This window comes from Mesorhizobium sp. WSM4849 (assembly GCF_055811385.1).
On sequence record NZ_JBVVPW010000030.1, the window covers coordinates 31,696 to 89,014 of the forward strand.

Annotated in this window: 48 protein-coding genes, 1 tRNA gene, 2 pseudogenes and 1 riboswitch (1 of these 52 cut by a window edge); of the genes and pseudogenes, 27 read left to right on the forward strand and 24 right to left on the reverse strand. The window is 62.2% G+C overall.

Annotation, left to right across the window (positions count from 1 at the left end):
• Positions 1–193 precede the first annotated feature (193 nt).
• The 3 genes from AC0L3L_RS27600 to AC0L3L_RS27610 all read right to left on the reverse strand — a co-directional run bounded on the left by AC0L3L_RS27600 (position 194) and on the right by AC0L3L_RS27610 (position 7,239).
• On the reverse strand, positions 194–1,204 hold the full coding sequence (locus AC0L3L_RS27600; protein WP_473640115.1) for a methyltransferase: 1,011 nt from the start codon (positions 1,202–1,204) through the stop codon (positions 194–196).
• A gap of 105 nt (positions 1,205–1,309) precedes the next feature.
• Positions 1,310–4,837 (reverse strand): DNA polymerase III subunit alpha, encoded by a 3,528-nt coding sequence (dnaE, locus tag AC0L3L_RS27605; protein WP_473640116.1) that lies wholly within the window; start codon positions 4,835–4,837, stop codon positions 1,310–1,312.
• A gap of 389 nt (positions 4,838–5,226) precedes the next feature.
• Positions 5,227–7,239 carry an acetyl-CoA carboxylase biotin carboxylase subunit gene (locus tag AC0L3L_RS27610; RefSeq protein WP_473487257.1) on the reverse strand — a complete coding sequence of 671 codons (2,013 nt, stop codon included), beginning with the start codon at positions 7,237–7,239 and terminating at the stop codon, positions 5,227–5,229.
• A 203-nt stretch (positions 7,240–7,442) separates the two neighbouring features.
• Here AC0L3L_RS27610 and AC0L3L_RS27615 point away from each other — a divergent pair, with 203 nt between their 5' ends.
• Entirely contained in the window at positions 7,443–8,570 is a 1,128-nt protein-coding gene (locus AC0L3L_RS27615) for an S-(hydroxymethyl)glutathione dehydrogenase/class III alcohol dehydrogenase (protein WP_473487256.1), read from the forward strand.
• A gap of 366 nt (positions 8,571–8,936) precedes the next feature.
• A complete protein-coding gene (locus tag AC0L3L_RS27620) occupies positions 8,937–9,404 on the forward strand; it encodes a YaiI/YqxD family protein (RefSeq protein ID WP_473487255.1) in 468 nt (155 codons plus the stop codon).
• Here AC0L3L_RS27620 and AC0L3L_RS27625 read toward each other — a convergent pair.
• Entirely contained in the window at positions 9,401–10,474 is a 1,074-nt protein-coding gene (locus AC0L3L_RS27625; RefSeq protein ID WP_473640118.1) for an autotransporter outer membrane beta-barrel domain-containing protein, read from the reverse strand. The two genes, AC0L3L_RS27620 and AC0L3L_RS27625, sit on opposite strands and share 4 nt — an antisense overlap.
• A 381-nt stretch (positions 10,475–10,855) precedes the next feature.
• Here AC0L3L_RS27625 and AC0L3L_RS27630 point away from each other — a divergent pair, with 381 nt between their 5' ends.
• The 4 genes from AC0L3L_RS27630 (at position 10,856) to AC0L3L_RS27645 (ending at position 14,914) form a co-directional block, all read left to right on the forward strand.
• Entirely contained in the window at positions 10,856–12,295 is a 1,440-nt protein-coding gene (locus AC0L3L_RS27630; RefSeq protein WP_473640120.1) for a caspase family protein, read from the forward strand.
• A gap of 149 nt (positions 12,296–12,444) precedes the next feature.
• The gene (locus AC0L3L_RS27635; protein ID WP_473487252.1) at positions 12,445–13,128 is read left to right on the forward strand and encodes a DUF1345 domain-containing protein; all 684 of its coding nucleotides are present in this window, start codon (positions 12,445–12,447) and stop codon (positions 13,126–13,128) included.
• 114 nt (positions 13,129–13,242) lie between these two features.
• Positions 13,243–14,124, forward strand: coding sequence for a cytochrome b/b6 domain-containing protein (locus tag AC0L3L_RS27640; protein ID WP_473487251.1), 882 nt, complete (start codon positions 13,243–13,245; stop codon positions 14,122–14,124).
• Position 14,125: 1 nt separating this feature from the next.
• Positions 14,126–14,914, forward strand: coding sequence for a molybdopterin-binding protein (locus tag AC0L3L_RS27645; protein ID WP_123150710.1), 789 nt, complete (start codon positions 14,126–14,128; stop codon positions 14,912–14,914).
• Between the two features lie 45 nt (positions 14,915–14,959).
• On the opposite strand, the gene AC0L3L_RS27650 is transcribed toward AC0L3L_RS27645, so the two are convergent.
• Positions 14,960–15,940 carry a hypothetical protein gene (locus AC0L3L_RS27650; RefSeq protein ID WP_473640122.1) on the reverse strand — a complete coding sequence of 327 codons (981 nt, stop codon included), beginning with the start codon at positions 15,938–15,940 and terminating at the stop codon, positions 14,960–14,962.
• Positions 15,941–16,105: 165 nt separating this feature from the next.
• Positions 16,106–16,192: riboswitch (glycine riboswitch) on the forward strand.
• Positions 16,193–16,340: 148 nt separating this feature from the next.
• Between AC0L3L_RS27650 and gcvT the strand changes: the two genes are divergently transcribed.
• The 3 genes from gcvT to gcvP are packed head-to-tail and all read left to right on the forward strand — an operon-like array spanning position 16,341 to position 20,643.
• Complete coding sequence (gcvT, locus tag AC0L3L_RS27655; protein WP_473640124.1) at positions 16,341–17,441, forward strand: glycine cleavage system aminomethyltransferase GcvT; 1,101 nt, start codon at positions 16,341–16,343, stop codon at positions 17,439–17,441.
• A 5-nt stretch (positions 17,442–17,446) separates the two neighbouring features.
• Positions 17,447–17,815, forward strand: coding sequence for a glycine cleavage system protein GcvH (gene gcvH, locus AC0L3L_RS27660; RefSeq protein WP_473547507.1), 369 nt, complete (start codon positions 17,447–17,449; stop codon positions 17,813–17,815).
• A 17-nt stretch (positions 17,816–17,832) separates the two neighbouring features.
• Positions 17,833–20,643 carry an aminomethyl-transferring glycine dehydrogenase gene (gene gcvP, locus AC0L3L_RS27665; RefSeq protein ID WP_473640126.1) on the forward strand — a complete coding sequence of 937 codons (2,811 nt, stop codon included), beginning with the start codon at positions 17,833–17,835 and terminating at the stop codon, positions 20,641–20,643.
• A 71-nt stretch (positions 20,644–20,714) separates the two neighbouring features.
• Here the strand turns inward: gcvP and AC0L3L_RS27670 are convergent, their stop codons facing one another.
• Positions 20,715–21,881 (reverse strand): GGDEF domain-containing protein, encoded by a 1,167-nt coding sequence (locus tag AC0L3L_RS27670; RefSeq protein ID WP_473487245.1) that lies wholly within the window; start codon positions 21,879–21,881, stop codon positions 20,715–20,717.
• A 267-nt stretch (positions 21,882–22,148) separates the two neighbouring features.
• On the opposite strand from AC0L3L_RS27670, the gene parE reads away from it, so the two are divergent.
• The 3 genes and pseudogenes from parE to AC0L3L_RS27685 all read left to right on the forward strand — a co-directional run bounded on the left by parE (position 22,149) and on the right by AC0L3L_RS27685 (position 25,864).
• Positions 22,149–24,200 (forward strand): DNA topoisomerase IV subunit B, encoded by a 2,052-nt coding sequence (gene parE / locus AC0L3L_RS27675; RefSeq protein WP_473640128.1) that lies wholly within the window; start codon positions 22,149–22,151, stop codon positions 24,198–24,200.
• Positions 24,201–24,224: 24 nt separating this feature from the next.
• Positions 24,225–24,907, forward strand: a pseudogene (locus AC0L3L_RS27680) (IS5 family transposase); the annotation flags it as partial.
• Positions 24,908–24,982: 75 nt separating this feature from the next.
• Complete coding sequence (locus AC0L3L_RS27685) at positions 24,983–25,864, forward strand: ABC transporter substrate-binding protein (RefSeq protein WP_473640130.1); 882 nt, start codon at positions 24,983–24,985, stop codon at positions 25,862–25,864.
• A 187-nt stretch (positions 25,865–26,051) separates the two neighbouring features.
• On the opposite strand, the gene AC0L3L_RS27690 is transcribed toward AC0L3L_RS27685, so the two are convergent.
• Positions 26,052–27,173, reverse strand: a complete 1,122-nt coding sequence (locus AC0L3L_RS27690; RefSeq protein ID WP_473640132.1) for a DUF2336 domain-containing protein — start codon at positions 27,171–27,173, stop codon at positions 26,052–26,054.
• 224 nt (positions 27,174–27,397) lie between these two features.
• Between AC0L3L_RS27690 and AC0L3L_RS27695 the strand changes: the two genes are divergently transcribed.
• Positions 27,398–27,874, forward strand: a complete 477-nt coding sequence (locus AC0L3L_RS27695; RefSeq protein ID WP_473487241.1) for a MaoC family dehydratase — start codon at positions 27,398–27,400, stop codon at positions 27,872–27,874.
• Positions 27,875–27,877: 3 nt separating this feature from the next.
• Entirely contained in the window at positions 27,878–28,759 is an 882-nt protein-coding gene (locus AC0L3L_RS27700) for an HpcH/HpaI aldolase/citrate lyase family protein (protein WP_473640134.1), read from the forward strand.
• 12 nt (positions 28,760–28,771) lie between these two features.
• On the opposite strand, the gene AC0L3L_RS27705 is transcribed toward AC0L3L_RS27700, so the two are convergent.
• Together AC0L3L_RS27705 and AC0L3L_RS27710 are read right to left on the reverse strand one after the other, a co-directional pair.
• On the reverse strand, positions 28,772–29,380 hold the full coding sequence (locus tag AC0L3L_RS27705) for a flavin reductase family protein (protein WP_473640136.1): 609 nt from the start codon (positions 29,378–29,380) through the stop codon (positions 28,772–28,774).
• A complete protein-coding gene (locus AC0L3L_RS27710) occupies positions 29,381–29,965 on the reverse strand; it encodes a nitroreductase family protein (RefSeq protein ID WP_192357365.1) in 585 nt (194 codons plus the stop codon). It lies immediately after the preceding gene.
• 154 nt (positions 29,966–30,119) lie between these two features.
• On the opposite strand from AC0L3L_RS27710, the gene AC0L3L_RS27715 reads away from it, so the two are divergent.
• Positions 30,120–31,085, forward strand: coding sequence for a hypothetical protein (locus AC0L3L_RS27715; protein ID WP_473640138.1), 966 nt, complete (start codon positions 30,120–30,122; stop codon positions 31,083–31,085).
• Positions 31,086–31,137: 52 nt separating this feature from the next.
• Here the strand turns inward: AC0L3L_RS27715 and AC0L3L_RS27720 are convergent, their stop codons facing one another.
• From AC0L3L_RS27720 to AC0L3L_RS27740, 5 genes and pseudogenes are all read right to left on the reverse strand, one after another.
• Positions 31,138–32,076 carry a lysophospholipid acyltransferase family protein gene (locus tag AC0L3L_RS27720; protein WP_473529219.1) on the reverse strand — a complete coding sequence of 313 codons (939 nt, stop codon included), beginning with the start codon at positions 32,074–32,076 and terminating at the stop codon, positions 31,138–31,140.
• Between the two features lie 119 nt (positions 32,077–32,195).
• On the reverse strand, positions 32,196–34,172 hold the full coding sequence (gene thrS, locus AC0L3L_RS27725) for a threonine--tRNA ligase (protein ID WP_473640140.1): 1,977 nt from the start codon (positions 34,170–34,172) through the stop codon (positions 32,196–32,198).
• Between the two features lie 166 nt (positions 34,173–34,338).
• Positions 34,339–35,163, reverse strand: a pseudogene (blaOXA, locus tag AC0L3L_RS27730) (class D beta-lactamase).
• Between the two features lie 134 nt (positions 35,164–35,297).
• On the reverse strand, positions 35,298–35,666 hold the full coding sequence (gene yidD / locus AC0L3L_RS27735) for a membrane protein insertion efficiency factor YidD (protein ID WP_473640141.1): 369 nt from the start codon (positions 35,664–35,666) through the stop codon (positions 35,298–35,300).
• Positions 35,667–35,673: 7 nt separating this feature from the next.
• Positions 35,674–36,120, reverse strand: a complete 447-nt coding sequence (locus AC0L3L_RS27740) for an iron-sulfur cluster assembly scaffold protein (protein WP_473640143.1) — start codon at positions 36,118–36,120, stop codon at positions 35,674–35,676.
• A gap of 239 nt (positions 36,121–36,359) precedes the next feature.
• On the opposite strand from AC0L3L_RS27740, the gene folE reads away from it, so the two are divergent.
• The 3 genes from folE to AC0L3L_RS27755 all read left to right on the forward strand — a co-directional run bounded on the left by folE (position 36,360) and on the right by AC0L3L_RS27755 (position 38,657).
• The gene (gene folE / locus AC0L3L_RS27745; protein ID WP_023801043.1) at positions 36,360–36,995 is read left to right on the forward strand and encodes a GTP cyclohydrolase I FolE; all 636 of its coding nucleotides are present in this window, start codon (positions 36,360–36,362) and stop codon (positions 36,993–36,995) included.
• Positions 36,996–37,133: 138 nt separating this feature from the next.
• Positions 37,134–37,604: a phosphoribosyl-AMP cyclohydrolase gene (gene hisI, locus AC0L3L_RS27750; RefSeq protein WP_473640145.1), complete on the forward strand. Its 471-nt coding sequence runs from the start codon at positions 37,134–37,136 to the stop codon at positions 37,602–37,604.
• An 84-nt stretch (positions 37,605–37,688) separates the two neighbouring features.
• Positions 37,689–38,657, forward strand: a complete 969-nt coding sequence (locus AC0L3L_RS27755; protein WP_473487233.1) for a patatin family protein — start codon at positions 37,689–37,691, stop codon at positions 38,655–38,657.
• Between the two features lie 35 nt (positions 38,658–38,692).
• Here AC0L3L_RS27755 and recJ read toward each other — a convergent pair whose 3' ends face one another.
• The 5 genes from recJ to AC0L3L_RS27780 all read right to left on the reverse strand — a co-directional run bounded on the left by recJ (position 38,693) and on the right by AC0L3L_RS27780 (position 44,754).
• Positions 38,693–40,477: a single-stranded-DNA-specific exonuclease RecJ gene (recJ, locus tag AC0L3L_RS27760; RefSeq protein ID WP_473640147.1), complete on the reverse strand. Its 1,785-nt coding sequence runs from the start codon at positions 40,475–40,477 to the stop codon at positions 38,693–38,695.
• Between the two features lie 61 nt (positions 40,478–40,538).
• On the reverse strand, positions 40,539–41,522 hold the full coding sequence (gene glpX, locus AC0L3L_RS27765; protein WP_473640149.1) for a class II fructose-bisphosphatase: 984 nt from the start codon (positions 41,520–41,522) through the stop codon (positions 40,539–40,541).
• A 141-nt stretch (positions 41,523–41,663) separates the two neighbouring features.
• Positions 41,664–42,977: a homoserine dehydrogenase gene (locus AC0L3L_RS27770; RefSeq protein WP_473640151.1), complete on the reverse strand. Its 1,314-nt coding sequence runs from the start codon at positions 42,975–42,977 to the stop codon at positions 41,664–41,666.
• A gap of 43 nt (positions 42,978–43,020) precedes the next feature.
• Positions 43,021–44,238 (reverse strand): LL-diaminopimelate aminotransferase, encoded by a 1,218-nt coding sequence (locus AC0L3L_RS27775; protein ID WP_473640153.1) that lies wholly within the window; start codon positions 44,236–44,238, stop codon positions 43,021–43,023.
• A 78-nt stretch (positions 44,239–44,316) separates the two neighbouring features.
• A complete protein-coding gene (locus AC0L3L_RS27780; RefSeq protein WP_473640155.1) occupies positions 44,317–44,754 on the reverse strand; it encodes a hypothetical protein in 438 nt (145 codons plus the stop codon).
• Positions 44,755–44,820: 66 nt separating this feature from the next.
• Here AC0L3L_RS27780 and phaC point away from each other — a divergent pair, with 66 nt between their 5' ends.
• From phaC to AC0L3L_RS27815, 7 genes are all read left to right on the forward strand, one after another.
• On the forward strand, positions 44,821–46,656 hold the full coding sequence (gene phaC, locus AC0L3L_RS27785) for a class I poly(R)-hydroxyalkanoic acid synthase (RefSeq protein WP_473640157.1): 1,836 nt from the start codon (positions 44,821–44,823) through the stop codon (positions 46,654–46,656).
• A gap of 215 nt (positions 46,657–46,871) precedes the next feature.
• Positions 46,872–48,131, forward strand: coding sequence for a YcbK family protein (locus AC0L3L_RS27790; RefSeq protein ID WP_473640159.1), 1,260 nt, complete (start codon positions 46,872–46,874; stop codon positions 48,129–48,131).
• Between the two features lie 191 nt (positions 48,132–48,322).
• A tRNA-Glu gene (locus AC0L3L_RS27795) sits at positions 48,323–48,397 on the forward strand.
• Between the two features lie 378 nt (positions 48,398–48,775).
• The gene (locus AC0L3L_RS27800) at positions 48,776–49,018 is read left to right on the forward strand and encodes a hypothetical protein (protein ID WP_473640161.1); all 243 of its coding nucleotides are present in this window, start codon (positions 48,776–48,778) and stop codon (positions 49,016–49,018) included.
• Between the two features lie 39 nt (positions 49,019–49,057).
• Positions 49,058–49,981 carry a methyltransferase domain-containing protein gene (locus tag AC0L3L_RS27805; RefSeq protein ID WP_473640162.1) on the forward strand — a complete coding sequence of 308 codons (924 nt, stop codon included), beginning with the start codon at positions 49,058–49,060 and terminating at the stop codon, positions 49,979–49,981.
• Positions 49,923–51,233 carry a DUF6895 family protein gene (locus AC0L3L_RS27810; RefSeq protein WP_473640164.1) on the forward strand — a complete coding sequence of 437 codons (1,311 nt, stop codon included), beginning with the start codon at positions 49,923–49,925 and terminating at the stop codon, positions 51,231–51,233. The genes AC0L3L_RS27805 and AC0L3L_RS27810 overlap by 59 nt, the downstream gene beginning before the upstream one ends.
• 41 nt (positions 51,234–51,274) lie before the next feature.
• Complete coding sequence (locus AC0L3L_RS27815; RefSeq protein WP_473640166.1) at positions 51,275–52,090, forward strand: TauD/TfdA dioxygenase family protein; 816 nt, start codon at positions 51,275–51,277, stop codon at positions 52,088–52,090.
• A gap of 314 nt (positions 52,091–52,404) precedes the next feature.
• On the opposite strand, the gene AC0L3L_RS27820 is transcribed toward AC0L3L_RS27815, so the two are convergent.
• The 4 genes from AC0L3L_RS27820 to AC0L3L_RS27835 all read right to left on the reverse strand — a co-directional run bounded on the left by AC0L3L_RS27820 (position 52,405) and on the right by AC0L3L_RS27835 (position 55,291).
• Positions 52,405–53,097 (reverse strand): hypothetical protein, encoded by a 693-nt coding sequence (locus tag AC0L3L_RS27820; protein ID WP_473640168.1) that lies wholly within the window; start codon positions 53,095–53,097, stop codon positions 52,405–52,407.
• Between the two features lie 75 nt (positions 53,098–53,172).
• The gene (locus tag AC0L3L_RS27825; protein ID WP_473640170.1) at positions 53,173–54,681 is read right to left on the reverse strand and encodes a terminase large subunit domain-containing protein; all 1,509 of its coding nucleotides are present in this window, start codon (positions 54,679–54,681) and stop codon (positions 53,173–53,175) included.
• Positions 54,678–55,097, reverse strand: coding sequence for a hypothetical protein (locus tag AC0L3L_RS27830; protein ID WP_473640171.1), 420 nt, complete (start codon positions 55,095–55,097; stop codon positions 54,678–54,680). The genes AC0L3L_RS27825 and AC0L3L_RS27830 overlap by 4 nt, the downstream gene beginning before the upstream one ends.
• On the reverse strand, positions 55,094–55,291 hold the full coding sequence (locus AC0L3L_RS27835; RefSeq protein WP_473640173.1) for a hypothetical protein: 198 nt from the start codon (positions 55,289–55,291) through the stop codon (positions 55,094–55,096). Before AC0L3L_RS27835 ends, AC0L3L_RS27830 begins: the two co-directional genes overlap by 4 nt.
• Positions 55,292–55,699: 408 nt before the next feature.
• On the opposite strand from AC0L3L_RS27835, the gene AC0L3L_RS27840 reads away from it, so the two are divergent.
• Both AC0L3L_RS27840 and AC0L3L_RS27845 read left to right on the forward strand, forming a co-directional pair.
• Complete coding sequence (locus AC0L3L_RS27840; RefSeq protein WP_473640175.1) at positions 55,700–56,305, forward strand: hypothetical protein; 606 nt, start codon at positions 55,700–55,702, stop codon at positions 56,303–56,305.
• 289 nt (positions 56,306–56,594) lie between these two features.
• Positions 56,595–56,957: a hypothetical protein gene (locus AC0L3L_RS27845; protein WP_473640177.1), complete on the forward strand. Its 363-nt coding sequence runs from the start codon at positions 56,595–56,597 to the stop codon at positions 56,955–56,957.
• Between the two features lie 98 nt (positions 56,958–57,055).
• Here AC0L3L_RS27845 and AC0L3L_RS27850 read toward each other — a convergent pair whose 3' ends face one another.
• Positions 57,056–57,319, reverse strand: the 3' portion of a protein-coding gene (locus tag AC0L3L_RS27850) for a hypothetical protein (protein ID WP_473640179.1). The gene runs 114 nt beyond the window's last position; only the last 264 of its 378 coding nucleotides appear in the window; its start codon lies beyond the right edge, outside the window — the gene reads right to left on this strand; the stop codon is at positions 57,056–57,058.

Consider the following 57,319-nt stretch of genomic DNA (forward strand, 5'->3'; position numbering starts at 1 on the left):
AATCTCAATAAAAAGCCCACAAACCCCGGTTATGGGGCCGCGTCTTATATTTTTCCCCCAAACCTTTTTGTTTGGGGTCCCCAAAATTGGTTTAAACCAAATCCCCACCGCGGGGTTTTTGTCCCCACAAAACCCGCGCTCTAGTCTCGCATTTCAGTCGCCTTCGTCGGGTAGTTTCAGACCCGGAAAGCAGTCAGACCGGTTCCGCCTCGATGACACTGATGCGAGGTCCGGCTTCAACAATATTCGCGACCCGAAAATCCGACGCCGCAAGCAGCAACCTGAATTCTTCCGCCGTGCGCTCCCGCCCGCCCGGCATGACCAGCATGTTCAGATCGCCAAATTTTGCGCTGGCGCCTTCGTTGGGCGCCGCCAGAATGCTCTCGAGCACCAGCAGCTTGCCTTCTGGGCGCATCGCCCGGCGGCAGGTTTTCAGGATCCGGATGTTTGTGTCGTCGTCCCAGTCATGCAGGATCCATTTAAGCACGATCGCATCGGCGCCCTCGGGCACCGAGACGAAGAAATCGCCGGCGACGATGTCGCAGCGATCGGCCACGCCCGCAGCCTCAAAGACCGGGCCGGCCTTCGTCACGACCTGCGGCTGATCGAAAAGAATGCCGCGCTGGCCGGGATTGCGGCGGAGGATTTCGGCAAGCAGCGCGCCCTGCCCGCCTCCGACATCCATGACGACAGAGAACGGCCGGAAGTCATAGGCCGCGATCACCGCAGCGGCGACGCCACGCGACGTGGCCGTCATCGCCCGGTCGAAGATGACGGACTCTTCCGGATGCTCCGCCCGGTATTCCCAAACGCCCTTGCCATGAGCGTGGCGAAAGGCGTTTTCGCCGGTGCCGACACTGTGCTGAAGATCGCTCCATGCCCGACGGAAATACGGCCGTCCGGCCAGAATCGCCCACGGCGCGACCGAATGCTGAACATCGGATCGCAACGCGCCGCCAACCGGGGTCAGTGAGAAGAAGCGGTCTTCCGCTTCATGGAACACGCCGACCGAAGCAAGGGCGCGCAGCAGCCGGTAGAGCGCCTGCGGATGGGTATTGGTCAGCGCGGCCAGTTCGCCGCTGGTGCGTTTTCCGTCCTTGAGATGGTCTGCAATGCCCAGCGTGGCGGCGACGCATATCGCCTGAGATACCTGGAACCCATTGACCATTTTCTGGAGTTCGGCAGCGGCATCCCGCTCATCCATGACCAGCTCCCCTGGCCGCCAAAAAGACCCAGGCCGCCGAGCTCACAATACCAGCGGCATCGTCACCGGGCAATGCGACCGGGCTGGCGGAATACGGTCGTTAGCTCACACCAGTTCCACTTCCACCACGCCCGGCACCGCGCGCATGGCCGACGCGATCTGTGGCGAGACGCGGTAACGGTTGGGCAGTTCGATCTCGACCTCGCCCTGCGCCTCATCCTTGATGACGATAATACTCACCTGGCTGTCGCCGCGCTGGGTAAGCTGCGATTGAATCGCCGACGCCGGTCGGTCATCCCTGACAAAGATGCGCAAGGCCTTCTGGATACGGCTTGCCTCGTCTTCCAGAGACTGCACGGTCTGGATGCGCAGGTTGACGCCTTCGGGCCTGTCCTCGGCCGAAACGGTGATCACCACCGAACGGCCGGGCTCGAGCAGGTCGCGATACTGCGCCAGCCCCTCGGAAAACAGCACCGCCTCATACTGGCCCGACGTGTCGGAAAACTGCACGACGCCCATCTTGTTGCCGGTGCGCGTCTTGCGCTCCTGCTTGGTGGTGACGGTGCCGGCAAGCCGCCCGGCGGCAGCACCCCGTTTGACGGCGGCCGAGAACTCGGCCCAGGTCTGCACCCGCATCTTCTGCAGCGCCGCCTTGTATTCGTCCAGCGGGTGCGCCGAGAGATAGAAGCCGACCACCTGGAATTCACGGTGCAGGCGGTCGGCGGCAAGCCACGGGTCGGTCGCCGGCAGATTGAGCGCCTGCGACTGCGCGCCGAGCGAGGCGCCAAAAATATCGTGCTGGCCCGACATTGCATTCTGCTGCGCCAGCGACGCCAGCCCCATCATCCGCTCGACGCCCGCCATCATCGCGGCGCGGTCGTGGCCGAAGCAGTCGAGCGCGCCGGCCATGATCAGGCTTTCGAAGACCCGCTTGCCGACGATCTTCGGATCGACCCTTTCGCAGAAATCGGCGAGGCTCTTGAACGGTTTTTCGCCGCGCATGGCGACGATGTGCTCGACCGCCGCGTCGCCGACGCCCTTGAGCGCGGCCAGCGAATAGAAGATTCGGTTCTCGCCGACCTCGAAGGCGCGGAAGCTGGTCATTACCGACGGCGCCACGACATCGATGCCGAGGCGCAGCGCATCCTGGCGGAAATCGGCGAGCTTGTCGGTGTTGCCCATGTCGAGCGTCATCGACGCGGCCAGGAACTCGACCGGGTAGTGCGCCTTCAGATAGGCCGTCTGGTAGGAGACGACTGCATAGGCGGCGGCATGCGACTTGTTGAAACCGTAGTCGGCGAACTTTGCCAGCAGGTCGAAAATGAAGTCGGCTTGCGGCTTGCCGACGCCACGTTCAACCGCGCCCGAAACGAAGCGTTCGCGCTGCTTGTCCATCTCGGCGCGGATCTTCTTGCCCATGGCGCGGCGCAGCAGATCGGCTTCGCCGAGCGAATAGCCGGCAAGCTCCTGCGCGATCTGCATCACCTGCTCCTGGTAGACGATGACGCCTTGCGTCTCCTTCACCAGATGGTCGATTTTCGGATGGATCGACGCCATCTCCTCCTCGCCATGCTTTCTGGCGTTGTAGGTCGGGATGTTCTCCATCGGTCCCGGCCGGTAAAGCGCGACCAGCGCGATGATGTCCTCGATGCAGTCGGGCCGCATACCGATCAGCGCCTTGCGCATGCCGGCACTTTCCACCTGGAACACGCCGACCACTTCGCCGCGCGACAGCATGGCGTAGGTGTCGGGGTCATCGAGCGGAATGTGGGCGAGATCGATCTCGATGCCGCGGCGGCGGATCAGCTTGACCGCGGTCTCCAGCACCGTCAGCGTCTTCAGGCCGAGGAAGTCGAACTTCACCAGCCCGGCCTGCTCGACATACTTCATGTTGAACTGGGTGACCGGCATGTCGGAGCGCGGGTCGCGATACATCGGGACCAGCTCCCATAGCGGCCGGTCGCCGATGACGATGCCGGCGGCGTGCGTCGAGGCGTGGCGGTAGAGCCCTTCCAGCTTCTGGGCCATGTCGAGCAGCGTCTGGACGATCGGCTCCCGTTCGGCCTCTTCGGCAAAGCGCGGCTCGTTGGCGATGGCGTCGGCGAGCTTGACCGGATTGGCCGGGTTCGACGGCACCATCTTAGAGAGCTTGTCGACCTGGCCATAGGGCATCTGCAGCACGCGTCCGACATCGCGCAGCACCGCGCGGGCCTGCAGCGTGCCGAAGGTGATGATCTGGCCGACCTGGTCGCGTCCGTATTTCTGTTGGACGTAGTGGATGACCTCCTCGCGCCGGTCCTGGCAGAAATCGATGTCGAAGTCGGGCATCGACACGCGGTCTGGATTGAGGAAGCGCTCGAACAGCAGCGAGAAGCGCAGCGGATCGATGTCGGTGATGGTCGTCGAATATGCAACCAGCGAGCCGGCGCCCGAACCGCGGCCCGGACCGACCGGAATGCCTTGCGCCTTCGCCCATTTGATGAAGTCGGCAACGATCAGGAAATAGCCGGGGAACTTCATCTTCTCGATAATGCCGAGTTCGAACTCCAACCGTTCGCGGTATTGTTCGACTGTGTAGCCAGGGGCCAGACCGTGCGCCGCGAGCCGCGCCTCCAGCCCTTCATGCGCCTGTCTGGCAAGCTCCTGCGCCTCCGCCTTCACCGCCGCATCAGCGTCGGCGACATCGCCGCCGGCAAAGCGCGGCAGGATCGGATTGCGGGTCTTGGGATAGTAGGAGCAGCGCAGCGCGATCTCGACGGTGTTGTCGATCGCTTCCGGCAGATCGGCGAACAGCCTCGCCATGTCAGCCTGGCTCCTCAGAAAGTTGTCGGGCGACAGGCGGCGGCGATTGTCGACGGCGACGACCGAACCTTCGGCGATGGCGATCAGCGCGTCATGCGCCTCATAGTCGTCGCGTGAGGAGAAAAACGCCTCATTGGTGGCGACCAGCGGCAAGTCGTTGGTATAGGCGAGATCGACTGACGATTTCTCGATGGCCCGGTCATAACCGGAAACCCGCTCGAGCTCGACATAGAGCCGGTCGCCGAACAGCGCTTTGAGCGCCAAAAGCCGCGTCTCGGCGAGATCGCGGCGATCCTCCTTCAAGGCATTGCCGATCGGGCCGCGCGGCCCGCCGCTGAGACAGATCAGGCCGTCGCAATGGCCTTGCAGCATCTCGGTCGTCAGATGCACGGCCTCGCCGGGCGGCGTTTGCAAATAGACCCGGCTGACCAGCCTGACCAGATTGCTGTAGCCGGCCTCGGTCGCAGCGATCAAAACCACCGGCCGCATCTCCGGGCCTTGCCGCCTGCGGTCGCGCTGGCTGTCGCTGGCTTCACCGGAAAAGGCGAGAGCGGTCTGGCAGCCGATGATCGGCTGGATACCCTCCTTCACCGCCTTCTGCGCAAATTCGAGCGCGCCGAACAGATTGTTGGTGTCGGTGACGGCGATGGCCGGGGCGTCATCCCTCACCGCATGGCCGACGACCGTGCCGAGCTGCAATGCGCCTTCGAGCAGCGAATAGGCCGAATGCACGCGCAGATGAATGAACGGCCGCGCCGGCAGTTCCGGCCGCGACGCCTTGACAAAGGCCTCACGTCGCAACGGGTCGCGTGGAAGTGTCTCATTCGCCATGGTTTTTAGCGCCGCTTGAAAGGACTCAGTCGATGAAGACGTATTGTCCGGCACCGGACGATGCGAGTCCAGCGAGAGCGGGCGCTCGACCGGCCAATTGTGGCGCCGTCCCTCATCCGCCGGCCGACACCTTCTCCCCGTATAGTGACGGGGCGAAGGGGCTGGTCGCAACCTTGGCACCCATTCTGCAAACGCTGGTGATTGGCGAAATCCTTTGAAAGGCAGCTTTCTCCCCGTCCCTATACGGGGAGAAATGCCCGGCAGGGCAATGAGGGGCAGCGCAAACCTAAGGCGATTGCCTTGTAGCTGCCAGTGGCTCAACTTGACAAGTGACGGCAGTTATGTTGCGCCAATGATCCGCCGCCGAGGCCGTTTTTTTGTTTTCAGCCTCACGCGAATTCCATGATCACCGCGTCGACGGCGAGACTGTCGCCCGGTTTTGCCCTGAGTTTCGAAACGGTGAGATCGCGCTCGGCGCGCAGCACGTTTTCCATCTTCATCGCCTCGACCACCGCCAGCGTCTCGCCGGTCTTGACCTCCTGCCCTTCGGCAACGGCGATCGACACGACGAGGCCGGGCATCGGGCAGAGCAGCATCTTCGAGGTGTCAGGCGCCACTTTTTCCGGCATCAGCCTTTCGAGCTCGGCGATGCGCGGCAGCATGGCGCGTGCGGTCACCGACATGCCTTTCCAGGCGATGCGAAGCCCGTTCGGTACCGGCCTGATCTGCGCCGCGATTCTTCGGTCGCCGACCGTGCCGCGCCAGATGAGATCGCCCGGACGCCAGTCGGAGGCTACCGTCAGCGCCTTGCCGCCGTCGATCGACAGACCGAACTCCATCGGAATGGAGATCATACCTTCGATAACCGACGCCGAAAGGTAATCCCCGCCGATCTTGACCACCCAGTCGCGTTTCAGGACACCCGAATGCGGCGCCAGCCGCCCGCCCAGCCGGTCGAGCCGATCGCGGCGCAGCAGTTCGACCGCGGTGGCGATCGCTGCCAGCACCGCCTTCTCCTCGCTATCAGGCACGATCGGCGCGAAGCCATCAGGATATTCCTCTGATATGAAGGCGGTCGATATCAGCCCTTCCCGCCAGCGCGGATGCTGCATCAGCGCCGCCAGGAACGGCATGTTATGCTCGATGCCGTCGACGACGAAGCTGTCGAGCGCCACGGACATGGCGTCTATTGCCGCGATCCGAGTAGGCGCCCAGGTGCACAGCTTGGCGACCATCGGATCATAGAACATCGAGATTTCCGAACCTTCGGTGACGCCGGTATCGTTGCGGACGACGATTTCGCCGAACCGTCCCTCTTCCGGTGGCCGGTATCTCGTCAGCCGGCCGATCGACGGCAGGAAATTGCGATACGGGTCCTCGGCGTAGAGCCGGCTTTCCACCGCCCAGCCGTTCAGCTTGACGTCGCTTTGCTTGATGACGAGCTTTTCGCCGGCAGCAATGCGGATCATCTGCTCGACCAGATCGATGCCGGTGATGAGCTCGGTTACCGGGTGCTCGACCTGCAATCGCGTATTCATTTCAAGGAAATAGAAGGTCTTTTCGCTGTCGACGATGAACTCGACCGTGCCGGCGCTCTGATAGTCGACCGCCCTCGCCAGCGCCACCGACTGCTCGCCCATGGCTTTCCGGGTCTTGGCGTCGAGGAAGGGCGAAGGCGCCTCTTCGACGATCTTCTGGTTGCGGCGCTGGATCGAGCATTCGCGCTCGCCGAGATAAAGCGCGTTACCATGCGCGTCGGCCAGCACCTGGATCTCGATGTGGCGCGGATCGACCACGAACTTCTCGATGAAGACGCGGTCGTCGCCGAACGAGCTTTTGGCCTCCGACCGCGCCCGGTCGAACCCGTCGCGCACCTCGGCCTTGCTCCAGGCGATGCGCATGCCCTTGCCGCCGCCGCCGGCCGAGGCCTTGATCATCACGGGGTAGCCGATCTCGCCGGCTATTTTCTCGGCATGACCAGCATTCTCGATGACGCCGAGCCAGCCCGGCACCGTGCTGACTTTGGCTGCATTGGCGAATTTCTTCGACTCGATCTTGTCGCCCATCGCCCTGATCGCTCTGGGTTTCGGGCCGATGAAGACGATGCCCTCCTTCTCCAGCGCCTCGCAGAAGGATGCGCGTTCGGACAAAAACCCGTAGCCGGGATGCACGGCTTCAGCACCTGTCGCCTTGCAGGCAGCGATGATCCTCTCCGGCACCAGATAGCTCTCAGCGGCCGGCGAAGGCCCGATATGCACAGCCTCGTCGGCCATCTCGACATGCACGGCGTCGCGATCGGCATCCGAATAGACCGCCACGGTGGCAATGCCCATCTTGCGCGCCGTCTTGATGACGCGGCAGGCGATCTCGCCACGATTGGCGACCAGGATTTTTGTGAACATGCGGGTTGCGTTCCCTCGGCTGCCTTTCTTTTATGGGCTTCGCCCGGCCGGTCAAGGCAAGTTGGCGCATATCCCCGGGCGCAAGTCGTCCGGCGCCGGCCAAAACCCGGCAACGAACTGTCAATTCGTCCCATAGTCCAGAACCTGCAGATACGCTAATGCTCGGCCCCGATTGCAGACTTGCCCCTGAGAGGAGAGCCCCGATGAAAACCCGTGCCGCTGTCGCTGTCGCCGCCGGAAAGCCGCTGGAAATCCTGGAGGTCGACCTCGACGGACCGCGCGACGGCGAGGTGCTGGTCGAAATCAAGGCGACCGGCATCTGCCACACCGACGAATTCACGCTGTCGGGCGCCGATCCCGAAGGCATCTTTCCGGCGATCCTCGGCCATGAGGGTGCAGGCATTGTCGTCGATGTCGGCAAGGGCGTCACCTCGGTCAAGAAGGGTGACCACGTCATCCCGCTCTACACGCCGGAATGCCGGCAATGTCCGTCCTGCCTGTCCAGAAAAACCAATCTGTGCACCGCGATCCGCGCCACGCAGGGGCAAGGCCTGATGCCGGACGGCTCGTCGCGCTTCTCGATCGGCAAGGACAAGATCTTCCACTATATGGGCTGCTCGACCTTCTCCAACTTCACCGTGCTGCCCGAGATCGCGCTGGCCAAGGTCAACCCCGACGCACCCTTCGACAAGATCTGCTACATCGGCTGCGGCGTCACCACCGGCATCGGCGCGGTGATCAACACTGCAAAAGTCGAGATCGGCGCCACGGCCGCGGTCTTCGGTCTCGGCGGCATCGGCCTCAACGTCATCCAGGGGCTGCGCCTCGCCGGCGCCGACATGATCATCGGCGTCGACCTGAACAACGACAAGAAGGAATGGGGAGAGAAATTCGGCATGACGCATTTCGTCAATCCGAAGGAGATCGACGGCGACATCGTGCCCTATCTCGTCAACATGACCAAGCGCGGCGCCGACCAGATCGGCGGCGCCGACTATACGTTCGACTGCACGGGCAGCACCAAGGTGATGCGGCAGGCGCTTGAGGCATCGCATCGCGGCTGGGGCAAGTCGGTCGTCATCGGCGTTGCCGGCGCCGGCCAGGAGATCTCGACGCGGCCGTTCCAGCTCGTCACCGGACGCACCTGGATGGGCACCGCCTTCGGCGGCGCGCGGGGCCGCACCGACGTGCCAAAGATCGTCGACTGGTACATGGACGGCAAGATCGAGATCGACCCGATGATCACCCACACGCTGAAGCTGGAGGACATCAACAAGGGTTTTGACCTGATGCACGAGGGCAAGAGCATCAGGAGCGTGGTTGTTTACTGACGAGAACCACCAGCCGCTGATACCGCGACTTGGACCGCGAAGAAGCAAGGCAATCGCTTCAGGTTTGCGCTGCCTCTCATTGCCCTGCCAGGCATTTCTCCCCGTATAGTAACGGGGAGAAAGACGCCTTCGCAAAGGATTTCGCCTATCTCCAGCGTTGCAGAAAGCGAGCCGAGATTGGGCCAGCCCCTTCTCCCCGTGACTATACGGGGAGAAGATGCCGGCAGGCAGATGAGGGGCGGCGCCGACCTTTGAAGCGACTGCGCTGCACCAACAGGTCCGGAGCGTTGCGGGGATAGCGACCACTCGAATATCATCGACGGGGCTTGGCGAAATCGCCCGGCTTCATACGCGTTGGAATGAACCATGTCCGCACCCGCCGTTTACGTCGACGCCGATGCCTGCCCGGTGAAGGCCGAGGTCGAGAAAGTCGCCGAGCGCCATGGCGTCGTCGTCACCTTCGTCTCCAATGGCGGCCTGCGCCCGTCACGTGACCCGATGATCCGCAACGTCGTCGTGTCCAAGGGCGCCGACGCGGCTGACGACTGGATCGTCGACAATGCCAAGCCCAACGACATCGTTGTGACATCAGATATCCCGCTTGCCGCCCGCACGGTGGCGCTCGGCGCCCATGTGCTTGGGCCGACCGGGCGCCCGTTCACGCCGGAAACGATCGGCATGGCGGTGGCGATGCGCGACCTCAAGCAGCATCTGCGCGAGACCGGCGAAAGCAAGGGCTACAATGCCAGTTTCGCGCCGCAGGACCGCTCGCGTTTTCTCGGCGAGCTCGACCGCATCTTGCGGCGTGCGTTGAAATCCGCCGCACCGGATTAGAACGCGATCTTGAGGCCCAGCTTGCCGCTGACGGTTGAACTGTCCTCGGACCATTTGCCGCGAATTTCAGTGCTGACGGTTGTCGATGAAGACATCTTCAGATTGAAGCCGGAGGACAGCGCCACCGAGAAGTCCGCATCCTCAAAATCGCTCTTCAGACCAGAAACGCTTGCCGTGTTCGAATAGCCGAAACGCTGCTGCAGATCCGCGCGCGCATAAGGGCTGATGACCATGCCGTTTCCGAGCTGGTAATCCGCGTAAACCCCAGGGTCGAACTTGATCGCGCCAAACGATAAACGGCTCTTTCCAAACTCAGTGCCGGCGTCGTCCGTGTATGCGTCGCCGGTAAAGGTAACGCCCAACAGCCCGCCACGAAGATCGAAACGCATGCGATCGGTCAAGTTGAAGATGCGGCCGATCGACCCTGTTATCGCGTAGCCTTGCGTGTCGTAGCTGCCGTCATTTCCCTTGACGTCCGTGTTGCCCAGGAACGCCGAGGCGGCCACAAGAGCATAGCTGGTGCCTTTACGATAAAGCCCATAGCCGCCGAACATGCCGCTTTTGTTGGTCGCGTCACCGACACCAAAAACGTCGACATTGACGTCAGCCGAGGCATAACCGCCGAACAGCCCCAGATTCAATCCGTGCTCGCTGTCGAATCCGAAATGCTTTGCCGCGTTGAAGTCGACACTGGCGGCAGCGGAGAATTCTTCGACGTCGAAGCTCGGTCCGTCAAAGACGTCGAAATCGTCCGAAACGGTGAAGCCGTCATGCTCCGTGTGGGCCAACTGGCCGGAAGCGAAAACGCCGAACGGTGAAGACTGGGCCGGCGGAGCTGCGATTGCGGGGCCGACTTCCGCCTGGATGATGTCGTCGGACAATTTGAGAAGAGCATCCAGGGACGTGTCGACAATCGCGCTATTGACGGTCACGCCGACGTAGCAGTCCGCCTGAAAGCCGCCCTCACTGTCGTCGATACAGGCGTTTGCCTTCGAGGGCAGCAAAACCAATGCAGCACCAATCGAAATTGAACTCGCGCACAGGCGCAAACACCAACTCCTGCCTTTCATTGTCCCCCTCCCCTGCTACTTGTGTCATCTGGCTTAAATATCAGGACATGCAATGCGCAGTTGAACTATGAAAAACATCACTGACTGCAGTAGATGCGGGTGCAACACTACGCCAGCGCTGGTAGGAGCATAACAAATTATCTCTGGCGTGGATATGATTTCGTCTGGACCGCTGGCTTCCGGCGGGCCGAAATGGTTGCGGCGGCTATCGTCCGGCTGGACCCCACGGCATCTCTAGAAACCGAGCTCGGCCAGATCGAAGGCTGGGTTGCGCCTTACGCTTCCTTTGATTTGGGTTCTGGTGTAAAAATTGCGGCGGTCTTCGGTCGGGCGGACACTTCGGCGACTTGAAGATGTCACGCGCCGAAACGAGCCCTTGCCATGAGCTACCGTCTTCTCCTGCGCATTGCTGTGGTCCTGCTGGTTTCCCTTTTCGGATCCCTCGGCGTTCGAGCCGCGGTCGAGGAAGGCCAGTCGCCACAGCCAGGCAAGCGGCTCGCGATCGTCATCGGCAACTCCGACTACCGGAGCGCCCGTCTCCCGCATCTGGCCAATGCTGCAAGCGACGCGACCAGATTTTCTGAAAGCCTGAAGAGGCTGAAATTCGATGTGCTAACGGCAACCAACCTGTCGTCCGACGGGTTCACCGAGCTTTTCAAACAAGCCGAGGGCAAGTTGGCAGGCGCCAGCGCTGTCCTCATCTTCTACGCTGGCCACGGCGTGCAACTCGGGGGCGAGAACTATCTTCTGCCGGTCGATACGCCCAACGCCGAGAACCTGCAGGAGTTGATCGCGGGCGCGGTCAAGCTCAACGATGTGATTTCGAGATTTGCCAGCCGTGAAAGGCAGACCTTCGTGTTTCTTGATGCCTGTCGTAACAACCCGATGGGCAAAGGCCCCAGCGCCATGGACGGCCTCGCGCAGATCGAAGTCGGTGAAAACACGTTCATTGCCTTTGCAACACAGCCTGGCAACGTTGCTGTCGACGGCTCGGGCGACAACAGCCCCTTCACCACGGCATTGTTGAAGAACGTCGAAATTCCCGGGCTCAGCATTTCGGATATGATGATCCGGGTGCGCAACGAGACCGAGGCAATCACCATCGGGCGTCAGGTTCCGTGGGATCAGTCGAACCTTCGCGAGCAGTTTTACTTCACCGAGCAGCAAGTGCTCGACCCGGCCCAGCTCAGCGCCAGCCTGTCGCGCATCCTGGCCGATCCTGCCGCCAAGGAGAGGTTGAAGGTCGAGCTCGCTTCCAACGACCTGCAGACGGCCGTGCTGATCGTTGGCCAGACATTGCGTTCGGTCGAGGTTTCGCCCTTACCCGACGCTGCGGCCAAGCCCGCCGGCACGCAGGTCGCCAGCCTCGAGGGGGCCAGGCAGAGCATCGTCTCCGGACTTGAAGCGCTGATCGTCGGTACTTCGGCGACTGAAACGGATTCCCAAAAAGCGACCGATCTCGCGCGCAGCATCCAGACCGAATTGCGACGTTTGGGCTGCTATCGGATGACAGTGGACGGAAGTTGGGGCAAGGGCTCCGTGCGCGCGCTCGCCAACTACTACAAAAACACCGCGAGAACCGCATCTGCGACCGAGCCTACGGTTGAACTCCTGAGTGACCTGTTCCTGCACTCCGGGCGGGTTTGCAAGGATCCGGTGGTCGTGCGGAAGATCAAGCCGGCGAAGGTGGCATCAGAGGCGGCTCCGGCGCGCAAGGGGGCGGGCAACCGAAAAGCCGCAAGGTCGCAGCAGCAATCCTCGCGCCCGGTTGCACCTCCGCCCGACATCAGCGGCGGCATTGGGATCGGCGGGGTTTTCTAACGCACGCCGCAAATCGGAATCGATTTTTTGCTTCGCCACCTTCGGTTCGGAAAGGATCATGCGCAGATTTCAAAAGTGTTACAGTGTCCTTTCGCGTCCGAAAGGACGCTCGGCACCGTAGAAGACGGACCGCCATCAGAGGCCGGGCCATGACGACCGAGCTGCCCCTGAAGAAACCACTGCACCGCCACATGCAGTTCGCGGTGTCGGCCTGCATCGGTGTAGTGGCACTGGCGATCGCGCTGGTCTTGCGCACTCCGCTGGCCCTTTCGATCGGCGCCAATGCGTTTTTCGCCGCCTACACCGTCATCGTCGTCGCCCAGATGCCGCTGCTCACCGACCGCTATCTGAGCAAGAACGCGCGGGCCACCGACCAGCCGGTGCTGGTCATCTTTGCGGTGACGCTGATTGTCGTCACCGTCGCCATCATCTCGCTGTTCCAATTGATCAATCGGGAGGGCAGCGCGCACCCTGTCGAACTCACCTTCGCGCTGCTGTCGATCCCGCTCGGCTGGTTCACCATCCACGCCATGACAGCGCTGCACTACGCGCATGTTTACTGGGTCAACGATGAAGAGACCAACCCCGGCAGCAAAGCGAAACAGAAAAAGCCGGTCGGCGGTCTCGTATTTGCCGGTAAGGAACGGCCGGACGGCTGGGACTTCCTCTACTTCTCGACCACCGTCGGGATGACCTCGCAGACCTCCGATACCGCGGTCTCGACCACGCAAATGCGTCACATCGTGCTTTTGCATTCGATCCTGTCGTTCTTTTTCAATACAGTGATCGTCGCCGCAGCGGTCAACCTCGCCGTCAGTCTCGGGAGCCGGTAGTATCGGGCAGCTCGTAATAATTCCGTGATCGGATGAAACATCGCTTTGGCTGGCAACGTATTGGGAGGAGAACGATCGGAAAGGCCGACTGAACGGCCGGGAGGACGCGAAAGAATGGAATCGGTTGCCAGGAGCCAATCCACCGTCGGGCCAGATACTGCCCTCCCGAAGGATGCGACGCTGATCTACCGGCAGTCGCGCTGGACGCGGCTGACGCACTGGCTCTGGGCCATCTCGCTGTTCTTCATGCTGCTTTCCGGCCTGCAGATCTTCAACGCCCGCCCACAGCTCTATATCGGCAAGGAGTCGGGATTTGCGTACAACAACACCGTCTTCGCCATTGGCGCCGAGAACACCGCAAACGGCCCGCGCGGCTACACCGAAATCTTCGGCAAACGCTTCGACACAACCGGTGTGCTCGGCTGGTCGGGGCCGGCGGGTCGGGAGACGTCCCGCGCCTTCCCGTCCTGGGCGACGATCCCCTCTTATTATGACCTCGGCACAGCCCGCGTTGTCCATTTCTTCTTCGCCTGGATACTGACCACGACACTGGTCGTGTGGCTGGTCGCCAGCCTGGTCAACGGCCATCTGCGCCGCGATCTGGCCCCGCGCATCGACGATCTCAGGCGTTTGCCGCGAGACATCGTCGATCATGCCAGGCTCAAGTTCCGTCACACGCGCGAATACAACACGCTGCAGAAGATGGCCTATGGCGGCGTAATGTTCGTGCTGCTGCCGCTGATGATCATCACCGGCCTTGCCATGTCGCCGAGCATGAACGCGGCGCTGCCGTTCCTCAACGATCTGCTCGGCGGACGGCAGACGGCGCGGACCATTCATTTCATTGTAATGCTGCTGCTCGTCGCCTTCTTCATCATCCATATGCTGATGATCTTCGCCGCCGGCCCGATCAACGAGCTGCGTTCCATCATCACCGGCTGGTACCGAACCGATCCGCCGGCGCATCGCGGCAAGGCGCCGGAAAGGAGTGCGTGAGATGGCGAAGTTTGTGATCAGCCGCAGGAAATTCCTGACCTCGGCCAGCCTCGGCGTCTCCGGTATCATGCTGTCGGGTTGCGATGCCTTCGACAGCCAGCTTCGCGTCGGCGACGGCCTGCGCAGCTTCCTCGAAGCCGCCAACGGACTGACGTGGCGCGCGCAACGTCTGCTCGCCGGCGATTCGCTGGCGCCGGAATTCACCGAAGCCGACATTCGCCAGCCGCAGCGGCCGAACGGCGTCACCGCGCCGGACGACGATGTCTACAAGGGCCTGCTCGCCAACAATTTCGCCGACTGGCGGCTCGAGGTTTCCGGCCTTGTCGAAAAGCCGCTGTCGCTGACCCGCGAGCAGCTGATGAACATGCCAAGCCGCACCCAGATCACCCGCCACGACTGCGTCGAAGGCTGGAGTTGCATCGCCAAATGGACCGGCACGCCGCTGTCGCTGGTGCTGGATCAGGCGGTGGTCAAGCCGCAGGCGCGCTACGTGATGTTCCATTGCCTCGACACGATCGACCGCAGCCTGTCCGGCGACATCAAATATTACGGGTCGATCGACCTGATCGATGCCCGTCACCCGCAGACGATCCTTGCCTATGGCTTGAACGGCAAGCCGCTGCCGGTCGAGAACGGCGCGCCGCTGCGTGTCCGCGTCGAGCGCCAGATCGGCTACAAGATGCCGAAATATCTCCGCAAGATCGAGCTGGTCGACGGTTTCGCCGCTATCGGCGGCGGCAAGGGCGGCTACTGGGAGGACAATGGCTACGACTGGTACGGCGGCATCTGAGGCCATAGCTCCGCCATTTCCGATCAGTGCTTTAGCGCTTTTTGCTCAAGCGACCTTGTCGATCAGCGGCTTGAGCACCGGATGGATTTCCGGCGAGGCATGCTTGATCAGTGTCAGCAGCGCGCGCTCGTTCTCATGCAGCGGCCGGTCGCTGCCGATGCGCTCGGCCAGCCACTTCGCCTCGCTGGCGTCGATGGTTTCGGCGCGGCGGGCCAGCGCCTCGGCTGCCTTGTTCTTCGATTCCCATTCGGATTCGATATCGCCCGGCGCGCTATAGGCTTCCATGATGCCGGCGAGACCGCCCGATACCATGCGGCCGAAGAAGCCGCCGATCTCCGGATCGGCCTGATCCAGGAAAGAATCCCGGCGCAGCGCCACGTCGCGTACCGGCGCTTCGTAGCCGGCCGAGCACATGACGAAATTGGCGATCGCCTTGACGAAGAGATCGTTCCAGGATGGGTCATTGTGGACCGCCGCGGTCCGCTCGTTGATCTTGAACAGCATCTCGGCCTCGGCGCGGGTGATCGCAATGTTGCCGTCGCCGCCATGGGCGTAGAGAATGCGGCGCAGAAGCTCGACCTCGGCTTTGGCGATCAGGCCAGGAACCAGCTTGCCGCCGTGCATCAGCGGCCCCTTGCCGTCGATGACGGCATGGGCGACCTGCTCCAGCGCATAGGCGCAAAGCCCGTTCGGCGAGGATTTCGCCCTTTCCAGCACATGCACCAGCAATTCGAGTTCGGTCCAGCTGTCGACCATGCCGTCGCGCGAAATCGCTCGGACCAGCCAGTCGGCATTGTCCTGCGAGATATAGCCCGCCGGCTTTTCCTGATGAACGATGAACTCGGTGACGGCTTCGATGAAAAAGTCCGGCCATTCCGCGCATTTGTGCTTGGCCGTTGCGTCGAGCGCAAACAGCGCCTCGGCCTCGCCGCGCGTCATCACACCATCGCCGAACACTTCGCGACGCAACATGACGACATCCTCGGCCGTGATGCGGTCCTTCGAGGTCATGATCAATCCGCCCATTTTCGTTCCCCGTCCAAACGTCGTTTGGACCCGATATATCGGCAGTGTCTTGAGAAACCGGCAAACCGCGTGGTTAGCGAAGACTTGTCGGTAAGGTGTCGCTGGCAGGTGACAAGGTGTCGCCCACAGGCTATGGATGAAGAGTCGAGGGCTCAAATTGAGTCCTACCTGTTTGCGGGAGAGAGCAGCGAGAGCTGCCGCCGAAGGGGAAATCGCCCGAAATCTCTCAGGCAAAAGAACCGTAGACGGGAAAGACACTCTGGAAAGTCGGGGCTTGCCCCCGCGCCGAAGGTGTAAGCGCTGCCGACAGAGTTACGGGGCGCGAGTCTCTCAGGCTTCAGACAGAGGGGCACGGACTGGTCGCCATTCGCGGCCGATTGCGTGCGACTCTGGAGATGACATGACGGGCGACGACACCAAACACCTTCCCCTCGAAGACCTGCACGTGGCCGCCGGTGCGCGCTTTGGCGCGTTCGCCGGCTGGTCGATGCCGCTGACCTATCCGGCCGGCGTGATGAAGGAGCACCTTCATGCCCGCGAACATGCAGGGCTGTTCGACATCTCGCACATGAAGCTGTTCGAGATCAGTGGCTCGGGCACCGTCGCACTTCTGAACCGAGCCTGCCCGTTAGACGCCGGCGCGCTTGAGATTTCCCAGTCCAAATACACGTTCCTTCTCAATGAAGCCGCCGGCATCCTCGACGATCTGATCGTCACCCGGCTCGGCCAGGCACGCTTCATGGTCGTCGCCAATGCCGGCAATGCCGAAGCCGACGAAAAGCACCTGCGCGCCCTTGCCATGGATTTTGACGCAAAGGTGGACGCACTCGACCGCGTCTTCCTGGCGATCCAGGGGCCTGAAGCCTGGGCCGCCCTATCCCGCGGCGGCATCGAAACCGGATCGCTGCTGTTCATGCACGGCTTTGAGCCCCGCGAGAACTGGTTCATGAGCCGGTCGGGCTATACCGGTGAAGACGGTTTCGAGATCGGCCTGCCGGAAGCGGACGCGCGAAATCTCGTCGCCAAACTGCTCGAGGACGAGCGCGTGATGTGGGTTGGGCTGGCCGCCCGCGACAGCCTGCGGCTCGAAGCAGGGCTGTGCCTGCACGGACTGGACATCACGCCTGAGATCGACCCGGCCAGCGCCGGGCTGATGTGGGCGATCCCAAAGGAGGTTCGCGCCTCTGGCGCTTTCATCGGCGCCGACGCATTGCGCGCAATCCTGGAGCGCGGCCCGGCGCAGAAACGCGTCGGCCTGAAGCCGGAAGGCCGCCAGCCGGTGCGCACCGGCGCTGCCCTTTTCGACGCCGACGGCGATCCCGCCGGCCACGTCACCTCCGGCGGCTTCGGCCCCTCGGCCACCCATCCGGTCGCCATGGGCTACGTCCTGACAGCGCTGGCCAAACCTGGCACAAAACTCTTCGCCGACGTTCGCGGGACGAAAATCCCGGTCGATATCAATCCCCTGCCCTTCACGCCGCATCGCTACCGCAAAGGATAAATTTCATGGCAAAGACCTATTTCACCGAAGATCACGAATGGCTCCGCGTCGAAGGCGGTATCGCCACCGTCGGCATCACCGACTACGCACAGGAGCAGCTCGGCGATCTCGTCTTCGTCGAATTGCCGGAGCTTGGGAAAAAGCTGGTCAAGGGCGATACGGCCGTGGTGGTCGAATCCGTCAAGGCGGCATCGGACGTCTATGCACCGGTCGACGGCGAGGTCACCGAGGCCAACACCTCGCTCTCGTCGGACCCGTCTTTGGTCAATTCGGCGGCAACCAGCGACGGCTGGCTGTGGAAGATGAAGCTGGCCGATGAAAGCCAACTCGAAGGTCTCCTGGATGAGGCCGCCTACAAAGCCCATATTGGTTGATAGAAGGACCAGGAAAGATGACTGCAGCACCCTACTCCTTCTCGGCCCGCCATATCGGCCCCGGCCTCAATGACGTCAGAGCCATGCTGGCGACGATCGGTGTTCCCTCGGTCGAGACGCTGATCAGCCAGGCTGTGCCGAAATCGATCCGGCTCGACCGGCCGCTGGCCTTGCCGGCCCCGGCGAGCGAAGCGGAGGCGCTGGCCGAGCTTTCAGCGACAATGGCGAAAAATACAGTTCTGAAGAGCTTCATCGGCGCCGGCTACCACGGCGTTCACGTGCCGCCGGTCATCCAGCGCAACCTGTTCGAGAATCCGGCCTGGTATACGGCTTACACGCCCTACCAGGCCGAGATCAGCCAAGGCCGGCTCGAAATGCTGTTCAATTTCCAGACGCTGGTCACTGAGCTGACCGGGCTGCCGGTGGCGTCTGCCTCGCTGCTCGATGAAGCGACGGCGGTGGCCGAGGCGGTCGGCATTGCGTTACGCCATCATCGCGACAAGCGGACCAAAGTGGCGCTGGCCGGCACGCCGCATCCGCAGACGCTCGACGTCGTGCGCACCCGCGCCGAACCGCTCGGCATCGAGGTCGACGGCGAAACCATCGACGACAATACCGCCGCTCTGCTGGTCTCCTGGCCCGACACGTTTGGGGTCTATGGCGACCACAAGGCGGCAATCGAGAAGGCCCGTGCCATCGGCGCGCTGGTCGTCTTCATTGCCGATCCGCTCGGGCTGACGCTGACCGACGCGCCGGCAAGGCTTGGCGCCGACATCGCCGTCGGCCCGATGCAGCGGTTCGGCGTGCCAATGGGCTTTGGCGGGCCGCACGCCGCCTATTGCGCCGTATCCGACAGGCTGACGCGGCTGATGCCCGGCCGCCTTGTCGGTCAATCGACCGACAGCAAGGGCCGCCCCGGCTATCGCCTTGCGCTCCAGACGCGCGAACAGCATATCCGCCGCGACAAGGCGACATCCAACATCTGCACCGCGCAGGCGCTGCTCGCCAACATGGCGACGGCCTATGCGATCTGGCACGGCCCCGCCGGGCTGCAGGCGATTGCCGGCCGAACCCATGAATTGGCTAACCGGCTGGCTGCCGGTCTCAAAGCAGCAGGCGTTTCGGTGCTTGGCGCAAGCCGCTTCGACACGGTGACGGTGGAAGTGAAAGACAGAGCCGGCGCAATCGCCGCCGCTGCTGAAGAGACCGGCCGATTGCTGCGCGTCATCGACGCCGACCATATCGGCATCACCTTCGATGAGACCTCGACCGTTGCCGATCTGGACGAGATCGCGGCGCTGTTCGGCGCCAAGGCAGGCGCCGCTGCCGGCAGCACCATGCCCGGACAGCCGCGCGGCAAGGAGTTTCTCACGCAGCCTGTCTTCCACGACAACCGTTCGGAAACCGACATGATGCGGTTCCTGCGCCGACTGGCCGACAAGGACCTGGCGCTCGACCGCGCCATGATCCCGCTCGGCTCCTGCACCATGAAGCTCAACGCCGCCGCCGAGATGATGCCGGTAAGCTGGCCTGATATCGCCAACCTGCACCCCTTCGCCCCGACAAGCCATTCGGCCGGCTACGGCGCGATGATCGACGAGCTGGAAGGCTGGCTGGCGGAGATCACCGGTTTCGACGCGGTGACCCTGCAGCCCAATGCCGGCAGCCAGGGCGAGTATGCCGGGCTGCTCGCCATTCGCGCCTATCACCGCTCACGCGGCGAAGGCCATCGCACGGTCTGCCTGATTCCGTCATCCGCGCATGGCACCAATCCGGCGAGTGCGGCGATGGCCGGCATGAACGTCGTCGTCGTGCGCTGCACCGAAGACGGCAACATCGACGTCGATGACCTGAAAGCCAAGGCGGACGAGCATGCGCAAGACCTCGCAGCGCTGATGTTCACCTATCCCTCGACGCACGGCGTTTTCGAGGAAGGCGCGCGCGACATCTGCGCCCTCATCCACAGCCATGGCGGCCAGGTCTATTTCGACGGCGCCAACCTCAACGCGCTGGTCGGTCTCGCCCGCCCCGGCGACATCGGCGCCGATGTCTGCCACATGAACCTGCACAAGACGTTCTGCATCCCACATGGCGGCGGCGGTCCTGGCGTCGGCCCGATCGGCGTCAAGGCGCATCTAAAACCGTATCTGCCCGGCCACGTCACCGAAGGCTCGGGTCATGCCGTGTCGGCCGCACCGTTCGGCAGCGCTTCGATCCTGCCGATCACCTGGATGTATATCCGCATGATGGGCGCTTCCGGCCTGAAGCATGCGACCGAGACGGCGATCATTTCCGCCAACTACGTGGCGACGCGGCTCGAAGCGCATTTCCCGGTGCTCTACAAGGGCCGCCACGGACGCGTCGCCCATGAATGCATCCTCGACACCCGCGTGCTCAAGGACAGTGCCGGCATCAGCGTCGACGACATCGCCAAGCGGCTGATCGATTATGGTTTCCATGCGCCGACCATGTCGTTTCCGGTGGCCGGCACCTTGATGGTCGAGCCGACCGAGTCCGAGCCCAAGAGCGAGGTGGATCGATTCTGCGAAGCGATGATCGCGATATCGGGCGAGGCAGCCAAGGTGGCGAAAGGCGAATGGCCCTTGGCCGACAATCCGCTGGTCAATGCGCCGCATACAGCGGCCGAGGCGCTGGCCGGCCAGTGGACCCATCCCTATTCGCGCCTGGAGGCAGCCTACCCCGCCGGTGATGCCGACACATCAGCCAAATACTGGCCGCCGGTGTCGCGCATCGACAATGTCGCCGGCGACCGCAACCTCGTCTGCTCCTGCCCGCCGCTGTCGGAATATCTGGGGGCGGCGGAGTAGACCATGATCCCGAAAAGTGGAATCCGGTTTTCGGACAAGATCATGGTCTAATAAGAAGATAGAAGCCTCAATCAGGCAGAACGCAAGGCCGGCGCGTCGGCCTTGCTCGTCTTCTGGGCGACGACGCGATTTCGCCCGGCGCGCTTTGCCGCATAAAGTGCGGCGTCGGCTTCGGCCAGCACATGGTCGAGACTGGTCCCATCCGTCCCGCCAAAGCCGATGCCGCCACTGACGGTGCTACGCAACGGACCAAGCTGGGTGGCCACGATTTCCGTGCCGAAGGCGACGCTGATCTTGCTCGCAATGTCGTAAGCCTTCTCTTCAGTCATCCGCGACATGACGAGGACGAATTCCTCGCCACCCAGCCGGAAGGCGTCGACTCCGGTCCTGGCATATTTCCTGATGACAGCGGCGAAGCGGCGCAGAACCTGATCACCGACCGGATGACCGAATACGTCGTTCGTTTTTTTGAAATGATCGAGGTCGAACATGGCAACGGACATGAACGGGCCGAAAACCCGCTCACCGTAGAATGCCGTCAACGCCCGCCGGTTCATCAGCCCGGTCAATGGGTCGGTCATGGTCTCGGCCTTCAATTCGATCTGCGCCTGCAAGTGGTGCAGGGAGAGCGTCAGTGCGCCGAGCCCGGTCATGCAGGCGACCGCGACGACGGAATTCAACCGTTCGGCCCAATTGTCGGGCGCAACGCCGAGCTCCCATTGGCCCTCGACCAGCAGGACCGCGCCGCAAAGCACGAAGGACAGCGCACAGACGCAGCTCAGGAAGGAAACGACCAGCAATATCCGGCGATCGTGGCCACCTTTGATCCAGAACATCACCCCGATAAGCGAGAGCAGCGCCGTTACCGTCGCGTAGGTGACGATGAAGCCGACGCCATCAAGGCCCAGCGACGTCGCGCCTGCGCAAACCGCCATCGCAGCCACGGTCGGCAAGATGGCGCGCCTGTAGTCGCGCACGCCGAGATACTGCATGGCCGACAGGCAGAGGGTCAGGAAGCCCAGGCTGAGAAGCGCAAGCACAATCTGGCAAAGCCAGGGGCTGGGATGCCTGGCATAATGCCAGAACAAGACCACATGCGCGACGAGCACGAGAATGCCGCACGCCACCGTCAGCACATAGCGTGCCTGCGGCGCGGTGAACCAGATCGCAAACATGGTGATGCTGAGGCACGTGCCCGACAGCGCCGCCGCGAGTAGGAGCGAACTGTAATCCAACATGCGCTAGCAGCAGCCTTTTCACGGGTTCTGCCGCATTCTAGGCCACCGGCAGTGGACGGATACCGTTTTTCGGCCAACCTTCGGACGTAACCTTCGGACAAGGTTTACAAAGCGTCGATGCCCTCGACCCATTTCCGCCGCTTGGTTGTCGGATGGTTTTGCAGTAAGAGGCTCTATCCTCGAACGTAACAGGAACCTCCGTCGCCTGCCCGCAAAAAGCGTGGCAGTATCGGGTGGTGATTCGCAGCATCGGAATCCAGGACCAGCATGGACGACAGTAACGATCTTTTCGGCAGTTTGGACAAGCAGCCGCAACCGGTTCGCGCAACCGCACGCCCGGCCGACCCGCTGGTGCAGGCGGCGAAGCGCCCGGCATCCCGCGACGGCAGCGAGAGCTACAGCGCCGCCGACATCGAGGTTCTGGAAGGGCTGGAGCCGGTGCGGCGGCGACCCGGCATGTATATCGGCGGCACCGACGACAAGGCGATGCACCATTTATTCGCCGAGGTCATCGACAATTCGATGGACGAGGCGGTCGCCGGCCACGCAACCTTCATCGATGTCGAGCTTTCTGCCGACGGATATCTGGCGGTCACCGATAATGGCCGCGGCATTCCGGTCGATCCGCATCCGAAATTCAAGAAGCCGGCGCTCGAAGTCATCATGACGACGCTGCATTCCGGCGGCAAGTTCGACAGCAAGGTCTACGAGACCTCGGGCGGCCTGCACGGGGTCGGCGTCTCCGTCGTCAACGCGCTGTCGGACCATCTCGAGGTCGAAGTCGCGCGCGGCCGCCAGCTCTATCGCCAGCGCTTTTCGCGCGGCGTTCCGGTGACCGGCCTGGAGCAGCTCGGCGAGGTGCATAACCGCCGCGGCACCAGGATACGCTTCCATCCCGACGAGCAGATCTTTGGCAAGGGTGCGGCATTCGAGCCGGCGCGGCTCTACCGCATGACCCGCTCGAAAGCCTATCTGTTCGGTGGCGTCGAGATCCGCTGGACCTGCGATCCGTCGCTGATCAAGGAGAAGGACACGACACCGGCTAAGGCCGAGTTCCATTTTCCCGGTGGCCTCAAGGACTATCTGAAAGCCTCGCTCGGCGACGAATTCCAGGTCACCCGCGAAATCTTTGCCGGCAAAAGCGACAGGCAAGGCGGCCACGGCTCGCTCGAATGGGCGGTGACCTGGTTCGGCGGCGACGGGTTCCTCAATTCCTACTGCAACACCATTCCGACCGGCGAAGGCGGCACGCACGAGGCGGGCTTCCGCAACGTTTTGACCCGCGGCCTGCGCGCCTATGCCGAGTTGGTCGGCAACAAGCGCGCTTCGATCGTCACGTCGGAAGACGTCATGATCTCGGCGGCAGGCATGCTGTCGGTGTTCATCCGTGAGCCGGAATTCGTCGGCCAGACCAAGGACAGGCTGGCGACGATCGAGGCGATCAGGATCGTCGAGACTGCCATCCGCGACCCCTTCGATCACTGGCTGGCCGACAATCCGCAGGAAGCCTCGAAGCTGCTCGAATGGGTGATCGCACGTGCCGACGAACGGGTGCGCCGCCGCCAGGAAAAGGAAGTGTCGCGCAAGAGCGCGGTGCGCAAGCTGCGGCTGCCCGGCAAGCTCGCCGACTGCACGCAGAATGCCGCGGCCGGCGCAGAACTCTTTATTGTCGAGGGCGATTCGGCCGGCGGCTCGGCGAAACAGGCGCGCGACCGCGCCAGCCAGGCGGTGCTGCCGCTGCGCGGCAAGATCCTCAACGTCGCCAGCGCCGGCAACGACAAGCTGGCCGGCAACCAGCAGATTTCCGACCTGATCCAGGCGCTTGGCTGTGGCACGCGGTCAAAATACCGCGATGAGGATCTGCGCTACGACCGGGTCATCATCATGACCGACGCCGACGTCGACGGCGCCCATATCGCTTCGTTGCTGATCACCTTCTTCTATCAGGAGATGCCGAGCCTGGTCCGCGGCGGCCATCTCTATCTGGCGGTGCCGCCGCTCTACTCGATCCGGCAAGGCGGCAAGGTCGCCTATGCCCGCGACGACGCGCACAAGGACGAACTTCTGCGCACCGAGTTCACCGGGCGCGGCAAGGTCGAAATCGGCCGCTTCAAGGGGTTGGGCGAAATGATGGCCGCCCAGCTCAAGGAAACCACCATGGACCCGAGAAAGCGCACGCTGCTCAGGGTCGATGTGATCGACGCCGAGGCGGCGACCAAGGACACGGTCGACGCGCTGATGGGCACCAAGCCGGAAGCCCGCTTCCGCTTCATCCAGGAACGTGCGGAATTCGCCGAGACGGAAGTGCTGGACATCTGAGCGTTCTAGGGTTCGGACCCATAAACGCGTGGCAAGCCGCGCGTCGATGACTGCCGGGTGATCAGCGGGATCGTCCACGTTCTGAAGTCCGGCGGGCGCTGGATCGATGCGCCCCCCGACTATCGGCCGCGCAAGACCGTCCACAACCACTATGTCCGCTGGGCGGCCAAGGGCGTCTGGGCTGACCTCTTTCACGCTCTCGCCAGCGCCGGCGGCCCGCCGGCCCAAGTGCTCATCGGCTCCTCCGCCGTGAAGGCGCACCGCTCGGCCTCGGGCGGAACGGGGGGAGCGCAATCAGGCGATCGGCCGTTCGCGCGGCGGGCGCACGACCAAAATCCACGCGCTGACCGATCGTGAATGCCGGCCCATCGCCTTCCAGCTGACCGGCGGCCAGGTCGCTGATTGCACGGCAGGATCAGCTTTGCTGAAGCAGATGCCGGCCGCCCGAATCCTCATGGCGACAAGGGTTACGACAGCAACGCCATTCGCCGCCAGGTCGAGGCGAAGGCACGATGCCGAACATCCCGCCCAAGGCCAACAGGCGTTGGAACAACTGCTTCTCGCCCGTGCTCTACCGCGACCGCAACGCCATCGAGCGCATGTTCTGCCGCCTCAAGGACTTCCGCATCGCAACCCGATACGGCCGTCTTGCCGTCAACTTTCTCGCTGCCATCTGCATCGCCGCGACCGTCAACTACTGGTTATGAGTTTGTCCTCCGCTCTGTTAGATTTCAACCAGTGAGAGGATTCCAGCGGCGGAGAGGGAGTTGCCCACAGTTGGCATGGCCACAATCGGCATCATCACCGCGGGACCTGGGCGGCCGATCGAGGGGTTCAAAGCGGGGCTCAAAGAACTGGGGTTTGTCGAGGGTCACAGCATACGCTTTGAACAACGATCGGCCGATGGTGATTTGAGCCGGATTCCTGCATTCGCCGCTGAACTGCTTCGACTGAAGGTCGACCTTGTCGCTGTCATCGGCGCAGTGACCGCTCGCGCGGTTCAGAAGGCAACAACGCAGCTACCGATCATTTATTCTGTTGTTGTCGATCCGGTGACCGATAGCCTTGCCGCGTCCATGGAGAAGCCAGGCGGCAATATGACAGGCGTGACGAGCTTCGATCCGAACCAAGCTCGGTCCCATGTCGAGTTGCTGAAGGCTGTTGCGCCAACTCTGGATCGGGTCGCGATCATCAGCGACCAGGGCGTGTCCGATTGCCTTTCAGCTTCGAATTCCAAAGCGGCACGGGAGCTTGGCCTTGCCCCGCAGGTTCTTCGCGTCAGCGGTCCTCAGCCTGATATCGAGGGCGCGTTCACGGCGATGGAGCACGGGCGGGCCGGAGCCCTCATCGTTCTGGAAGAACCCGTCATTTCGGCGCACCGCACCAGAATTGCCGAGCTTGCGATTTCCTATCGGCTGCCGACTGTCTTCCCCAGGGAGCAGATCGATGCGGGCGGCCTGTTCTGTTACGGCACAAGCCTGAGAAACGCGACCCAGCAGATGGCGCAGAGCGCAAAGAAGATTCTCAATGGAAGCAGCCCCGGCGACTTGCCTGTCGAGGTTTTGTCCCAGCATGAGTTGGTCGTAAACCTGCGGACCGCACGAAGGCTTGGTCTCGCAGTGCCCACAACGATCATCGATCAAGCCGTCCAAGTGATTGATTAGCTTCACTGCTATTGTGGCGCCACGCTTTCCCAGCAAGCCTAAGCCTATGTTGGGGCACCTCGCCATCCGAGGCAGCCGGCTTTCTGGGTTGCCATGGCTAAATTATGAGTCTGGACCCTTGTACGTGAGCACCGGAAGCGCAGGAAACCATCGTTTGCGGGCCGGCATCACCTGAATATCGACATACCTACGCCGCAGCGATTGCCAGCGCATGGCCACGCGCGTTTTCGCGCAGCGCATCGAGATGGATCGATTTGACCAATCCGGCGAGATCGCCTTCGGCGGACTGCCCGCCCAATTCCTTCAGCATTAGCCAACTGACTTCCTGGACGCCGGCGAGGCGCTTGCCATTGGCGACCTCGCGCCAGATCTTTAGCGCGCGCAGGATGATCGCGTGCGTGGCCGCAGCAAGGCCGGCGCTGCGGAACAGCGCCTGCAGCGCCACGTCGTGCCCGCCGGCCAGCAGCGCTCTCACCCGTTGCTCGGACTGCTGGCTGAGCGCGACCAGCGCCGAGCCGAAGAAGTCGACCTTGCCATGCGCGATGGTGCGAATGATGAAGCTTGTGGTCAGGTCGCCGCGCAGGCGCAGATGCTCGATGAGCGCCGCATGTTCTTCCTGGCGCGTGCCTTCGATCAGCGTCATGGAAGCTTTGACGCAGGCGTCGCGCATGACGCGCTCGGTTCTGGCACGGCCCATCAGCGCCACCACCAGCGGCGAGCCTTTAAGCGTTTCACCAAGTTTTATCAGCAGCATATGCCGGCAATCGGCTGGCAGGCGCGCATCGGAAATCAGCGCTTCGCGCACTGAAGGCAGATGGCCATGGCGTTCGGCGATACGGCGGAAGCTGAGCGAAGCGATGTCGGCGCCGCTGTTGGCGAGAAGCGTGGCGCAGGCTTCCGGCTCGCCGATTTCGGCGATCGCCGCTGCGACCGCCATGGAGACACGCGCACGATCCGCGATCAGTTTCTGCGTCGCCTTTTGGCCACCGGCAACGCGGTCGATCAGATCGGCGTCGGTGAGCATCGGCGAACGTGCCAGCACCAGGCTTGCAACTTCCGGTTGATCTGACGCCAGCGCGCTGATGATCTGCAGCGGCGCGTGATGGCTCATCGACAGCGCTTCTGCAATCGCCAGCCGCACTTTCGACGAGGCATCATCGAGCAGCAGCGTCAGCGCTGCCTCCGCCGCGCAGCGATCCTCGAAAGGCAGATCGGCATTGATGTAGGCGCGAGCCAGAGCGCCTGCCGCAGCGGCGCGCTCCGAAACCCTCGCCGTGTAGATCCATTTCAGGAAATGCGAAACAACCATGCCGTCCGCTGCGCCCCTAACCCGAGTCCGTTCCCGCCCCGTGACGACCGTAGGCAGAAATGGTTTACGAACGGTTCACCATGTTTGTTAACTGGCTTGCGAGCGCGGTATGCAGCGCCTATCAACCTTTCCTTAGGGCGACATGGTCCCTTTCGGAAAGTACGCTCTAACACTTTGAATCTTCGCATCGTGCTTTCCGAAAAATCGATTCCGATTTCGGGCCGATGCGGCAGCGGAGGACATCGATCATGGCCGGGCTTTATCTGGAAGAGTTCGTCGTCGGCCATGTCTTCCGGCACACGCTGCGGAAAACCGTCACTGAAAGCGACAACATGCTGTTTTCGGTAATGACGCTGAACCCGCAACCGCTGCACATCGATTTCGACTTCGCCGCCAAAAGCGAATGGGGCAAGCCGCTGGTCAATTCGCTGTTCACGCTGGGCCTGATGATCGGCATTTCGGTGAACGACATCACCGTCGGCACCACCATCGCCAATCTCGGCATGAAGGAGACGGTGTTTCCGCATCCGGTCTTCCACGGCGACACGATCCGCGTCGAGACGACGGTGGTGTCGGTGCGCGACTCCAGGTCGAAGCCGGACCGCGGCATCGTCGAGTTCGAGCACCGCGCCTACAACCAGAACGACGTGCTCGTCGCCAAATGCACGAGGCAGGCGATGATGATGAAGAAGGCGGCCTGACCGATGCGCTCGCTGCTGTTCGTTCCCGGCGATTCCGAAAAGAAGCTGGAAAAGGCGTTTGGCGCGGGCGCCGACGTGGTCATCGTCGATCTCGAGGATTCGGTTGCGCCACAAAACAAGGCTTTGGCACGCGACATCGCCGCACGGTTCATCACCGAACACAGGCATCAAACCAGATCCGCAATCTATGTCCGCATCAACGATCTCTCGACCGGCCTGACCGATGACGACCTGGCGGCACTCGTGCCAGTGAAACCCCACGGCATCATGCTGCCGAAGTCGAACAGCGGCCAGGATGTCCAGCATCTCTCGGCCAAGCTCAGGGTGCACGAGGCCGAAAGCGGGCTGCCGGATGGTGCGATAAAAATCCTGCCGATCATCACCGAAACAGCTGCCGGCGTGCTGGCGGCTGCGACCTACGCCAACGCAAGTGCGCGGCTTGTCGGCGTGACCTGGGGTGCGGAAGATCTATCGGCAGCAATCGGTGCGCGCACGGCCCGCGACGAGAATGGCCGCTACACCGATGTGTTCCGCTTCGCCCGCACCATGACCATCCTCGCCGCGGGTGCCGCGGAAGTCGCGGCGATCGACACGGTTTTTCCGCACTTTCGCGACGTGGCCGGCTTCGAGGCGGAATGCGCCGAGGCAGAGCGCGACGGCTTCACCGGCAAGATGGCGATCCATCCGGCGCAGGTGCCGGTCATCAACGCCGCCTTCACGCCGTCGGCCGAGGCGGTGAAACACTCCCTGGTGATCGTCGAGGCATTCGAGGCGGCTGGAAATCCCGGCGTCGTCGGCATCGATGGCAAGATGTACGACCGGCCGCATCTCAAGCTGGCAGAGCGACTTCTGGCGCGAGCCAGAGCGGCAGGGATTTCGGCCTAAAATTTTCCCAGCCTAATCTTTTCTCCAGCGAGGCCGGCTCATTGAAAATATCTCGCTGACGCTGGCATAGTCCATATAGCCGAGACGGCCGACATTGCCCGCCTTGACGATATCGAACATGCCGTCTTTCAGAAATGCATCGTCGATATGCACGCCGACGACTTCGCCGGCAACGACGACAGCGCCGGTCAGCGTCCCGTCCAGCGCCTTTGGCCGCAGGATCTCTGTCACCCGGCATTCAAGCGCCGCGGGCGCTGCCGCCACGCGGGGCGGCGCAACAAGGCGCGACGGCGCCATGGTGAGATCGGCATAGTCGAATTCGGTGACGCCGCGCGGCGCATCGACCGCCGTGCGGACCATTTTTTCAGCAAGATCGCGGCTGACGAGATTGGCGACGAACTCGCCTGTTTCTTCGGCGAAGGTCGCGCTGTCCTTCTCGCCTTCGGACGAAAACCACACGACGAAGGGCCGCGTCGAAAACGCATTGAAGAAGGAATAGGGGGCGAGGTTGACCTCGCCGGCCTTGTTCACCGTCGAGATCCAGCCGATCGGCCGTGGCGCCACGATCGCCTTGGACGGGTCATGCGGCAGCCCGTGACCTTTAGACGGCTCGTAGAACATTCAGCCCACCCACGGCCCCGCATAGTCGGCATAGAGCTTTGCCGGATCAGGCCGCGGCCGCTCGGGCGCCGGCCCCTGATAGGAGCCGATATGGACGAATCCGACGACCCGCTCATGCGGCGCCAGCCCCAGGATCGCCCTGCCCTCCGGCACATCGGAATACCAGTTGCTGATCATGTTGGTGCCATAGCCCAGCGCATTGGCTGATATCATCAGGTTCATCGCCGCCATGCCGCCGGACAGGAACATCTCCCATTGTGGGATTTTTGGGTTTTCCTTCGGGCTCGACACCACGCCGATCACCAGCGGCGCGCGCGAAAAGCGCGCCAGTTCCTGGTTGTGGCGGCCTTCTGGCAGCGGCCCTTCGCGCTGTGCGGCAAGGGCTGCCAGCTTCTTGCCGATCTCGACGCGTGCCTCGCCCCGATAGAGGATGAAGCGCCAGGGCTCGAGCCGGCCGTGGTCCGGCACCCGCGAGGCGGCGGCAATCATCGTCGCGATGTCAGCGTCGCTAGGTGCTGGTTCCTTCAACTCCGGGATCGGCACGGAATTTCGGGTCAGCAGAAAATCGATGATCGGCGACGCCATGGGCGCAAGTCTCCTTGGAATTTAAGCTGAAGCGCACCATCGGGCATCGGGCGGCTCGGGCATTGGCGCGGCGCGCCGACAAAGAGCCTCTAGCAGAAGCTGATCGGACTCTTAAGCCTTGAAATTGCCACCGCCTTGGGCTTCAACGCAAGGCATGTTTGAGGGGACATTGCGACTTTTCCTGATCTGGCTCGCAGCCGCACTGTTGATGGTGCCGGTTTCGCTTGCCGTCGCTCAGGATGCGGATGGCGTCGGAGATCTGAAACTTCCCGGAATTTCGAGCTATGCGCCTCCGAAAAGCGATGCACCGCTGGCATCGGGGAGCAGCGGGGCGATCACGCTGTCGGCGCAATTGACCGACAAGGGCGCCGACATCACACGCGGCATCGTCTGGCGCGTCTTCAAGCCTGACCCCACCGGCGACGGCAAGCTGCCGATGGTCGCTTCCGCCCATGGCGGCAGCGCGGTGTTCCAGCTCGAGCCCGGCAGCTATCTGGTCCATGCCTCCTACGGCCGGGCCGGCGCCACCAAGCGCATCACCGTCGGCAAGGACGCCAAGCGCGAAAGCCTCGTGCTCGATGCCGGCGGACTCAAGCTCGACGCCGTGCTATCGGGCGCGGTGCGAATACCGCCGAAGAAACTGCGCTTTTCGATCTATGAAGGCCAAGCCGAGGCCAATCACGATCGCGCCCTGATCATACCCGATGTCGAGCCGAACAGCGTCGTGCGGCTGAACGCGGGCGTCTACCACGTCGTCTCGACCTATGGCTCGGTGAATGCGGTCATCCGCTCCGACATCCGCGTCGAGGCCGGCAAGCTGACCGAAGCGGCCGTCGAGCATCGTGCGGCGGAGATGACCATGAAGCTGGTACGCGAGTCGGGTGGAGAGGCAATTGCCGACACCTCCTGGTCGTTGCTCAACGAATCCGGTGATCCCATCAAGGAAACCGTCGGCGCCTTTGCTTCGATGGTGCTTGCCGAGGGCGACTACACCATCATCGCCAAGAACCGCGACCGGATCTACCAGAAGGATTTTACCGTCGTGGCCGGGCAGAACAAGGAAATCGAGGTTTTGGCCACGGAGGCTTCGGCGATGGATCCTGAGGAAGGCGCGGACTAACCGTCCGGACACTGCCCTGTAGATTCGGGTCCAGCAGCCTATGATTTGTCGATCAGGCCGCCTTGCGTATGCGTCGCGGCAGGAATTGGCCGCGGCCGCGCGCCTCGGCCGGCGCCAGATCGAAAACGCCACGATGGAGGCGGTCGAGCAAAGCCTTGCGGTCGCGCAGCGGCTCCAGTTCGTCCCATCCCAACACGTCGCCGATGCGCACGTCGATCGATTTGCCCGACAGCCGCGCGAATTCGTGGATGAGTAGGGAAATGCGCAGCGTCAGCGAAGCCCTACCGACTAACTTCGCCACACGCCCGTCGCGCTCGGCCATGTTCATCGGTCCGCTGACCAGGTGGAACAGCCGGCCGTTCTGGCCGGAAAAGTGCATTGGGACAACCGATGCCTTGGCATCCTGGACGAGACGGGCCGGAAACATCTTCCACGGCAGATCACGCGCCCGGCCAAAACCTTTCGGCGCGGTGGCGACGCCGCCCGCGGGGAAGATGACGATGATGACGCCCTCTTTCAGCAGCCGCACCGCCTCATGGCGCACCGCCATGTTGTTCCTGAGCGCGTCCTTGGTCTCGGAAAAGTCGATCGGCACCGAATAGGGCTCCATCTCGCGGATCTTGAGCAGATCCTTGTGGATCATCACACGGAACGGGCGCTGAAGCTGCTCGGCCAGCGAGAGCACCGCAATGCCGTCGCCGATCCCAAACGGATGGTTGGCGACGATCACCAGCGGCGTGTCAGGCAATTTTCCCGGCGGCCATTGGCCGGTGGTCCGCACCTCGACATCGATCAGCTCCAGCATGCGGCTGAACACGCGCTCGCCGGTCGGCACCACATGGCGCCGCCAAAAGTCATAGAGGGCCGCGAAGCGGTCGCGACCGGACAGGCCTTCGATGGAGTGGATGAACCAGCGCGTCAATGCCGGCTGATGCGGGCTGGCATAGGAAAGCTCGGGAAACGGTCTTTCGCGCAACTTCAGCTTGAGCATGAGGGCTCGTTACAAGGCTGGCGTGACAAGCATGTGAAATGGCAGGCATGTGAAATAGCGGCATGTGAAAATGGCGGTGGATCGCTCCACCGCCATTCCGTCGACAAATCCGGCTGAACTCAGGCCGCTCGTTTGCGCCTGCGGTCGGGCGTTACCGCCTCTTCGGCCAGCATTGCCACCGCCTTGCCAAGACCAAGCGACTCCTGGTCGCGCGAGCCGAGCCGGCGGATGTTGACCGTCTCTTCCTCCGCCTCGCGCTTGCCGCAGACGAGGATGACCGGAACCTTGGCCAGCGAGTGCTCGCGGACCTTGTAGTTGATCTTCTCGTTGCGAAGATCGGTCTCCGCCAACAGTCCGGCTGCCTTCAGTTGCGCGACGACCTTTTGCGAGTAATCGTCGGCATCGGAAGTGATCGTTGCAACCACCACTTGCAGCGGTGCGAACCACAGCGGGAAATGGCCGGAATAATTCTCGATCAGGATACCGAGGAAGCGCTCCATCGACCCGCAGATGGCGCGATGCACCATCACCGGCTGCTTCTTTTCCGAATCGGAACCGATGTAGAAGGCGCCGAACCGTTCCGGCAGGTTGAAGTCGACCTGCGTGGTGCCGCATTGCCAGTCGCGGCCGATGGCGTCCTTCAGCACATATTCGAACTTCGGCCCGTAGAACGTGCCCTCGCCCGGATTGACGCCCGTCTTGATCCGGTTGCCCGACCGCGCCGCGATCTTGTCGAGCACGTCCTGCAGCACGCCCTCGGCATGATCCCACATCGCGTCGGTGCCGACCCGTTTTTCGGGGCGGGTCGCCAGCTTGACGGTGATTTCGTCGAAGCCGAAGTCGGCATAGGTCGACAGGATCAGGTCGTTGATCTTGATGCACTCGTCGGCGAGCTGTTCCTCGGTGCAGAAGATGTGAGCATCGTCCTGGGTAAAGCCGCGCACGCGCATCAACCCATGCAGCGCGCCGGACGGCTCATAGCGATGCACATTGCCGAATTCCGCAAGTTTTACCGGCAGATCGCGGTAGGACTTCAGCCCGTGCTTGAAGATCTGGACGTGGCCGGGGCAGTTCATCGGCTTCAGCGCAAACATCCGGTCGTCGTCGGTGTCGTCGCCGGCAACCGTCACCTTGAACATATTGTCCCGGTACCAGCCCCAGTGGCCTGACGTCTCCCACAGGCTCTTGTCGAGCACTTGCGGCGCGTTGACTTCCTGATAACCCTGCTCGTCGAGGCGGCGGCGCATGTAGTTGACCAGGTTCTGGAACATTCTCCAGCCCTTGGCATGCCAAAAGACGACGCCCGGCCCCTCCTCTTGGAAATGGAACAGGTCCATCTCGCGGCCGAGCTTCCGGTGATCGCGCTTTTCGGCTTCCTCCAGCATCATCTGGTAGGCATCGAGCTGCGCCTGGTCAGCCCAGGCCGTGCCGTAGATGCGGGTCAGCATCGGGTTGTTGCTGTCGCCGCGCCAATAGGCGCCGGCCACCTTCATCAGCTTGAAGGCGCTTCCGATCTGCCCGGTCGAGACCATATGCGGGCCGCGGCAGAGGTCGAACCAATCGCCCTGCGCGTAGATCTTGAGGTCCTGATTTTTGGGGATGGCTTCGATCAGTTCCAGCTTGTAGCGCTCGCCCTTCTCGGCAAAGATTTTTTTCGCCTTCTCGCGCGACCACACCTCTTTGGTGAACGGCTTGTTGCGCGCGATGATCTCGCGCATCTTTTTCTCGATCACCGGGAAATCGTCGGGCGTGAACGGCTCGTTGCGGGCAAAATCATAGTAGAACCCGTTCTCGATCACCGGGCCGATGGTCACCTGTGTACCCGGCCACAATTCCTGCACGGCTTCGGCCAGCACGTGTGCTGCGTCGTGGCGGATGAGCTCCAGCGCGCGCGGGTCTTCGCGGGTGATGATCTCGACCTTGCCGGACTTGCCGAGCGGATCGGAAAGATCGCGCACCACGCCATCGATCGAGTAGGCGACCGCCTTCTTGGCCAGCGACTTAGAGATCGATTCTGCCAGGCCGGCGCCGGTCATCGCCGCGTCGTAGTCGCGGACGGAGCCATCGGGAAATGTCAGGGAAACGGAATTCAGCATAAAATTCTCCTATCCAGTCCCGCAAACGAGCGCGGGTGGTGAATTGCACGTCGCCCAAGAGTGTGCAGCGGTTTTGGGGCTACGACATGCATAAAGTCAAAAGCCGGATGCGTCCGGCGGCAGTCTTTTATGGGCAGATTCCCGTGCCGTAAAGGCGAATGGCCGATCACTTGGTCTTGTTGATGAGATTCGGCAGGTCTTTCAGGAATATCGCCCGCGTCTGAGGACCCTTGGGCGTGTCGGAACGTTTCGTATCGATTACCAGGCGGGCAAAGACGATATTGCGCGTATCCTTGTTGGCCCAGCCGACAAACCAGCCAAGCCAGCGCTTGTCGGCGCTGTCGCCAAGCCTGGTGGTCCCGGTCTTGCCCTGCACGGTCCAGCCACCTGCCTGGAAGGTCGGCAAGATCGCCTCGGTCATCGCATAGGCCTTATCCGAAACCGGCAGTTTGCGGGCGAGCAAGCGGCGCAAGAAATCGACCTGTTCAACCGGCGATATCTCAAGGGAAGAATTCACTCAGGACCGGGTGAGGCCATCATTCTTGCCGGGAGTGCCGCAAACATCGGTGTTGCTGTAGTCGAATTTCGAGACGTAGCCGGCAAACCGTTCGCTGCCGAGGCGGCGGGTGATTTCCCCCGAAAACCACAGCACCGAGTCCTTTTCCCAGATCGTCGGATCGACGGTTTTCTGGTCCCGCTTAACCGCCTTGAACTCGGGCTTGTAGTCCCACGCCGGCGTGTGCGCGTCGCCCAGGATTCCCGCGTCATAGCCGATCAGGGCCAATGGGACCTTGAACGTCGAGGCGGGACTGAAGCGCTGGTCACAAATCCCTTGCCGATGCAGCGTTTCGCCGCTCGCAGCATCCAGGATCAGCGTGCATTCGACGTCCTTCAGTGGTGCGGATTGAGCGCGGATCGGAAAACCCAACAGCCAGGCCAGAAGGTAGATAACCAAGGCGAAAACGAATGGACGGCGGTCTAGCTGGCGCATTGGCAATCTCTCCTGATGGCTGTCAGGAGCGGCTTAGCGAGGCGCTTTGTCTCGATTTTGTCTTAAATGCGCAAGATGCTGTTAACCCTAGCAAATCGTAAAGATCTGCCCGATGCAGAGCTCCCCTTTCCGCGTTAGCTCTCAGGATCACCGCGCTTTTTTCCGATCCGCCAGTACCGCCAGGGCGTCAACCAGACATAGCGATCGGCCAGCACCTCCGGCACACGATCAATGCCATGCGTTCCGCCCGGCCCGCAGCGCAGCACGCGGAAAAACCCCATCCAGCCGCCGGCCCATAATCCATGGCGGGCGATCGCTTCATGCGCATATTCGGAACAGGTCGGCAGGTGCCGGCAGGAATTGCCGACAAAGCCGGACAGCGTCAGCTGGTAAAAACGCACGAGCGACGTGCCGAGAATTCGGCCGGGCGTCTTGCGCCATGGGCCGGGCCAGTTGCGCGTGTATCGCGGCCGCTGATGCTGGTGCGTGTGATCCGTCGCCATTTGACGGCTACGCCGCCCGTTCGGCGCGCTTCTTCTCGATCTGGCCGATTGCGTCGACCACCGCATCGAAGGTCAGCATGGTCGAGGCATGGCGCGCCTTATAGTCGCGCACCGGTTCGAGATATCTGAGGTCGGCGAAGCGGCCTTCGGGCGGCGCGCCGTTTTCCTTCAGCATCTTCAGCATCGTCTCGCGAACGCTGCGCAATTCATCCGCGCTGGCGCCGACGACATGCTGCGCCATGATCGAGGACGACGCCTGGCCAAGCGCGCAGGCTTTGACGTCATGGGCGAAATCGGTGACGACGCCGTCATCCATCTTCAGATCGACGGTCACGGTCGAGCCGCACAGCTTGGAATGCGCGCGCGCGGTTGCGTCGGGATGGTCGAGCCGGCCGATCCGCGCGATATTCCCGGCAAATCCCAGAATTTTCGCATTGTAGACATCGTCGATCATATTTTTCCAATCCGTCGCCGCCAAGCGAACAGCGATTGCCGCTGACGGTCTTCCTTTCGCTCGGCACGATCATATATAATGCTGGTACTCGGGTATGGACAAGGCAACCACAACCTCGTCCTTGCTCAAATCACTTCACGCCGCTTACGGGCTGGAAACAGGGCACGTTTCTAACACCCGAAAGGTCGTGGTCCGTTCAACTCGTTCCTCCTGAGAGGGGAACTACGGGAGACGCCTTTATGGATGCCGTCATCAAGAAATTCATGCCCCCTTCCGCCTATATGGAAAAGCCGGTCACCGATCGGCCGACCGAGGCCGAAGCCGAGGCCGCGGTCCGCACGCTGTTACGCTGGACCGGCGACAATCCGGACCGGGAGGGCCTGGTCGATACGCCAAAGCGTGTGGTGAAGGCCTATCGCGAAATGTTCGGCGGCTACGACAAGTGCCCGGCCGAGGAACTCGGCCGCACTTTCGAGGAAGTCGCCGGCTATGACGACCTTGTCCTCGTCAAGGATATAACATTCCATTCGCACTGCGAGCACCACATGGTGCCGATCATCGGGAAGGCGCATGTCGGCTATCTGCCGGATGGCAAGGTTGTCGGCCTGTCCAAGATCGCGCGCGTCGTCGATATCTTCGCCCAGCGCCTGCAGACCCAGGAAGCCATGACCGCACAGATCGCCGGCGTCATCCAGGACGTGCTCAATCCGCGCGGCGTCGCCGTCATGCTCGAAGCCGAGCATATGTGCATGGCCATGCGCGGCATCCGCAAGGAAGGCTCGACGACGCTGACCTCGACCTTCACCGGCGTCTTCAAGGACACGCCCGAGGAACAGGTCCGTTTCGTTACCATGGTGCGCGGCGGCAGGGGCTGAACGACCGTCGCCGGTCGCTAGCCATGCCCCCGAGAAGCGGGAACCGGTTCTCGGATAGGATCATGGCCAAACAACAAGACAGGGCCTCGCCCATTCCGATCCTATCGGAATGGGCGAGGCCCTGAACAAGGACCGGCGATGTCGGCAGTGGAATTTCCGAAAGCTCCATCAGACAAGAAGGCACTGGAAGAAAGCACGGTCTTTTCGCCGCGCTTCGATGCCGGCGGCCTCGTCACCGTCGTCGTCACCGATGCCGAAAACGGCATGCTGCTGATGGTCGCGCATATGAACGCCGAAGCGCTGGCGCTGACGCTGGAAACCGGCATCGCCCACTACTGGTCGCGCTCGCGCAACGCTCTGTGGAAGAAGGGCGAAACGTCCGGGAATGTCCAGAACGTCGTCGAGATGCTCACGGATTGTGACCAGGATGCCATATGGTTGCGCGTCAAAGTGATGGGCCACGACGCAACCTGCCACACCGGCCGGCGTTCTTGCTTTTATCGGACGGTGGGACTGATCGGCGGCAAGGGGACGCTTGCCAGCGACGGCAGCAAGCCGCTGTTCGATGCGGAAAAAACGTATCGAAAGCCCCGTGAACCATCCATATGAACCATTCGCCGAACTGCAGCCACGTATATTCATGATTTCGGAACGGTCAACCTGTATGTTGGCCGTGGGACAAGGGAGATTGTGATGCTCGAATGGGCGTCATCGCGCAACAGACCGGACGTTCGAGAGGCCAATGGCCTGTCATCGTCCGCCGGTGCATCCGAAACGAACCCCGCCAAGAAAACAGGCATTTCGCTGGCATTGGGCGGCGGCTGCGCGCGCGGCTGGGCCCATATCGGCGTGCTGCGCGCGCTCGACGAAGCCGGCATCGAAGTGTCGATGATCGCCGGCACCTCGATCGGCGCGCTGGTCGGCGGCTGCTATCTTGCCGGCAAGCTGGACGAGTTGGAAGAATTCGCCAGAAGCCTGACGAAGCGGCGCATATTTGGTCTTCTCGATCTCAATCTGCGCGGCAGCGGGCTGTTCGGCGGCATGAAGCTCGATGCACGGCTGCGCGAGCACATGGCCGGCATCCGTTTCGAGGATCTGCCCAAGCCTTTCGTCTGCGTCACCTCGGAGATCCGCACCGGCCATGAAATCTGGCTGTCGGGCGGGTCGCTGATTACCGCCATGCGCGCCTCCTATGCGCTGCCCGGCGTTTTCGAACCGGTCAGTTGCAACGGGCGCGTGCTGGTCGACGGTGCGCTGGTCAATCCGGTTCCGGTCTCGGTCTGCCGCGCCTACGAGCAGCCGCTCGTGGTCGCGGTGAACCTTCACTACGATCTGTTCGGCCGCGCCGCCGTCATCAAGCACAGCGCCGGCGAACTGTTCGTCGAAAAGGATGCGCCAAGGCCCGGCCAGATCGACGCAGGGCACCAGTACCAGACACGGCTCGGCATCACCGGCGTCATGGTCGAAGCCTTCAACATCATCCAGGACCGCATTTCGCGTGCGCGACTTGCCGGCGACCCGCCTGACATGTCGCTTCAGCCTAAGCTCAGCCATATCGGCCTGACCGAGTTCCACCGCGCCGACGAGGCGATCCGCATCGGCTATCAGGTGACGATGGCCCAGATCGATGAACTGGTCCGCCTGCAGACGGTTCTGGCTTAAACGCGATCCCGCGCGGCAGAATCGGGAAGCGATTCTCAGGCGCATGCGGCATCGACGATGCGGAACTGCACCGTGCGGTTGCCGTTCCAGTGATTGCCCGACAGCGAACCGGCGACGTGCACCGGCTTGCCCCTGTTCTTGAACAGGAATTCGCCGAGCGCCGTATCGACGGCGCGAAAGGCGATCGCCTGGATGCGGCCGCCGCTTGCCGACTGCAACTCGGCGCGGATGTGATTGGTGCCGACCGGCCTTGCATCGGCGAGGCGATGGCGCGGCAGCGCGAAGATCGGTGCGACATGCCCGGCGCCGAACGGGCCGGCTTTCTCCAATGCATCGAGCAAGCCGAGCGTCGCGCCCTCGGCGGCCAGCGCACCGTCGATCGCCAGGCTCTCCTCGCCATGCAGCCGGAGCACGTCGGCCGCCGCTCGTTCCTCGAAGAAGGCCCTGAGCGCGCCAAGTTTCGCCCGCTCCACTGTGATGCCGGCCGCCATGCCATGGCCGCCGCCCTTGACGATCAGCCCGGCAATGGCCGCCTCGCGCACCAGCCGGCCAAGGTCGAAGCCCGACACCGAACGGCCCGACCCCGTGCCGACACCGTTGGCGTTGAAGGCGATGGCGAAAGCGGGCCGGCGCGCATGGTCCTTGAGCCGCGAGGCCAGCAGGCCGACGATGCCCGGATGCCAGCTGGAGCTGGCGGTGACGACGATGGCCGGCCCATTGCCGCCAGCAAGCTCGGCATCGGCCTCGACGCGTGCCGCGGCCAGCATTTCCAGTTCCATCTGCTGCCGCTCCTGATTGAGCCGGTCCAGCGTCTCGGCGATGGTGCGGGCCTCGACGGGATCGTCGGTGGCGAGCAGGCGGCTACCGAGCGCTGCGTCGCCGATGCGTCCGCCGGCATTGATGCGCGGGCCGATCAGATAGGCCAGGTGGAAGGTGCTGACTGGCTCGCCGATGCGCGAGACCCGGGCCAGCGCCGCCAGCCCTTCATTCCTCTGCTGGCGCGCCATCTGCAGTCCCTTGACCACGAAGGCGCGGTTGACGCCTGTCAGCGGCACCACGTCGCAGACGGTCGCCAACGCCACGAGGTCGAGCAAGCCGAGCAGGTCGGGCGGTTCGGCATCCGGCAACCGGCCGCGCAGGACCTTCGCCGTCTGCACCAGAGCCAGGAAGACGACGCCGGCGGCACAAAGATGGCCCTGCCCCGAAAGGTCGTCCTCGCGATTGGGATTGACCACCGCAACCGCTGCCGGCAACGGACCGCCGAGCTGGTGATGGTCGAGCACCACGACATCGGCGCCGGCAGCGTTCGCCGCGTCGATGGAAATGGCGCTGTTGGTGCCGCAATCGACGGTGACGATCAGCGTCGCGCCGCGCGAGACGAGTTCGCGCATGGCTTCCGGATTGGGGCCGTACCCCTCGAAGATACGATCCGGTATGTAGATCTCCGCTGGCACGGAGAAATGCGTGAGAAACCGCTTGAGCAACGCCGATGAGGCGGCGCCATCGACATCGTAGTCGCCGAAGATCGCCACCTTTTCCCTGGCAATGATTGCCCCGGCGATGCGGGCGGCGGCCTTGTTCATGTCGGTCAGCGATGCCGGGTCCGGCAAAAGGTCGCGGATGGTCGGATCAAGGAACCGCTCGGTCTGCTCGGCGGTCACGCCGCGCCCGGCAAGCACGCGCGCGACGATGTCCGGCACGCCATAGCCTTGCGCTATGGCAAGCGCGGTCATGTCCTGCCGCTCGGTCAGCCGGTGTTCCCAGGAAACACCTGATGCCGACTGCCTGACGTCAAGGAAGATACGGTTTTCGCCCGTCATGCGACGCGCCGTCTGCGGATTGTCATTTCTCACAATATGCGACGGCTAGCCGAGTCGGGAATCAAAACTTTTCCAGATCCTGGTGCCTTGCCTTGATCTCGCGCACGGTGCGCGACGACGAGCGCAGCACGATCGTATGCGTGGTGATGGAATTGCGGCCGAACTTGACGCCGGCCAGCATGTTGCCGTCGGTCACGCCGGTTGCCGCGAACAGCACGTCGCCGCGCGCCATGTCTTGCGCGCGGTAGACCCGCTTCGGATCCAAGATGCCCATCTTCGCCGCGCGCGCCAGCTTTTGCGGCGTGTCGAGGATCAGCCTTCCCTGCATCTGGCCGCCGGTGCAGCGCAACGCTGCCGCCGCCAGCACACCCTCTGGGGCGCCGCCGGTGCCGAGATAGATGTCGATGCCGGTTTCGTCCGGATCGGTGGTGTGTATGACGCCAGCGACGTCACCATCGCCGATCAGCCGGATCGCAGCGCCCGTGGCGCGCACCGCCTCGATCAGCGCGCCATGGCGCGGCCGGTCGAGGATGCAGGCGGTGATCTCCGACACCGGCACGCCCTTGGCCTTGGCCAGGCTGGCGATGTTTTCGGCCGGCGAGGCATCGATGTCGATGACGCCGTCCGCGTAGCCCGGGCCAATGGCGATCTTGTCCATATACACGTCGGGCGCAAACAGGAGACTGCCCTTTTCCGCAATGGCGATGACGGCCAGCGCATTAGGCAGGTTCTTGGCGCAGATCGTCGTGCCTTCGAGCGGGTCGAGCGCAATGTCGACCGCCGGGCCTTTGCCGGAACCGACCTCTTCGCCGATATAGAGCATCGGCGCCTCGTCGCGCTCGCCCTCGCCGATCACCACCGTGCCGTTGATGGCGAGGCGGTTGAGCTCCTCGCGCATGGCGTCGACCGCAACCTGGTCGGCGGCCTTTTCGTCGCCGCGTCCGCGCAACCTTGCCGCCGCAACCGCAGCGCGTTCGGTGACACGCACCAGTTCCATGGTGAGTATCCGGTCAAGGCCGGCGACGATGTTCTGGGCAACGTTCATCGGTGGACAATCCTCGTTGGCACATTGCCTCCCGCCAGAGGCGCGCCGGTTGTGTCAAAGCTCCATGACAACAGCAAGACCTGGGCGGGCCTTTTTTGAAAACGCAACGATATCAATCGATTGAAGGAGAAGGAGAAATCCCTATTCCGCGCGCTCGATGCGGATAACCTGCGGCTTGTCGGTCAGATGATCGTCCTTGGTGATGCCGTCGACCGCCTTGCGGACAGCCGCTTCCGTCGTCTCGTGGGTGACGAGGATCACCGTCTTCTGCAAGGCGGTATCCGGCCCGGCGGCGTGCTGCACGATCGATTCCAGCGAAATGTCGTTGTCGGCCATGCGCTTGGCGATGGCGGCAAAGACGCCGATGCGGTCATGCACGGTCAGCCGGATGAAATAGCCGCCGGCATGGCTGCGCATCTGCGCCTTCTTGTACGGCCGCAATTCCTTCGCCGGCAGGCCGAAGACCGGACCGTGCTGGAAACCGGGCCGGCTCTTGGCGATGTCGGCAATGTCGCCGACCACCGCCGATGCGGTGGCGTTGCCGCCGGCACCCGGACCGGAGAGCAAAAGCTCGCCAAGGATATCGGTTTCGATGGCCACCGCATTGGTGACGCCGTGCACCTGCGCGATGACCGAAGCCGTCGGCACCATGGTCGGGTGCACGCGCTGTTCGATCCCGCTTTCCGTGCGTTGGGCGACGCCGAGCAGCTTTATCCGGTAGCCAAGATCGCCGGCTGCGCGGATGTCGGCCTGGCTGATGTTGGAAATCCCTTCCATGTAGATGTCGTTGGCGGCAATCCTCGTGCCGAAGGCAAGGCTGGTCAGGATCGACAGCTTGTGCGCGGTGTCGTGCCCTTCGATGTCGAAGGTCGGGTCGGCCTCGGCATAGCCCAGCCGCTGCGCGTCCTTAAGGCAGGCGTCGAACGACAGGCCCTCTGCCTCCATGCGGGTCAGGATATAGTTGCAGGTTCCGTTGAGGATGCCGAAGACACGGGTCACCGAATTGCCGGCCATCGCCTCGCGCATCGTCTTGATGACCGGAATGCCGCCGGCCACCGCCGCCTCGTAATTGAGCAGCACGCCCTTCTTCTCGGCGATCTCGGCCAGCGCCACGCCATGCTTGGCGAGCAGCGCCTTGTTGGCGGTGACGACGTGGCGGCCGGCTTCAAGCGCTGCTTTCACGGATGATCGCGACGGCCCTTCGTCACCGCCGATCAGTTCGACAAAGACATCGATATCGGCGGCCTGCGCCATTCCTACCGGATCGTCGAACCACTTGACCGCGTCGAGATCGACGCCGCGGTCGCGTTTGCGATCGCGGGCCGAAACGGCTGACACGACGATCTCGCGGCCGCATTGCCGCGTCAGTTCCGCAGCCTTGTCGCGCAGCACGCGTGCCACCGACGCGCCGACGGTGCCGAGACCGGCGATTCCAACCCGCAACGCTTCAGCCATGTCCGGCGACGCCCCTCAAGGATTTGGTTATGTGATCAAGCACTCAACGATGCGCGGCGAGCGGCACCACATTGTTGGGCTGTTTGGCGCTGGACGTTAGGAAGCGCTTGATGTTGCGCGCCGCCTGCCGGATCCGGTGCTCGTTCTCGACCAGCGCGATGCGCACATGATCGTCGCCATGCTCGCCGAAGCCGACGCCCGGCGCCACCGCCACATCGGCGTGCTCGATCAGAAGCTTGGAGAATTCGAGCGACCCGAGATGCTTGAACGGCTCCGGGATCGGCGCCCAGGCGAACATCGACGCCGCCGGCGCCGGAACGATCCAGCCGGCGCGGCTGAAGGCGTCGACCATGACGTCGCGGCGTTTGTGGTAGATGTCGCGCACTTCAGCGATATCGGCGCCGTCGCCGTTGAGCGCGTGCGCGGCCGCCACCTGGATCGGCGTGAAGGCGCCGTAGTCGAGATAGGATTTCACCCGCGTCAGCGCCGAGATCAACCGCTCGTTGCCGACAGCAAAACCCATGCGCCAGCCGGGCATGGAAAAGGTCTTCGACATCGAGGTGAACTCGACCGCTACGTCGATCGCGCCCGGCACCTGCAGCACCGAAGGCGGCGGATTGCCGTCAAAATAAATTTCCGAATAAGCAAGATCCGACAGGATGATGACGTCGTTCTTCTTGGCGAAGGCAACCACGTCCTTGTAGAAATCGAGCGAGGCGACCTGCGCCGTCGGGTTCGACGGATAATTGAGGATCAACGCCAGCGGCTTCGGGATCGAATGGCGAATGCCGCGCTCCAGCGCCGGAATGAAGCCGTCGTCCGGCTCAACCTGCAACGAGCGGATGACGCCGCCCGACATGATGAAGCCGAAAGCGTGGATCGGATAGGTTGGGTTGGGGCACAGGATCACATCTCCGGGCGCGGTGATCGCCTGCGCCATATTGGCAAAGCCTTCCTTCGAGCCCAGCGTCGCCACCACTTGCGTGTCCGGGTCGAGTTTCACGCCGAAACGGCGGGCATAGTAATTGGCCTGGGCGCGGCGCAGGCCCGGAATGCCGCGCGACGATGAATAGCGGTGCGTGCGCGGGTCGCGCACGACCTCGCACAATTTGTCGACGATGGCCTTGGGCGTCGGCAGGTCCGGATTACCCATGCCAAGGTCGATGATGTCGGCGCCGCGCGAGCGGGCACTGGCCTTCAGCCGGTTGACCTGCTCGAAGACATAGGGCGGAAGCCGGCGGACCTTGTGAAATTCTTCCATATCATTTCCAGTGGTGGGTCAATTCCAGACGGTCAAAGTGGTTTTGGCAAAGGTGCTTGTCGGTCGCGCGATATAACCCTATTTACAGGTAGGGTCGAGAGCAGGATCGCATTTGGCTTCGATCTGCTTCAGCGCGTCGGTGCCGTGCTTCTTTGCCAGTGTGGTCAGCGCCGCTTGGTTCGTGGCCTTGACCGCACCGCCTTTTGAGCCCTGCGCCTGCTCGTCGGCTTTCAACTGGGCGAGCTTGGCGTTCTTTTCCGCCTCGGTGAACTGCTCTGCCGCCGCCTGCGGCGGGATATTCAGGTTGGGATAGGTGCCGGTGTTCTTTGGCCCGTCGGCAGCCGCGACAGGCCTGGCGCCCTCGACGTTGGTGCTCGAACAGCCGGCGATCGCCAGCAGGACGATCGCCGCCCCCATGCGGCAAAAACGACCAGTGCCAGAAAAACCAGTGGTAGAAAAAACAGCGTCGCCAATATTAATCGTCATATTGTTTCCTTGGCAGCCGAGGTAGAGCACGTTGGACCCTGTCGGACATCCCATGGTAATATGTCAAGAAAACGCTTCGGGAGGAACCCGCCAACCATGTCCAAAACACCCGATTCGGGAAAAACGGAAGATGAGCGGCCTTCCACCGTCGAGCAATATCTGGTGAAGGACCCGGAACGCTTCGCCTTGAACATGGCGCGCATGATCGAGCAGGCCGGCAAGGCGGCCTCCGCGTGGGCCGAGCCGCGGGAAAAAGGCGAGGTGCGCGATCATGTCTCCGAGCCGGTCGTCGACATGGTGAAGACCTTCTCCAAGCTCAGCGAATACTGGCTTTCCGATCCGCAGCGCGCGCTGGAGGCGCAGACGCGGCTGTTCTCCGGTTACATGACCGTCTGGGCCAACTCGATCCAGCGCCTCAGCGCCGGCGGCGAAGACGCCGAAGACGCGGTCAAGCCCGAGCGCAGCGACAAGCGCTTCCAGGACCCGGAATGGGGCCGCAACGCTTTCTTCGATTTCCTCAAGCAGGCCTATCTCGTCACTTCGCGCTGGGCGACCGAGCTGGTCGAGCACGCCGATGGCCTGGATGAGCACACCCGGCACAAGGCCAGCTTCTACGTCAAGCAGGTATCCAACGCCATCTCGCCATCGAATTTCATCCTGACCAATCCGGAACTGTTTCGCGAGACCATCGCCTCGAACGGTGAAAACCTGGTGCGCGGCATGAAGATGCTGGCCGAGGACATCGCCGCCGGCAAGGGCGACCTGAAACTGAGGCAGGCAGATTACTCGTCCTTCGAGATCGGCAAGAACCTGGCGACGACACCCGGCAAGGTGGTGGGCCGCAGCGATGTCGCCGAGATCCTGCAATACGATCCGGCAACCGAGACCGTACTCAAGCGGCCGCTGCTGATCTGCCCGCCATGGATCAACAAATTCTACATTCTCGATCTCAATCCGCAAAAGTCGTTCATCCGCTGGGCGGTCGAGCAGGGCCACACCGTCTTCGTCATCTCCTGGATCAACCCGGACGAGCGCCACGGCACCAAGAGCTGGGAGGCCTATATCAGAGAGGGCCTGCAATACGGCCTGGACACGATCGAAAAGGCCACCGGTGAAAAGGACGTCAACGCCGTCGGCTATTGCGTCGGCGGCACGCTTCTGGCGGCGGCCCTGGCGCTGATGGCGCAGGAAGGCGACCACCGCATCAAATCGGCCACCTTCTTCACCACGCAGGTCGATTTCACCTATGCCGGCGACCTGAAAGTGTTCGTCGACGAGGAGCAGGTCGCGGCCGTCGAAAAGGCAATGAACGAGAAAGGCTATCTCGACGGCACCAAGATGGCGACCGCCTTCAACATGCTGCGCTCGGGCGACCTGATCTGGCCCTATGTCGTCAACAACTACATGCGCGGCAAGGATCCCCTGCCCTTCGACCTGCTCTACTGGAATGCCGATTCGACCCGCATGGCCGCGGCCAACCATTCTTTCTACCTGCGCAATTGCTATCTCGAGAACAGACTTTCGCAAGGCATGATGGAACTGGCGGGCCGCGTAGTATCGCTGAAGGATATTACCATTCCGGTCTACAACCTCGCCTCGAAGGAAGACCATATCGCGCCGGCGCTTTCGGTGTTCCTCGGCTCGAAATATTTCGGCGGCGAGGTCGACTACGTCATGGCCGGCTCCGGCCACATCGCCGGTGTCGTCAATCCGCCGGCAGCGCAGAAATATCACTACTGGACCGGCGGCAAGCCGGCGGGCGACTTCGACCAGTGGCTCGCCGGGGCGACAAACCATCCCGGCTCCTGGTGGCCGCACTGGCAACGCTGGATCGAGGCCAAGGACAACACCCGCGTGCCGGCGCGTAAATCCGGCAATCACATGAAAACCCTGGGCGATGCGCCAGGCACCTATGTCAAGGTGCGAGTGTAACCTTCTGTAATGTGTGGTGAGTTGACGCGCCGCTAAAAGAGGGCGAAATGGAGCCGTCAACCCTTAAGCAGCCCTGATTCCTCTCTAGCCGTCGAAATACTCTGGGGCTTGCGGATTTGACACAGGTCTCGTTTCCGTTCGGGGACAAGGGTTAATTTCGGCGAGACGTTCCGACGCCGCGCCAATGATTTGCCGGCCGGACATCGAGGGGGAATTTGGTTTTGAAATCAGCAGGATCGCGCCTCGCGAAGGGAGAAAGCCGCGCCATTGCGGCCGCGCTTTTCTCCGTGCTCCTGGCGTCCTGCACCTCGGCCGGTGACCCGTCCCTGTCAGTCGGCATGCCCGGTTATAACGCCTCTGCTACGGATATCAGCACGGCCTCTGGTACCCAACAGGTCGCCGTCGATTCGTCGTCGCAGATCACGACTTCACAGATGACGATGACCGCCGAGGGCGACGCAAGCCTTCCCGAGCAGGTCGCTTATGTGCCAATGGCCAAGCCGGGGACCCAGGCCCCCCAGGGAGGCGCCAAGTCCGATGCCGGCTTCCCCGTCACGGCTCCTGCGCGCGCAGACGCTACTGCGGGCCAGACGCCGCAGCCACAGGAACAGTCGGCGCAGACGGTTGAACAGGCCGACGCTGCTGCGCAGAAGACTGAAACCGCCGATGCAGGCACGGCCGCGCCGAAGTCCAAGGCCGAGGCCGCCGCGCCGGCGATGAACAACCCGGTTTATGTGACCGCCGGAGAGCCGCAGCCGCAAGCCTATGCGCCGAAGAAGAAAGGGTTCCTCGCCTCTTTGTTCAGCGCCACGCCCGCCTCGGCGGCCCCTGCCCCGCAGGCCAACAACAGGTCGGGCGAGCAACCGAAGGCGGCGCAGCCCAAGGCGGCGGCAAAACCGACCATCACCTTGGCCTCGGCCAAATCGGCTGAAAAGCCGGTGCAACTGGCTTCGATCGGCGATACCAGCCATTTCACCGATGACGCGCTGCCTGGCGTACGCAAGACCGCACTCTTCGAGATCAAGCGCAAATCCGGCCTCGACGACGACAGCGACGTCGATCTGAACGAGGATGAAGGCGGCGCCTATCAGGTGGCATCCGCTGCCGGGCTTGCCCGGCTGGCGCCCAACGGTCTTTTGAAGCAGACCGAGAATGTCGACGTTGCCTGCCTAAAACCTTCGCTGGTCCGCGTGCTGAAGACGATCGAGGGCCACTACGGCAAGAAGATGATCGTCACCTCCGGCTATCGTGACCCGGCCCGCAACCGCCGCGCCAACGGCGCCAAGAATTCGCTGCACATGTATTGCGCCGCTGCCGACATCCAGGTTCCAGGCGTCTCGAAAGCGCAACTGGCAAGCTACATCCGCAGCATGCCCGGGCGCGGCGGCGTCGGCACCTACTGCCATACCGAATCCGTTCACATCGACGTTGGTCCCGAGCGCGACTGGAACTGGCGCTGCCGCCGGCGGCGGTAACGGCTGGTTCTTTCTCTCCCTTTATGCAACGTCCGCAATGTGCCGTCTCACGACGGCATACGGTGCCGCGTCGAACCGGGCTAAATCGCCGAAAATGCGCGGCTTTGCGGCCACTGAAAAAAGTTGTCGCAGGCAGCGGCAGACGGGTTGCCGGTTTGGTGCAACGCAACTATAAGCGCTCACATCTGAGCGCGCCCATCGTCTAGCGGTCAGGACACCGCCCTTTCACGGCGGTAACAGGGGTTCGATTCCCCTTGGGCGTACCACTAAAACTAAATTAAATCAGCAGTTTAGGTTTTTGACACCGCCCCGCCGGAAGCCTCCGAGTTAAAAGCGGGGTAATAACGGGTGCAGCCCGACCGCACGCTGCTGGGCTACCGCCAGCCGATCCCGGCGTGGCAAGATTGCGGTCTCGCGCGTTTCCTCGCCAAAGGGCACACACCGGCTCCCTTAGTAGGCGTTAAGTCGTTCGCATTTTAATAACCAGCAGCTCGTTTTGCTTACCATGATTGCCTTAAGGTAGGTCGATAGTTGACCACATACTGTTTTTAGTTAATAATATTGAATGATGGCGAATAGAGTTTAAATCTGCATTGCGGAGCCATCATGACAGAAGGTACAATTTAATCTTTATGGAGGAAATTATGCCTATTCAGCACGTCGATAAACTTGCACAAGCTTTGCATGACGCTGGAATTGTCAGTCTAGATGCCAAATTAAGCGATGTTCTCAAGATTGGTGGAGTGGGTGAACTCACGCCGGGCTCTCAAGTTTCCAGTGGCGCTGTTGCTTGGGACGGTTACGTGGTGGTTTACAAGGGCATGCCGAGTGGCGTGAACGAATTGCAAAACATCGTCAATCCCGCAACCACCCGCCCAGGCCGCTGAGTCTCGCCTCAGGCAATCACGACGAAAACGGGCAAGAACATGCGTTCGGTCGTGGTAGATTCTCCGGCCGCAGCCATAGTGAGTTTGCTTGGGCTGCTCGAGACCGAGCCTCCTACTCACTTTGTGGATTTTGGCTGTGGCCGGGGAGCGGTCCTGCTGCAGATTGCGCAGCATTTCCCGGACTTGCCCTGCATCGGGGTGGATTGCGACAAGGCCGCGCTCGGTGTCGCGCGTGGAAATCTCGACAACGCGGGACTGAGGCGTGTCCGGCTTGTCGAGGGTGATGTGCTTGAACACATCGGTCTCGCGAGCGATGTCGCCTATTGCTATCTAGGTGGCGCGCTAAACCAGCGGCTCGGGCATGCTCTGCTTGATGCCGATGCCTGCGATCGGCTAGTCGCCGTACGATACCCAGTAATCGGCGCCGTTCCCTCGGCTCGCCTTGCTGCGGGTAGTGATATAACGCTGTATGTCTATAGTCGCAGGGCTGGCGGCGGTCTCATCGAATGGGATGCGCCAGCGTCTCTGGTGACAATCCCCCATAATACGGCATACCTATTAGGCAGAGCCATACGGGTAACTCAGAAAGCCAGTCTCACGGTTTCGTATCGCGTCTTGCGTCCCGGTGCGGCGGGAATACGAAATGTGGAATTCGGACTTGCGCCGGCGCGCGCGGGTGTACCGATTGTCTGCGACATGCTGCTGGACAGCGCACCAAACATGGATTGCGGAGATCTCACCGTCATTGAAGTGATCGTATGTGCAAATGACGTGCCCCTGACGCCAAGCCACCTATTACTGATCAAGACGGCGCTGCCGGGTACGAAGCCGCAAGAAAGCATCATCGAGGATTGGGACGGTCTAAGCAGGTTGCTGGCGACATTAATCGTTGCAGGAGACGCGGATGACGGAACTAGGCAGAATGCACGGCGTACAGGCAGTGCTGGAGCAGCGGATTATTAACTGCGTTGCCTGGGCAAGTGAAGCGGTTCGTTCCGCCGCGTGCTATCCCGAACGGTGGACACCGCCGCAACTTCCGACGGAGGAGACCGAACTTTGTCGCCCATTCGACAAGATGTTGAACGAGGCGGCTCTGCTCGCTCTAATCACGCATCGCGCTATTGGTGATCATCCGGCGATCGCCAAACTCCTGGAAAATATCGCCAGATCAGATGCTGCCCTCGGCCGGATCTACGAGTTGATCCGCTGGCATCCCTATCTGTGGACTTCGCTCGGTGCAGTATGGGTTGTGCTCGACCGCTTCTCGCTCGGCGACCTCGGCAAGCGAGAGCGGCTGCGCCGTTTGTGGGAAGAGCCTGCGCCTGTTCACCCGCGGGAACGAGCACCGTACCGATTGCTGGACCAGGCTTGGTTGCGAAGCATTGCCAGCGGTCACACCGATCCGCTATTGGAATCCCAGACCCTGCTTGGCTGTTCATCCTTCGGTAATCTTGAAGGTGGGTTGTTCATGTCAACTAGTGACCTTTACGCGGTCACACACACGCCAATGTATATGACGGATTTCGGCCGGCGCGGGTTACTACCGGCGCCCTCAGGGTGGATCGGCAGCCTTGGACTCTGGCGGCTGCTGATCAATGATCTGGACCTAGCGGCTGAATTCGCAATCGCGGATGCCCTTACCTCACAGAAACTGAGTAACGAAACGTACGCAATTCTTGGAGTTCTTGGAGCGATGCATGATGCACTAGGCTTGATCCCGTCGCCAACCTACAGGGCGGAAGATCATGCAGATTCTGCCGCTCCATCTGACTACCTTGTATTCCATACATACCATAGTACCTTCGTTTTTGGACTGCTTTGCGCGGTGCTGCACACTAAGCACGTCGCGGAGCCCAAGGTCGCTGCATTATTGGCGCATTGGCCGGCCGCGTTGCCGGAGGAGTGGCATGGGAGGCGCCGCGGCATCGCCGGTTCCGCCCACCAAGTCACTCACACTATTGAGTCTTGGTGCACCCTGGCCGAGGCGCGCGGCGCCATCATGGACGCCGAGGCGATACTTCGCGGGACGCTTGACGCCTATCTGCTGGAAGCGATGGCCGAGAACCGGACAGATGAGATATTGCCGCTTCTCGGCATGCGTCGCGTGGCCGGACCAAGCGCCGTAGATACAGCGATGCGCCGACTTCTTTCAACGCGGGCGGCTCTCAGTGGCGAGTCGAAATTGCAAGAATTCTTTGCCGTTTGGGAGACCTAGCTGCGAAACTGCAAGCAAGAAGTGAAAGGCGAAGCTATATTATGGAATGGCGGCCCCTGACACCTCGTCTCGGAATGGAGATATTTGGCTTTGATATTTCGAGAAGTTGCGATGAAGGCGAAATCGCCAATCTCCGGGCGCTTTTGTTGCAGAAGGGCGTTTTGGTGTTTCGGGACCAAGGTGCGCTAACACGAGATGCGCATATCGCATTCGCATCGCGCTTCGGCTCTCTCGAGACTACCCCGAAGGGCGAGGCCACTCATCCGGCTGTAATACGCCTGAGCCACGGCCCCGGCGCTCCACCTACCGAGAATATATGGCACAGCGACCAAAGCTTTCGTGCGGCGCCCCCGCTTGGCTCGCTTCTGCGAGCCTGCACGATACCATCTGTGGGTGGAGACACCATCTTTGCCGACATGCGCCAAGCCTGGCTGGGGCTAACCCAACCATTGCGGGATATTCTACGCGGGTTAACGGCAGAACATGATATCACCAAGCACGCGCCAGGAGACAAGGCTGCAGAACTGCGTGCAACCGTCCCGCCGATAGAACAACCGGTCGTTCGTGTCCATCCAGAAACTGGAGAGTCGATCCTCTACGTAAACATCGCCTATACCACGCGGGTAATTGGGCTTTCTATCGGCGACAGCGCGGCTTTGCTGGACCACCTGTTCAGGCAGACATTGGTGCCGGAGTTGCAGTGCCGGGTGCGCTGGACACCGACGACTTGTGTTTTTTGGGACAATCGGTCGCTTCAGCACTACGCGGTAGGCGACTACATGCCAGCCGTTCGTATCTTGGAAAGGGTGACCATTGCCGGGGATCTGGTTCGGGGCCAGATCTCGCCGGCATCGTGAGATCCACCACTTCCTGTCGCCTCCCGTGTGAGGGCAAACCGAGAATGAGGTGCGAAACAGCGTGGCGCCCACTCCACTACGTCTTTGTCGGCGGGAGATCAGCTTCGGCGATGTCCTGAAACGGCTGGTTTGAGCCATTTCGAGGGGCGGCTAGGCAATGCCCGACAATGGCGCAACTACCCCCGTTCCGGCAATGGGGTCGGAACGGCCAATTTTCCACCCTGAGCGGGGCCTATGATTCTGGTATTAAGCGTTAGATTTTAACCACTCTCATGACGCTACGGAGCAGGCACTGACCCGCACGAGATTTCCTTTCAAGCCGCTATTCCACCCGGCACCGGCTCTCGAATGCCGCGAACCTTATCGTCCCGGTCGATGCGAGTTTCCGTTCTGGCCAGGATCATCCGCTGGGCCGCCGCGATCCCCTTGCGCAGCACTTCCAGAGCCTCCTCAGCTTCCTTGCGACGCTGGACCTGTTCAGGGTGCAGAGCCGATCTCGCGCGATCTCTGATCACGTTGAGACCTTCGTCCTTAAGCCCTGAGAGAAAGCCGGGGGCGTGCAGCACGGCCCCAACTACCCGCCCGTCGTCTAGATGATTCAACACGAAACCAGTGGGGTTTTCGTGTGCTCGTATGTGGGCCCGAACCTCCTGCGCGAGCGCAACTTCGGCTATGCCGGTGGGGGCCTTCGGGAGGTCGACCATCCCCGACTCGAATAGCGAAACAGCGCTGCCAACCGCGCTCTCGGCCGAGCGAAGCGGCGCGAATTCAAAAAGGTCTCCGACAGCACGGCGACCGATTTCTGCGCGCTTCCGATAGATGCCCTCCGGACTGAGGTCACTGTCTTGCTCCACCGCGCGACAGTTCGCGTCAACGGCGATGACTAACGCACGTGCGGCGGCCACGGCCTCCTTGAGTTTCTCCCAATGGATCGCCGTGCTTGGCCACCGGGTCGACGCCGGCGCAATACGAGCTTCGATCTCGATTTCAGTTATCTGTTTCGGCATGGATAGGGTCCTCTCGGTTCAGCAAACAGCATTTTGTGTGTGGGCAGCGCGGGCTTGACGAAACTCGGTCCCAGGTCACTGCATCAAGCCCTCGGCTTCATCTTCGGTCAGGTAGCGGCGCACCCATGCTCGCGGTCGCCCCTCGTCCCCTACTTCGCGCCAGGAGATGAGCCCGCAGCCACCGCAACCGCCGATTGATCCAGCCAATACAATCGCCTTGGCCGCTGAACCCGCCATCGTCAATGCGCCCGCAACGGCATTCGCCAGATCGTCGTGGCCGCCCGGGGGGTGATCCACGATATCACGCCCGCTTCGGCTGGTCCGCCGCTCCAGTCCGACCAGTTGGCTCTCCAACCGAGTGACATCGAGGAGGTCCACGCGGCGCGAATTGATCGCGGGAACGAGTGCAAGATAGAGATCGGAGCGGTTCCGGTCGGACAGGCGGTAGTCGACGCCGTAGCGGCGAAACAATTCGCGCGGAAACTCGCCTCCGTAGCGGTCACCCGTGACGGAACGAATCCCATAGGAGCGGATCAGGGCGGCGAAGGTTGAGACGACAGCCTCGGGCGAGAAAGGTGGCATCGCCTCCCGGATGGCATCCAGAACGGCGTCTTCGCCCTCGGCGTGCGCGATAGCCAGCGTCATGCTGTCGGCGCTACCGCCCGACGGATCGACGAAAGCGACGTACCGTCCGCCCGGGACCGGCGGGCGCTCTCGAACGCCGGGGGAGACGCAGGCCGCAACGCACTCGCGAGTGACGAGCATCTCCATGTCGGTGCGGAATTCGGCCATGTATTCCGCGCGAGCGGATGCCGCATCGCGCGCCAGCGCCTCATCAATGACCGAATGCGGCACCGAGGGATTCATCTCTCGCGTCGTGGCTCGCCAGACCAGCGGACCGGCCTCCTGCCCCCAGTGCAGACGGAATGCGTCCCACAGCGCACCGCGCCGGGCATAGGGACTGGACGCGCACAGGAGCATGGCACCGGGAATCGTCGCCATGCCGGGGCGGATGGCATCGAGGATGGCATAGTCCGGCTCAGCGCTGTCGTCGGTTCGCCAGAAGGCAAGCTCGTCACACAGGACGGCGGCAAACGTGTAGCCGCGCGTGGAGCGATGAGAGGCGGTGCCAACCTCGATCGTGACGGAGTTGTTCAGGTCGAAGGCCTCGGCCGTCTCATTCTTCACCATCATGAACAGGATTGGGATGTTCGTCAGAAGGCCCCGCACGTAGCGCATGATCGTCCGGGCCTGCTTCCGGTCGGCAGCTATGACCAGGATGGTGGCGCGCTCCCCGGGCTGAAGGTGCTGACGATACTGCCGGAAGCAGGCAAGGTAGACCGCGATCAGCGCCATTACGAAGCTCTTGCCGCCGCGCCGACCGACCACGAGCCAAGCCTCCGACGAAGGCTCCGTCGGCGGGTTCAATCGCCCGGTGTGGTGCCGAAAAAGAACCAACTGATCGTGGTCCAACGGCAGGCCGAACAACACTGCCAGGTAGGTGAACCAGACACGCCAAGTCGCTGGGCGGCGAAACCACGGGCCGAAGAGGTTGGGATCGGCGCACGCCTGCAGGATGTTCATGCGACCGCCTCCTGGGCGACGGCGTGCATGTACTCGTCGATCGTCGGGGTGATGTCGCGCGACCGGCGTTGAAGGTCGGTCATGTCGAGAAGGCGGCGCAGTGTATTGGCTAGACGCGAGTACAAGCTGAGCGTGTCGAGGTCGGGTCCTGCATCCCCGGCCAGCGCGAAGACACGTTCTAGCCGCTCCATCTCGACGGTTATGGCAGCGGCGCGCCTGATGATGCTCTTCTCAGCCTCGCTGCAGGCCTCGACACCGCCAAGGTCGGAGACGTGCAGTGCCATCACGTCGCGCATGCGGCGGACCCAGAAACTGCGGCCACCGACGCCCGGAAGCAGGTCCTTGCCGTTCGTGATGCGGGTACGGTGGGTGGCCGGATACACCGGCCTCACGCCCGATGCCGCGGGCTTCGTCACTTCGGCGCTCGCCTTCCGGACTGGAACGCTATCAGGCCAGCCTTGTGACTGCTGACGAGTTGCCGCAGCGCGGCCCGAAGGCCCCCTACCTCGGCCGCAAACGCGCCGACCGTCATGCAGTCGCGATAGAGGCGCACGGCGCGAGGACGCAAGACGCGGATGAGGTCGTCAGCGCCGACGCCCGATGTCTTCATCGCTGGCCCTTCGGCCGGGGGAGAGCGAACGACCGACGACCTGAGACCTTTGCCCGGTGCCACTCGGGGGCGAACGGAGGGGTAAATAGGCGCCATATTAACCTCCATATTAGCTGACGGAGGCTAGTATAGCTTAAAACTCGGATATAAGTATTTGATTATCTTAGCTTTTGCTGGCTAAGGCGGGCTATCGTTTCCGCCGCGTAGGGGGCGGAGGGTTGGCAAGCAAGCCCACACGCATTCATTTTTACTGGCGCGAATCATCGCCAGTGCGCGTGCCGGAAAAATGGCTCGGCATCAGGTCGCTAGTGGTCGACCAATCGCAAGAGATTGGCAGTGCAGAGCTTGCGGGATGCGACATCTACTTATAAGCGTCGCTCCCAATAGGAGCCGTTTTGGGAGGAACAGATGTTATACGAATTAGACGCCTCGAAATCGACCATAGACTTGGTCGCGGACGGTATTGTAGCCACGCGAACGAAAGACGGTGCGAAGAGAACCGTCACGTTTGCGGAAATTAAAAATACCGCGCTATTTCCGCCGGCGTTTATGTCAGCCGGAACTTGGCGTATTTTTTTGGTATCGGGCCAGCGCTTTTCCGTTCGCTTCGATAAGCAGTGGGCGCAAGCAATAGAAGACTTAGATAAAAAAGTTCGTGACCGAGTGAGGACTGTAAACCAAGGCAACATAACTGCCGATGAAAGAGAGCCCGACCGAAAATTGCCGTCGATCTATGAAATCACCCAGGAATACAACGAAAATGGGAGAATAGGCCGGTTCTTATTCATCGGCTCGCCGATCGCGAGCGCCGTAGGTTGGGTGTGGTATCTAGGTGAGGCATCGAGGAGCTATGGGGGAAACACTCTCCTCCCGGCTCTGGTGATGATCGTTGCCGGAATCGCCCTGCCCGTGGGCATCTCTGGGATGCTGGTGGGCCGGCGCTATACCGTGAAGCTCAGTGAGCAGAAGAGACAGCAACCGCAAATGCAAGCGAGCCCAGACCATCCCAATTGAGACCTGTCGCCATGCCTCAAGCGGAAGAACCCACCTGAATTGGGGATCGGCGGCACGCTTCTTCGGAAAGGGCTCAGATTCGTGAGAGTGGTGGCGCTTAAACTCGGGATGGTTCGCGCCAGCGGCTACGCCCCCGCCCCCGCAGGCGCGTGCGGCAGGCGACCCGAGGGTAGGTATCCGCCAGGGCCGCCGGCGAGCCCCGCGGTCCGCCTGCGGCCCCAGTAGCGGATGCCGGGGCCGCCCGCTGCCTGCCCGGCCACGGGCCGGGAAGGCCCGCACCCGTTCACATATGACGTCCAAACAGTTGGCCGGCCTCCTGGTGTGGCTCGATGAACAACAGGAAATAGTGGAAAGGGCGTGGATATTCGGGTCGCGGTTTTCAGGGCAGCGGCGTGAAAAAGACACGTCCAACGGGCCCGATGTTGACCTTGCAGTTGAACTGCAGATCTCCCCAGACGGCAAACGTAATCTTTGGCTACACGAATTGCGTCACCGCTTGCGCGAGTTCCTCGACAAGAACGGTGCTGCCCTAGATCTCAGTTCAAACGAGGGGGAAGCCAATTTTGTCCATCTAGAGTTCTGCATTGAGGGATGGAAGGTCACTGACTATGTGGCCGAGGGCGCGACATTGATTTACCCCTCGACGGGATGAAAAAGCCCGCCACCGTGGGGCAGCGGACCCGTCGCGAGATAGATCGATAGCAGCGTTCGTGTCGGCGGCGCGGGTCAATGCGGTCAGCAGTGGGATTTTCATCGGTGCGTCTCTACGAAGGCCTTGCACTTGGGTGACAACTGCCCGCTCATGCCTACAAGATCGCATTTGCCGATCGGTGTGTTTGGGCAAAGCAGTTTGTAGTCACGGTTGCATGCCTTGCCTTCGAAGGATTTGAAAGTTTTTACCTGTTGTGGGCTGGTTCCGCTCGCTGGCAATAGGCCGGGACCGATGTCCATCGCGCCATCCTTGCTGCCCTTGCCGCCCTTACCGCCTCCACCGCCTCCTTTCGCAGACGCGAT

Bases quoted from the DNA above. Each gene is read 5' to 3' on its own strand.
- AC0L3L_RS27600 (WP_473640115.1), bottom strand. From the start codon at position 1,204: ATGGATGAGCGGGATGCCGCTGCCGAACTCCAGAAAATGGTCAATGGG.
- dnaE (WP_473640116.1), bottom strand. From the start codon at position 4,837: ATGGCGAATGAGACACTTCCACGCGACCCGTTGCGACGTGAGGCCTTT.
- AC0L3L_RS27610 (WP_473487257.1), bottom strand. From the start codon at position 7,239: ATGTTCACAAAAATCCTGGTCGCCAATCGTGGCGAGATCGCCTGCCGC.
- AC0L3L_RS27615 (WP_473487256.1), top strand. From the start codon at position 7,443: ATGAAAACCCGTGCCGCTGTCGCTGTCGCCGCCGGAAAGCCGCTGGAA.
- AC0L3L_RS27620 (WP_473487255.1), top strand. From the start codon at position 8,937: ATGTCCGCACCCGCCGTTTACGTCGACGCCGATGCCTGCCCGGTGAAG.
- AC0L3L_RS27625 (WP_473640118.1), bottom strand. From the start codon at position 10,474: ATGAAAGGCAGGAGTTGGTGTTTGCGCCTGTGCGCGAGTTCAATTTCG.
- AC0L3L_RS27630 (WP_473640120.1), top strand. From the start codon at position 10,856: ATGAGCTACCGTCTTCTCCTGCGCATTGCTGTGGTCCTGCTGGTTTCC.
- AC0L3L_RS27635 (WP_473487252.1), top strand. From the start codon at position 12,445: ATGACGACCGAGCTGCCCCTGAAGAAACCACTGCACCGCCACATGCAG.
- AC0L3L_RS27640 (WP_473487251.1), top strand. From the start codon at position 13,243: ATGGAATCGGTTGCCAGGAGCCAATCCACCGTCGGGCCAGATACTGCC.
- AC0L3L_RS27645 (WP_123150710.1), top strand. From the start codon at position 14,126: ATGGCGAAGTTTGTGATCAGCCGCAGGAAATTCCTGACCTCGGCCAGC.
- AC0L3L_RS27650 (WP_473640122.1), bottom strand. From the start codon at position 15,940: ATGGGCGGATTGATCATGACCTCGAAGGACCGCATCACGGCCGAGGAT.
- gcvT (WP_473640124.1), top strand. From the start codon at position 16,341: ATGACGGGCGACGACACCAAACACCTTCCCCTCGAAGACCTGCACGTG.
- gcvH (WP_473547507.1), top strand. From the start codon at position 17,447: ATGGCAAAGACCTATTTCACCGAAGATCACGAATGGCTCCGCGTCGAA.
- gcvP (WP_473640126.1), top strand. From the start codon at position 17,833: ATGACTGCAGCACCCTACTCCTTCTCGGCCCGCCATATCGGCCCCGGC.
- AC0L3L_RS27670 (WP_473487245.1), bottom strand. From the start codon at position 21,881: ATGTTGGATTACAGTTCGCTCCTACTCGCGGCGGCGCTGTCGGGCACG.
- parE (WP_473640128.1), top strand. From the start codon at position 22,149: ATGGACGACAGTAACGATCTTTTCGGCAGTTTGGACAAGCAGCCGCAA.
- AC0L3L_RS27685 (WP_473640130.1), top strand. From the start codon at position 24,983: ATGGCCACAATCGGCATCATCACCGCGGGACCTGGGCGGCCGATCGAG.
- AC0L3L_RS27690 (WP_473640132.1), bottom strand. From the start codon at position 27,173: ATGGTTGTTTCGCATTTCCTGAAATGGATCTACACGGCGAGGGTTTCG.
- AC0L3L_RS27695 (WP_473487241.1), top strand. From the start codon at position 27,398: ATGCGGCAGCGGAGGACATCGATCATGGCCGGGCTTTATCTGGAAGAG.
- AC0L3L_RS27700 (WP_473640134.1), top strand. From the start codon at position 27,878: ATGCGCTCGCTGCTGTTCGTTCCCGGCGATTCCGAAAAGAAGCTGGAA.
- AC0L3L_RS27705 (WP_473640136.1), bottom strand. From the start codon at position 29,380: ATGTTCTACGAGCCGTCTAAAGGTCACGGGCTGCCGCATGACCCGTCC.
- AC0L3L_RS27710 (WP_192357365.1), bottom strand. From the start codon at position 29,965: ATGGCGTCGCCGATCATCGATTTTCTGCTGACCCGAAATTCCGTGCCG.
- AC0L3L_RS27715 (WP_473640138.1), top strand. From the start codon at position 30,120: ATGTTTGAGGGGACATTGCGACTTTTCCTGATCTGGCTCGCAGCCGCA.
- AC0L3L_RS27720 (WP_473529219.1), bottom strand. From the start codon at position 32,076: ATGCTCAAGCTGAAGTTGCGCGAAAGACCGTTTCCCGAGCTTTCCTAT.
- thrS (WP_473640140.1), bottom strand. From the start codon at position 34,172: ATGCTGAATTCCGTTTCCCTGACATTTCCCGATGGCTCCGTCCGCGAC.
- yidD (WP_473640141.1), bottom strand. From the start codon at position 35,666: ATGGCGACGGATCACACGCACCAGCATCAGCGGCCGCGATACACGCGC.
- AC0L3L_RS27740 (WP_473640143.1), bottom strand. From the start codon at position 36,120: ATGATCGACGATGTCTACAATGCGAAAATTCTGGGATTTGCCGGGAAT.
- folE (WP_023801043.1), top strand. From the start codon at position 36,360: ATGGATGCCGTCATCAAGAAATTCATGCCCCCTTCCGCCTATATGGAA.
- hisI (WP_473640145.1), top strand. From the start codon at position 37,134: ATGTCGGCAGTGGAATTTCCGAAAGCTCCATCAGACAAGAAGGCACTG.
- AC0L3L_RS27755 (WP_473487233.1), top strand. From the start codon at position 37,689: ATGCTCGAATGGGCGTCATCGCGCAACAGACCGGACGTTCGAGAGGCC.
- recJ (WP_473640147.1), bottom strand. From the start codon at position 40,477: ATGACGGGCGAAAACCGTATCTTCCTTGACGTCAGGCAGTCGGCATCA.
- glpX (WP_473640149.1), bottom strand. From the start codon at position 41,522: ATGAACGTTGCCCAGAACATCGTCGCCGGCCTTGACCGGATACTCACC.
- AC0L3L_RS27770 (WP_473640151.1), bottom strand. From the start codon at position 42,977: ATGGCTGAAGCGTTGCGGGTTGGAATCGCCGGTCTCGGCACCGTCGGC.
- AC0L3L_RS27775 (WP_473640153.1), bottom strand. From the start codon at position 44,238: ATGGAAGAATTTCACAAGGTCCGCCGGCTTCCGCCCTATGTCTTCGAG.
- phaC (WP_473640157.1), top strand. From the start codon at position 44,821: ATGTCCAAAACACCCGATTCGGGAAAAACGGAAGATGAGCGGCCTTCC.
- AC0L3L_RS27800 (WP_473640161.1), top strand. From the start codon at position 48,776: ATGCCTATTCAGCACGTCGATAAACTTGCACAAGCTTTGCATGACGCT.
- AC0L3L_RS27805 (WP_473640162.1), top strand. From the start codon at position 49,058: ATGCGTTCGGTCGTGGTAGATTCTCCGGCCGCAGCCATAGTGAGTTTG.
- AC0L3L_RS27810 (WP_473640164.1), top strand. From the start codon at position 49,923: ATGACGGAACTAGGCAGAATGCACGGCGTACAGGCAGTGCTGGAGCAG.
- AC0L3L_RS27815 (WP_473640166.1), top strand. From the start codon at position 51,275: ATGGAATGGCGGCCCCTGACACCTCGTCTCGGAATGGAGATATTTGGC.
- AC0L3L_RS27820 (WP_473640168.1), bottom strand. From the start codon at position 53,097: ATGCCGAAACAGATAACTGAAATCGAGATCGAAGCTCGTATTGCGCCG.
- AC0L3L_RS27825 (WP_473640170.1), bottom strand. From the start codon at position 54,681: ATGAACATCCTGCAGGCGTGCGCCGATCCCAACCTCTTCGGCCCGTGG.
- AC0L3L_RS27835 (WP_473640173.1), bottom strand. From the start codon at position 55,291: ATGAAGACATCGGGCGTCGGCGCTGACGACCTCATCCGCGTCTTGCGT.
- AC0L3L_RS27840 (WP_473640175.1), top strand. From the start codon at position 55,700: ATGTTATACGAATTAGACGCCTCGAAATCGACCATAGACTTGGTCGCG.
- AC0L3L_RS27845 (WP_473640177.1), top strand. From the start codon at position 56,595: ATGACGTCCAAACAGTTGGCCGGCCTCCTGGTGTGGCTCGATGAACAA.